We start from the raw sequence: 47,453 nt of genomic DNA, 5'->3' as shown, positions 1-47,453 counted from the left end.
CGCTGCCACCCGGCGACGAACGCCACCGCCCCCGACACCGCGGCCGCCGCGGTGATCGGATGGATCAGCAGGACCAGCCCGTACAGCGCGCCCAGCCCGGCGTACCCGGCGACCGCGGGCAGTCCGCTCGGCCCGACGTACCGCACCGGCCCCTGCCCCCGGGCCCGCGCCCCCGTCCAGGCCCAGGCCCAGAAGGTGAGCCCGATGGCGAACGCCGACGGGTAGCCGAGGTTGCCGGTCATCGACATCAGGCTGAGGTAGCCGCTCGACCAGGCCCGCTCGGTCCCCCACAGCAGGGTCATCGTCCCCAGGGCGAGCACCGGCGCCCACGGCCGCGGCGTCAGCACCCGCACGAAACGGCCGATGCCGGTCAGCAGCACCACCAGGTTCAGCACACCGGCCAGCCGCACCACCTCCCAGCCGCCCAGCCCGGTCAGCCGGGCGAACACGCCCTGCGCGAGCGCGTACGGCGAGTAGTACGGGCTGCCCGCGCCCGGCAGGTCCGCCATCGGGTGGCGCGGATGGAGCAGATCCGCCTTCAGGCGTTCCACGACCGCCGCGTGCTGGCCCGCGTCGCAGCACAGCGGCACGGCCCAGTACGCCAGCAGCATCACCAGGAAGAACGCAAAGCCGAAGACCTGGTACGGCGTCGGATGCGGGCCGCGGCAGCCGCGCAGCGCGGTGGCACCGCGCACCGTCCCCTGGGCGAGAGTGCTGACGGCCGCCTTTCCGACGTGGGAGGTTGCATCGGTTCGGGGCATTTGCCGTATGTTCCCGGTCGGGTCAACGGCATTGCCTCACGTCACCTCATCGGGTGAGCCGGTCGGCGGGCGTCAAGAACCCTGCATCAGCGTCCGTACGACCCGCTCGGCGGCCCGTCCGTCGTCGAACTCGCAGAACCGCTCCCGGAACCCCTGCCGCAGCCGCGCCGACTCCCCGTCCTGCCAGGTCCCGGACGCGAACAGCCACGCCAACTCCCGGTACGAGCACGACACATGACCCGGCGCGTCGGCCGTGATGTCGAAGTAGGCGCCCCGGCTCGCCGTGTACGCCCCCCAGTCGTCGGCATGGATCACGATCGGCCGGTCCAGGTTGGCGTAGTCGAACATCAGGGCGGAGTAGTCGGTGACCAGGACGTCGGCGGCGAGCATGACGTCCTCGACGTGCGGCTCGTCCGTCGCGTCGATCAGCACGCCCCGCCGGTGCAGATCGGCCAGGCCGAACCCTCGCGCGATGCCCTTCGCCAGCGACGGATGCAGCCGGACGACGAGCGTGTGCCCCGAGCCGAGGTCCCGGGCGAACCGGGCCAGGTCGATCCGGTCGACATGGCCGCCCCGGCGGTACTCGCGGCGGGTCGGCGCGTACAGCACCACGGTGTGCCCGGCCGGGACGCCGAGCCGCGCACGAGCGGCCTCACCGGCCTCGGCACCCGCGTTCACCAGCACGTCGTTGCGCGGGCTGCCCGTCCGCGCCGACGCGAAGTGACACGGGTACGCCCGCTCCCACACCAGCTCCGAGTGCCGGTTGGCCACCAGGCTGTGGTCCCAGCGGTCGGCCCGCCGCAGCTTCTTCGGCACGTCGACGCCGTGCCGGGCGCCGGGCCTGGTCAGCAGGTCGGCCGCCATGTACTTGAGCGGGGTGCCCTGGTGGGTGTGGATGTGGACGCTGCCGGGGCGCTTGGCGAGGGTGTCGGGCCAGGTGACGTTGTTCACCCAGTACGTGGCCCGTGCCATGACCTCGTGGTAGCGCCGCGAGCCCGGCGTCACGAAGTCGATGCCGGGCTTGAGTGTGTCCACGGCGTCCTCCCGGACCACCCACACACCCCTGATGTGCGGGGCGATCTCGCCGGCCTTGGCATGGATCGCCGCCGGATCGCCGAGCACGCCCCGGTGCGAGAACGCCGAGTACACGGCCAGCCGCGGATCGAGCGGCGGCTTGGACCGGGTGGCGTACCAGGCGCGCAGGGTCCGCTGCGTCGCCGCCCCCGCCACCCGCCGCCCGCCCTTGCCGACCGCCGCACGCACCTCGCGCAGACCGCGCGCCATGGCGTACGACGTGTACGACGCCGTCGCCGGCAGCCGCATCTCCTCGCCGCGCCGGCCGTCGGGCGGGGTGAAGCCGCCGGGCAGGTGGCGGGCGTGGAAGGAGCGGATCGCGCGGTAGAAGTCCGGCCGGTGACCGAGCCGCACCCGGTCCTCGCGCGCGAGCACGAACAGCATGTGGTCCAGGGCCCGTTCGAACAGCAGCGGGCGGGCCCACGCGAGATCCGGGCGCCCTTCGAGGAACGCGAGCAGGCCCTCGTACTGGGGGAAGATGTCGAAGTGCCGCCGCCTCGGCGTCCTGGTGATCGCGCCCTGCCGGTGCTGCCGGTGCTCGACCCCGATCCGCTCCAGACAGGCGACGCGGTCGGCCAGCACCATCGAGCGGTAGGTGACGGGCGCGTCCTCGTACAGACCGGGGGCGTAGGCCAGCTCGTGCTTGAGGAAGAAGTCACGCCGGTAGGCCTTGTTCCAGGCCACCGGGAACAGGTGCAGATACTCCGGGTTCTCGCGGACACTGACCGTGCCCGTGCCGGCCGCCGCCAGCAGGTCCGCCGCCGAACTGCGCCCGCCGCGGCCCCACCAGTGCGTGCGCACATGGTCGAAGACCAGGATGTCGGGGTCGTCGGCCGCCTCCAGACGCGCGGCGACCGCCTCCAGCAGGCCCGGCGTGTAGTGGTCGTCGCCGTCGAGGAACAGGACGTAGTCGCCGCTCGCCTCCACCAGACCGGCGTTGCGGGCCCGGCCGGGACCGACGTTCTCCGCCAGGTGCAGCACGCGCACCCGGGCGTCGCGGGCGGCGTAGCCGTCCAGGACGGCCGGGCAGCCGTCGGGGGAGCGGTCGTCGACGGCGATCACCTCGAAGTCGGTGTACGACTGCCCGAGCACCGAGTCCAGGCACTCCCGCAGGAAGCCCTGCACCTTGAACACGGGGACGATGATGCTGAAGCGGGGCACGTCAGCTCCTCACGAGGGTCGTCGCGGCGGGGGCGGGGCTGCGCTCGGCGAGCGGGACCACCGGCGGCAGCGCCTCGGGCGGCTCGCCCAGCAGCACCCGGCGCACGACCCGCTCGGCGGCGCGCCCGTCGTCGAACTCGCAGAAGCGCTCCCGGAACGCGGCGCGCAGGGCCCCGGCCTCCTCGTCCGCGTACGACCCGTCGCGCAGGAGGGCCGCCAGCTCGCCCGGCGTGCGCGCCACCCGGCCCGGCGGCGCCTCCATCAGGTCGAAGTAGACGCCCCGCAGCTCCCGGTAGACGTCCCAGTCGTCGGCGTACACGACGATCGGCCGGTCCAGGTTGGCGTAGTCGAACATGATCGACGAGTAGTCGGTGATCAGCGCGTCGGCGGCCAGGCACACGTCCTCGGACGAGTGGTGCCCGGTGACGTCGATGACCCGGCCGGCCCCGCGCGCGCCGCCCCGGTCGTAGAAGTGGTGGGCGCGCAGCAGCACGACGTACTCGTCGCCGATCTCCTCGCACAGCGCCTGAAGGTCGAGGCCCGGCTCGAAGCCGGTGGCGTGGTCGCGGTGCGTGGGCGCGTAGAGCAGTGCCCTCTTGCCCTCGGGGACACCGAGTTCGCCGCGCACCCGCGCGACGTCGGCGGCGGTCGCCGTGCAGTAGACGTCGTTGCGCGGACAGCCGTACTCCAGGGTCTCGTACGCGGCGGGGAAGGCCCGCTCCCACATCTCGGTGGAGTGCCGGTTGGCGGACAGGCTGTAGTCCCAGCGGTCGACGCGGGCCGGCAGCCCGGCGAAGCCGCCGGTCGCCGCCGCCACCGGGTACGTCGCCCGGTCGGCGCCCATCTTCTTCAGCGGAGTGCCGTGCTGGGTCGACAGATGGACACTGCCCCTGCGCTTGACCACGGCGTCCGCGAAGTCGGCGTTGTTGATCAGGTACTTGGCGCGGGCGAGGACGTCCCAGTACTCACGGCTGCCGATGACCGCGTACTCCACGTCCTTCGGCACGGTGTGCGCCCGGTCCGCCTCGACCAGGAACACCGAGCGGATGTGGGGCGCAAGCTCGCGCGCCTTGGCGTGGATCGCCGCCGGGTTGCAGACGTAGCCGCGGCCCCAGTAAGCGCAGTACACGGCGAGGTTCCGGTCCAGCCGGCGCCGCAGCTGACGCCGGTACCGCAGCCGGGTGCGCAGCCCGCGCGGGCGCGGCACACCCGAAGCGGCCCTCGCCACCGCCTGGTTGGCCCCGCGCAACGCCCGGAAGGCCAGGTAGGACCCGCTCGCCAGCAGCCGGTGCTGCACCCCGAGGCTGCCGGCCGGCGTCCGGAACCCGGCGGGCCGGTAGCGCCGGTACAGCCCGCTCGCCCGGCGGAAGAAGGCGCGGCGCCGGCCCGGCAGCCGGCGCGGATGGGCGGCCGTCTTCAGCACCGCCGCGAAGAGCTGCTCGAACAGCGGCCCGAGCCGCTCCCCGGACAGCCCCTGCTCGGCAGCCTGAGCGAGCACCAGCTCGGCCTGGTCGAGCAGTTCGAAGTGATGCTCCCCGGGCAGGTCCAGCCGGCTGCCCTGCCGCCGCAGCAGATGCCGTACGACGACCTGGCGCAGCACCGCCACGCGCTCGGCGCTCAGCACGACCAGGCCGCCGAAGCCGACGTCGGTGAAGTGGCCCGCGGGGAAGGTGAGGTGCCGCTCGGCGAGGAAGGCACGCCGGTAGGCCGCACTCCACGCCGGCAGCCGCACCCCCGTCAGCTCCGGGGCCCGCTCGGGCGGGAAGACCCCGTCCGGCGTGCCCGCGAGCACCGGCGCGGCCGGGTTGGTCGGCTCGCCCACCCACCACGGGGTCCGCTCGTGCTCGAAGTACAGGACATCCACGTCACCGGTCTTGCCCAGCCGGGCGTCCAGCGCCGCCAGGGCGCCCGGCACCAGCACGTCGTCGCCGTCCAGGAACAGCAGCCAGTCACCGGTCGCGGCCCGCAGCCCGGCGTCCCGCGCCCCGGCCCTCCCCGCCACCGGCGGCGAGTGCACGGGCGCCACCCGGCAGTCCCGCTCGGCGTACCCGGTGGCGACACCCGCCGTCGGTGCGTCAGGGCCGTCGCAGACCGGGATCAGCTCGAACTCGCCGAAGGACTGGGCCAGGACCGAATCCAGCGCCTGGGACAGCCGCCCCGCGACCCCGTGGGACGGAACAACGATGCTGAAGCGGGGCATACTGCTCTTTCTGTCGATGCTCTGTCGATGTTCTGGCGGCCGTAATAGGGGAGGAGGCCGGGGGGCCTCAGCCGGCGCGACCACGGCCGGGCCGCCCCGCGGGACGCACGGTGGGCGGCCGGCTCGGTGTGGGCCGTGACGGGCTGGAGGGCATACGGACTCCTCTTCGGTGGATACGCCGGTCAGCGTCTCTCGGTGACGGCCACGGGCCCCGCGGGGTGCGGCAGGGGCGCGAGCGGGATGTGCGTGAGCGACGCGGCCGGCGACGGCACGGGGTGGCGCTTGTCGAGCGGTACGACGGACGGCTTGCCGGCCTCGCCCAGCACCACATGACGGCCGTCGTCGTACGGGCAGAAGCGCTCCCGGAACGCCCCCCTCAGCCGGGCGGAGCGCGAGCCGCGCCAGTGACCGGTGGCGAAGATGTCGATCAGCTCGTCCGCACCGCGCGACACCGCGCCCGGCGGGGAGGAGTGCAGGTCGAAGCAGGTGCCGCGGGCCGCCCCGTACGCCTCCCGGTCGTCGGCGTGGATCACGGCGATCCAGGCCGTGCGGATGTGCGGGGCGTGCGCGCGGAACGCCTGCTCCAGGGCGCCCGGGTGGCAGCCGTGCCCACGGACGCCGTGCGCGGCGAAGACGGCGCGGTTCACGCGCACCGGAAGGCAGCGCTGGAGGCGGTAGTGCAGCCGCAGCGCACCGGCGCGCAGCCGCTTCAGCAGCCGGCCGGTGACCTTGGCGGTCCGGCGGACCAGGGCCGCCGTCAGTTGCAGCGCGTGACGGATGCGGTGCAGGCCCAGGCGGACGAGGGTGTAGTGGACGCGGGTGCGCGCCGGCACCGGGACGCCGGGGGAGTGGTAGCGGCGGTAGTACGTCCGGGCCCTGCGCAGGAAGGCGGCGCGGCTGCGGCGCGGGAGGCGGCCGCGCCGGGCGAACACCACCAGCGGATGGTCCACCATCCGCCGCAACAGCAGCGGGCGCCGGCGGACGAGTTCCGGGCTGGCGTCGACGTAGGCGAAGACACGGTCGTACTGCTCGAAGATGTCGAAGTGCCGCGGGCTGACCGTGCCGCAGGCGTCCGGTGAGCAGTCGTCGACGGCGATCAGTTCGAGATCGGGGTACGACTGTGTGAGCACCGATTCCAGGCACCCGGGCAGGTACGCCTGCACCTTGTACACGGGGACAATGACACTGAACCTGGGCAAGGGGCATCCATCGATCGGTGCGGGCGTTCGGCCCGGGAACGGCCGATGGAGTGACTTGGTTACGCGTCCTCAGGCATACGGGGGACCGTGAGTGACCGGCAGGGGGCGGGCCGGTGTCGTCCCGCCCCCTTGGGCGTGTCGCTCTCGCGCAAGCGTCCCGTGTTCTGCGGCTACTTGACCGCGCCCGCCATCACGCCGGACACGAACTGCCGCTGGAACGCGAAGAACACGACCAGCGGGATCACCATGGAGATGAACGCGCCGGGCGCCAGGACGTCGACGTTGTTGCCGAACTGGCGTACCTGGGTCTGCAAGGCGACCGTGATCGGCTGGCTGTCGGCGTCCGTGAAGATCAACGCGACCAGCATGTCGTTCCACACCCACAGGAACTGGAAGATGCCGAGCGCGGCGATCGCCGGACCGCCGAGCGGCATCACGACACGGAAGAACAGGCGCAGTTCACCGGCGCCGTCCAGCCGTGCCGCCTCCAGCAGCTCCCTCGGGATCTCCGCGAAGAAGTTCCGCAGCAGGAACACCGCGAACGGCAGCCCGAAGCCGACGTGGAAGACGATCACGCCGATCAGGGACCCGAAGATGCCGATGTTGCCGAAGAGTTCGGCGATCGGGATCAGCGCCACCTGCACCGGCACCACCAACAGGCCGACCACGCCCAGGAACCACCAGTCGCGGCCCGGGAACTCCATCCACGCGAACGCGTATCCCGCGAGCGAGCCGATGACGACGACGAGGACCGTCGCCGGGACCGTGATCAGCACGGTGTTCAGGATCGAGTCGGTGATGTCGCTGTTGCCGAGCAGCTTGTCGTAGCTCTCGAAGGTGAGTTGGGAGGGTTTGCTGAAGACCTCCCACCAGCCGCTCGCGGTCATCTCCTGCGGCGGCCGCAGTGAGGAGATCAGCAGCCCGATCGTCGGGACCAGCCAGAACAGGCCGACGAGGATCAGGAACACCCGCACCAGCCCGCCGCTGACGAAGGAGGCGATCCGACCGCCGAGGGACTGCTCGCCCTTGACGACGGTGAGCGCCTCGGGCGCCGCCTTGGTGAGCCTTCCGGCATCCGTACTCATCGCCGTCCCTCCCGCCTGAGCCGACGGACGTTGAACCACATCACCGGGATCACGAGCAGCAGCAGGAACACCGAGATCGCGCTCGCGATGCCCGGCTGGTCCTCGGAGAAGCCCTTGCGGTACAGCTCCAGCGCGAGGACGTTCGCGTCGTCCTGGGAGGAGCCCGGGGCGATGATGAAGACCAGGTCGAAGATCTTCAGGACGTTGATCATCAGGGTGACGGTGACGACCGCGAGGACAGGCGCGAGCAGCGGCACCGTGACCTTGCGGAACACCTGCCACTCGTTGGCGCCGTCGACCCGGGCCGCCTCCAGCAGATCGCGCGGGATGGCCGCGAGGCCGGCCGCTATCAGCACCATCGCGAATCCGGCCCACATCCAGATGTACGACCCGATGATGGACGGTGTGACGAGGGACGGGCCGAGCCAGTCCAGGCCGTTGTACGGCTCCTTGAAGTTGTCCGCGGGGAGCTTGAGCCGGGCCCCGTCGGCGGCGGCCGGCAGGGTGAACGTGCCGTCGTCGGCCGCCTTCGTGGACGCCACGACCTTGCCGTCCTTGACCGCCTCGATCGTCATCCCGGCATAGCCCAGCTCGGCCGCGTCGACCCCGCCGAGCGTGCCGACGCCCTTGCCGCGCGTGAAGTCCTGCCAGGTCGTGCCGGTGACCTTGCCGGACTCCGCCTTCGGCTGTACGGCCTTGTGCGCGTCGTCCGGCATCCGGTCGGGGGCGACGCCGACCAGGGGCAGGGCGACCGGGGTGCCGGCGCTGACGGTGGCCTTGGTGATGAAACCGCCGCCCGGCGCGGCTTCGAGCGGCGACTCCCGGCCCGGGTGGGCCTTCGGGAACGCGGACGCCTGCGCGAACGTGTCATGGACGCCCACCCACACCGCGTTCGCCACGCCCTTGTCCGGGTCCTGGTCGTACACGAGCCGGAAGATGATGCCGGCGGCCAGCATCGAGATCGCCATCGGCATGAAGACGACCAGCTTGAACGCCGTGCCCCAGCGCACCCGTTCGGTCAGCACCGCGAAGATCAGACCGAGCGCGGTCGCGACGGTCGGGGCGAACACCACCCAGATGATGTTGTTCTTCAGGGCGGTGCGGATGCCGTCGTCCGTGAACAGGGCCTCGTAGTTGTCGAGTCCGGCGAAGCCGTCGCCGGACTGGTCGTAGAAGCTGCGGATCAGCGAGTACCCGATCGGGTACACCACGAGCGCGCCGAGCAGCACCAGGGCGGGCAGCAGGAACAGCGCCGCCACGGACCTGCGGGTCCCGGTCACACTCTTGCGCGACTTGGGTGCGGCAGGGGGCGCGGTGCCCCCCGCCGCTTCCGCGGACGCCATGGCGTCAGTTTCCGTACGCCGCGGCCGCGTCGGACTCCAGCTGCTGCTGGGTGCCCGCGATGTCGGACGGGTTCTTCAGGAAGTCCTGCAGGGCCTTCCACTCGCCCTTGCCGGGGGTGCCGCCGAAGGCCTGCGGGGCCTGGTCGGACATGTCGAAGCGGAAGTCGTCGCCGGAGTCGATGAGCGCCTTGGCGATCTTGCGCTGCACCTCGTTCGGATACGCCAAGTTGTCCACGTTCTTGTTCGGCGAGAGGTAGCCGCCGAGCTTCGCCTGGATCGTCGCCGCGTCCGGGGAGGCCAGGAAGGTCGCCAGGGCCTGCGCCGCCTTGGAGTCCTGGAGGATGACGGCCGCGTCGCCGCCGGAGACGACCGGCGCGGTGTCACCGACGGTCGGGAACGGGAACACCTTCGCGTCCGTGCCGACCGCCGCCTTCGCCTGGGTGATGTTGACCTGCGCGAAGTCGCCCTCGTAGACCATGGCGGCCTTCGGCTGGTCGCCGCCGGTGAAGACCTGGGTGACCGAGGCCGGGAAGTCCGTCTGCAGCGCGCCGTCCGCGCCGCCCGCCACATAGTCCTTCTTGCCCCACACCTGGGCGAGTGTGGTGAGCGCGTCCTTCACGGAGGGGTCGGTCCACTTGATCTCGTGCTTGGCGAGCTGGTCGTACTTCTGGGGACCGGCCTGGGAGAGGTAGACGTTCTCGAACCAGTCGGTGAGGGTCCAGCCCTCCGCGCCGCCCACGGAGAACGGCGTGACACCGGAGTCGTAGACGGTCTGGGCGGCGGTGAGAAGCTCGTCCCACGTCTTGGGCTCGGTGGCGCCCGCGTTCTCGAAGACCTGGGCGTTGTACCAGATCAGGGACTTGTTGGCGGCCTTGTAGTAGACGCCGTACTGCTTGTTGTCGACCTTGCCGATGTCCTGCCAGCCCGGTGAGTAGTTCTCCTGCAACTCCTTGACCGCGTCGGCGCCCAGCGGCTTGGCCCACTTCTTGTCCACGGCCTGCTTGATGGCGCCGGGCTGCGGGAGCATCGCGATGTCCGGCGGCTGGCCGCCCGCGACCTTCGAGCCGAGGAAGTTGATGATCGGGTCCTGGGCGGGCACGAAGGTGATCTTGGCGCCGGTGCGCTTCTCGAACTCCGCGAGGACCTTCTTGAAGTTCGCCTGCTCGGCACCGGTCCATACGGCGGCCACCTCGAGGGATTCGCCGTCCAGCTTGGGAAGGGTGACGGTTTCGGCGGACTCCTGGCCGGATCCGCCCTGTTCGTTTCCGCTGCCGTTGGCGTCGTCGCCACCGCATGCGGTGAGCGAGAGTGCGAGGGCGCCCGCGAAGACGGCTGCCGCGGTTCTGGCGGCCCTGCGTGTCCGGTTCTTGCTGCTCGTGCTGCGCATCACTGCCCCGTTCTTCGTGCCTCGTCGAACGTTCGAGCGCTGTCCCGTGTGATCTGGTCTACGCCCTGGGTTTGGGGGCGGCAAGACCGCGTCCGCTGTCAAGCAGGAGATCGTGACCGCCTCGTGACCAGGTGCCCAGCGTTGGGGTGAGCGTCGCTGAGGGCCGCGCCCCCACACCCCCGCCATCGGCCTGAACGGCCTCGTCCTCAATCTCTCCCGGGCACTTCGAGCAGGGGAACCCCCGGACGGGCTGAAATGCGCACGGGCGTCACAGCAGTGACGGCACCTCAGCCGCCGCCACCTCCCGCGCCGCCCGCTCCACCGCACTCGCCAGCAGCGCCAGATCCGTAGGACCGTTGCCCAGCTCGCGCACCTGACGCCGGGCCGGCGGATCGCCCATCCGGTGCCACTCCAACGGCACGACCGTCGGCCGCAGCGTCGCCGTGCGGGGGATACGCCCGGTGACCCGGCCGCCCTGGAACGGCACCGCTCTGCCGTCCGCCCAGGTCAACCGTCCGCGCCCCGGCGCCGGTTCGTCCGGGCCCGCGGCCACCGCGTCCAGCGTCACCCGCAGTGTCGCCCGACGCGCCGGCTCCGAGTCCGCCGTACGGCCACCGACCGCCGTGGCGGCCACCAGATGCACCCCGAGCCGCTCGCCCTCGCGCGCCACGGCTTCCAGTGCTCGTATCACCGAGCCGGCCGCCGGCCTGCCCGTCGACCCCAACGCGGGGGAGATCAGGGCGTCCAGGTCGTCCACGACCACGACCAGCCGGGGCAGCGGGGGTACGGCCTCGGCCTGCCGACGCCCCGCCCCCGGCCGTAGCCGCAGTGTGGAACTGGGCGGGGTGTCCAGATCGCCCGTGAGGTCACCGGCCGTGCCGCTGCCGGCCGCCGCCGCGCGCTGCGCGACCATCCGGCCCGACAGCTCACGCCCCGTGTGCCACTCGGCGAAGTCGGACCGCCCGAGCAACTCGGCCCGCCGCTTCAGCTCGGCGCTCAGCGACTGGGCGAACTCCCGCATGCGGACGGGGTCGTTGGCGGTCAGGTGCGTGCTCACATGCGGTATGTCCGTGCACGCCCGCAGTCCCTCGGCGTGCGCGCCGCCCGTGCCGACGCTGTCCCGGCCGTCGATCAGCACGACGCCGAGCCGGTCCGGCCGCTCGGCCGCCGCGAGCGAGGCGACGACGGCCCGCAGCAGCTCCGTACGCCCGCTGCCGGGCGGGCCCTCGATCAGCAGATGCGGCCCGTCCACGCCGAGGTCGGCGCTCACCGGTCCGCGCGGCCCGGCCCCGAGCACGGTGCAGGCGCGCCCGCCGAGGGCCTGGGGGTCGTCGGCCGCGTCGGCCCACCGCGCCATCAGCGACGCGGGCGTGGCCCGGGCCAGCCCCAACTCGTCGAGCAGCCGCGCCGCCTGGGGCAACGGCACGGACACACGCGCGTGCCGCTCGCCGGCGCCGCCCTCCGTGCGCAACGGCGCCAGAGCCCGTGCGAACCGCTCCGACCAGGCGAGCGAAACGGCGTCCACCGCGGCGACCGTGCCGTGCCCGACGGGTCCATGGGCGGGAGCGGCGGGATCGAGCAGCTGAGCGGCGCCGTCCCACGCTGCGCCGTCCGCCGGCCGCTCACGGCCGACGGCGCCCTGGTCGGCGGCCCCGCCGCGCGCCACCCGCAGCAGCCGCAGCGCCGTCGCCACATCACCGCTGAGCAGCGCGACCGCACCGCACTCCCGGAACGTCGGCGACACCGTGCACGCCGCCTCGTACGTGTCCGTCACCGGCGACGCGGGCGACGCCGCGGCCGTCTCCGCGAGGCACACGACGTGTATCCCGGCCCGCGGCCCCTCCAGCGCCAGCCGTGCCACCGCCTCGCGCACGTCGGCGCCGCCGGGGTCGCCGTCCACGACGACCACGGTGTACGGCCCCGCGAACCCGAACGCCGCCGCCGCCGGGTCGTCGTCCCGCGCCCACGAGGGGCGTCGAGCGGCGCGCTGAGCCGGGACCTGGCCGTCCGCCACGACCTCGGCCGTGCCATGGCCCGCCGTGCCCCCGCCGCGCGGCGCCGTCTCCGCCGTCAGGTCCTCCAGCCGCCGCAGCAGCTCCTGCGTACGGGCCGTCGCCTGTTCGCGGTCGTAGGCCACCAGCAGGCGGCAGTCCTGGCCGTGCCCGGGGCGGACATGCGGGAGCCAGCCCAGCCACGCCCACTCGGCGGTGCGCTCCTGAAGGGGACGCGCGCGGTCCACGCTGAGCAGGACCACTTCCAGGGCGTCGGGCGAGTGCAGTGCGGCGAGCTGGGCGAGCACCGCGCGGGCCAGCCCGGTGAGCCGCTCGCGCGGACCGGCCAGGCCCAGTGCCCCGACCTCCCGCAGATCGGCGGTCACCGGCACGGAGGGCAGCAGCCCCGAGCCGTCGGGTGTCGCCCGGTCGGCCGTGCCGAGCCGCACCGTGAGCGCCTCCGCATGACCGGGGGCGCGCTCCCACAGCCGGGGGCCGGGACCCAGGGCCGTCAGCAGCAGCGACGCCGGGTCCGGCCAGGTCTCGGGCATCCGGGGGCCGCCGGCCGCCGTGAGCTGCCCGGACTCCTGCGCCGGCTCGTCCTCGTCGTACGCCCCGTCCGGGGCTTCGTCCTGCTCCGCGCGCCCTCCGGCCAGCCGCCGCGCCCACGCCGTGAGCCCGCCCCGCCTGCGCACACCCTGCGGTACGTCGGTGCCCCGCAGCGGGGTGCCCTTACGGCTGCTGCCGCCCGCGCCGCCTTCGGAGAGATCGGTCCCGGCGGCCGTGGAGGACGGCTCACCGGTGCCTTCGCCGCCGTGTCCCGCGCCGAGCGGGCCCATGCCGAAGCCCGCGCCATGGGTGTCGCCGCCGCGCGGTCCCGGGAGCCGCCTCCCGGCCCCGCCGGATTGCCGTTCGATCCGCGGAGCCCCGCCCTGGACCGGCACGATCGGCGGCTCGACGGGATCGTGCTCCTGAGCGGCGGACCGGTCCGCCGAGTGCGCGGCCGGGTCGCCGCCGTCCGCCACGCGCGCGTGGAGCACGGCCGTGTCCTGCGGCACTCGCGGGCGGACGTCGTCATCATGGTCGCCCCCGCCGGGGACGCGGACATGCCCCTCCCCGTCCGGCTCCGTGCTCACCCGGGCGCCCGGACCGCCGGCCGGAGTCAGCCGCAGGGCCGACTCGCCGATCCGCAGCAGCGCGCCCGGCGCGAAGCGCACCGGGCGGGTGGTCAGACGGGCGCCGTCCAGCGTCGTGCCGTTCGTCGAGCCGAGGTCGGCGACCGAGACCCGGCCGTCGGCGGCGACCGTGACCGCGCAGTGCAGCCGGGAGACGTCCGGGTCGTCGAGCGGGACGTCCGCGTCGGCGGAGCGGCCGATGCGGATCTCGCCGCCGTGCAGCAGATGGACACCGCCCGCGTCCGGGCCCGCCACCACATGGAGCTGGGTCGGGGCGTCGTCCAGCTCGGGGTGGGGCTCGGGGGCCGCCGGGGCGCCCAGGGACAGCACCGCGCCGTCCGTCAGCGGGGGCTCGCCGAGTGTGCTGCGCCGGTCGTCGAGCCGCTCCGCGCCCGCGTACAGCACGACCGGGCCGCCCCCGCGCTCTGCCTCTCCCCCACTCTCGAATCCGCTCGAGCGGGAGGTGCCCCCAGGACGGGAGGTGCCCCCGTCGGCGGACACCGCCGAGGCGAGCGCCGACGCCACCGCGGCCAGGGCCGTGCCCGCGGGCGCCGTGACCAGCACGTCGCAGCTCGCGGCGCGGCTCCGCGCCGGGGAAGGCAGGGCCAGCGGGTCTACGACGGTCAGCCGGATCTGCATCGGCGTCAGCGGTCCCTTCTGCGCGGGCGCGGACCAGCGCCCGTCGGATGGACGGGCCCTCCCCACCCCACACGAGCACATCGGCCAGTACGTCAGGCATCCTCGCACCTGCCACTGACAACGCGCCCCCCGCCCGAAGGCAAGTGATCTTGATTGGTCGGCTCTGCCCGCAAAAGTGCCTGACAGTTGACCCGCGGGCGATCGCTTGAGATCGGTCACGTCCGCTTGCGGCAACCACAAGACAGAGCCGAGCGTCTTTCCTTCGAACATGTACGGGACGCCGTACGTAAGACGCACAGAATGAGGACAGGCCGGTGCCCCGGGGCACGGCACTACAGTGGGTCGGAACGTAGGCAAGCAGCAGGGAGCGCGACGTGCGGCCGGTAGGCAGCAAGTACATCCTCGAGGAGCCGCTGGGCCGTGGCGCCACGGGGACCGTCTGGCGAGCCCGCCAGCGGGAGAGCGCGGGCGCCGAGGCGGCCGTGCAGGGGCAGCCGGGCGAGACCGTCGCGATCAAGGTCCTCAAGGAGGAGCTTGCCAGTGACGCCGACATCGTCATGCGGTTCCTGCGGGAGCGGTCCGTACTGCTGCGGCTGACCCACCCGAACATCGTCCGGGTCCGTGACCTGGTCGTCGAGGGTGAGCTGCTGGCCCTGGTCATGGACCTCATCGACGGCCCCGACCTGCACCGCTACCTGCGTGAGAACGGCCCCCTGACCCCAGTCGCCGCGTCCCTGCTCACCGCCCAGATCGCCGACGCGCTCGCCGCCAGCCACGCCGACGGCGTCGTCCACCGCGACCTGAAGCCCGCCAACGTCCTGCTCCAGCAGAACAACGGCCAGATGCACCCGATGCTGACCGACTTCGGCATCGCCCGCCTCGCCGACTCCCCGGGCCTGACCCGCACCCACGAGTTCGTCGGCACGCCCGCGTACATCGCGCCCGAGTCCGCCGAGGGCCGCCCGCAGACGTCCGCCGTCGACATCTACGGCGCCGGGATCCTCCTCTACGAACTGCTCACCGGACGCCCGCCGTTCGGCGGCGGCTCCGCCCTGGAGGTCCTGCACCAGCACCTCAGCGCCGAGCCGCGCCGCCCCTCCACGGTCCCCGACCCGCTGTGGACGGTCATAGAACGCTGCCTGAGCAAGAACCCCGACCGGCGGCCCAGCGCCGAGAACCTCGCCCGCGGCCTGCGCGTCGTCGCCGAGGGCATCGGCGTGCACGCGAACTCCGCGCAGATCGCGGCGGCCGAGGGTGTCGCCGCGCTGCTCGCCCCCGACCCCACGCCGGCCCCTGTGCCGGGCTCGGCCGACCCGACCCAGGTGCTCCAGCACGGCGCGGGTGCGTACGACCCGAACGGCGCGACCAGCGTCCTGCCGCACACCGGCGCCCCCGGCGCCGCCGACCCCACCGCCGTCCTGCCGAACACGGGCGGTCCGGGTGGCCGAGGCGCCGCCGACCCGACGGCCGTCATGCCCCCGATGCCACCGGGACAGCCGGGACAGCCCGGCCCCGAGGACCCGCACCCCTGGCAGAACCAGCTGCGCGCGGCCCGGGACCGCAACGAGCAGACGCAGGTCCAGTACCTCGACCCCAGCCAGGACCCGCTGCGCCGCCGGCCCCAGCGCCAGGTGTCCCGCCCGCAGCAGCCCCAGCAGCCCCAGCAGCGGCCGCCGCAGCACGGGCAGCAGGGCGGCTACGGCCATCCGCAGCAGCACCAGCCGCAGCCGTACGCCCCGCCGCGCCAGCCGCAGCAGCAGCCCCAGCGGTACGCACCGCCGCCGCCCGCGCCGGAGCCGCAGCGCCCCCAGCGCGAGCCGCGTCAGCGCAGCGCCAACCCGATGCGGATCCCGGGGCTCGGCTGCCTCAAGGGATGCCTGTTCACGATCATCATCCTCTTCGTCGCGGGCTGGCTGGTCTGGGAGCTGAGCCCGTTGCAGGAGTGGATCGGCACCGGCAAGAGCTACTGGGACCAGCTCTCCGACTGGTTCACCACCGTGACCGGCTGGATCGGGGACCTGGGCGGGAGTTCGGGCGGCGGCTCCGGCGCGAACTGACCGGAGGCCGTGCGGCTGCGCTGGTTTGGTTATTTGTCGACACCTGGCGGGTGATTTCCGCCCGGGCGGTGAAGGTTGGCTCCTCGGACGCGTAGTTTTAGCGACACACGCGTCGGTAGGAGCAGTCTTGGCACGGAAGATCGGCAGCCGGTACACCGCCAACCAGATCCTGGGGCGGGGCAGCGCCGGCACGGTGTGGCTGGGTGAGGGGCCCGAGGGGCCCGTCGCCGTCAAGCTGCTGCGCGAGGATCTGGCGTCCGACCAGGAACTCGTCGGACGCTTCGTGCAGGAGCGGACGGCGCTGCTCGGCCTGGAGCACCCGAACGTGGTCTCCGTACGCGACCTGGTGGTCGACGGAAACGACCTCGCCCTCGTCATGGACCTGGTCCGCGGCACGGACCTGCGCACCCGGCTCGACCGGGACCGGCGGCTCGCGCCGGAGGCTGCCGTGGCGATCGTCGCGGACGTCGCGGACGGGCTCGCGGCGGCGCACGCGGCCGGGGTCGTGCACCGGGACGTCAAGCCGGAGAACGTCCTGCTGGACATGCAGGGCCCGCTGGGGCCGGGCGGCTCCCACCCGGCCCTGCTGACGGACTTCGGTGTGGCGAAACTCATCGACTCACCGCGTCGTACCCGCGCCACGAAGATCATCGGCACGCCGGACTACCTGGCGCCGGAGATCGTGGAGGGCCTGCCCCCTCGGGCGGCGGTCGACATCTACGCGCTCGCCACGGTCCTGTACGAGCTGCTGGCGGGCTTCACACCGTTCGGCGGCGGCCACCCGGGCGCGGTGCTCCGGCGCCACGTCACCGAGACGGTCGCCCCCCTGCCCGGCATCCCCGACGAGCTCTGGCAGCTGATCGTGCAGTGCCTGGCGAAGGCGCCCGCCTCGCGGCTGCGGGCGTCCGAGCTGGGCGTGCGGCTGCGCGAGCTGCTGCCGCTGATCGCCGGGATGCCTCCGCTGGACGTGGACGAGCCCGACGCCGAGCCCGAGGAGGACGAGGCCCCGGCCGCCGAGGAAGCGGCGCCGCAGGGGGAGCGGGTGCGGCGCAGGGGCGCGGTGCCGCTCGTGCCGGGCGCCAAGCCTGCCGACTCCAACCGGGACACCCATACGTCGATGAGGGTGCCGGCACCCGACGAGCTGGCCGGCGGTGCGCGCGGTACGGCCCGGGTGCCGAGGGCGGCCGGAGCCCCGCGGCCGGGCTCGGCCCGCCATCGGGCCGCCACCCGCAGACGCCGGGTCGCGCTGGGCGCGGCGGCGGTGGTGCTGGTGGCCGCGGCGGGCGTGGGCGCGTGGCTGGCCACCTCGGACGACGACGCCGGCGCAACGCCCCAGGACACGAACAACACGGCCCCGGCAAACCCGTAGCGTCCTCGCCCCTGCCGCCCGGACCTCGCCGCTTGGCGGAGCCGTTACGCTGGAGGCGTGGCAGTCGTCGATGTATCCGAAGAGCTCAAGTCCCTCTCCTCGACCATGGAGTCGATCGAGGCCGTTCTGGACCTCGACAAGCTGAGGGCAGACATCGCCGTGCTCGAGGAGCAGGCGGCCGCGCCGTCCCTGTGGGACAACCCGGACGAGGCGCAGAAGATCACCAGCAAGCTGTCCCACCTCCAGGCCGAGGTGAGGAAGGCCGAGGCCCTGCGCGGGCGGATCGACGATCTCGCCGTGCTTTTCGAGATGGCCGAGGAGGAGGACGACCCGGACACCCGTGCCGAGGCCGAGTCCGAGCTCACCGCCGTCCGCAAGGCGCTGGACGAGATGGAGGTCCGGACGCTGCTCAGCGGTGAGTACGACGCCCGTGAGGCGCTCGTCAACATCCGCGCCGAGGCCGGCGGTGTCGACGCCGCAGACTTCGCCGAGAAGCTGCAGCGGATGTACCTGCGCTGGGCGGAGCAGAAGGGCTACAAGACCGAGGTCTACGAGACGTCGTACGCGGAAGAGGCCGGCATCAAGTCGACCACCTTCGCCGTGCAGGTGCCGTACGCCTACGGGACCCTCTCCGTCGAGCAGGGCACCCACCGCCTCGTGCGCATCTCGCCCTTCGACAACCAGGGCCGCCGACAGACCTCCTTCGCGGGCGTCGAGATCCTTCCCGTGGTCGAGCAGACCGACCACATCGAGATCGACGAGTCCGAGCTGCGCGTGGACGTGTACCGCTCCTCCGGCCCCGGCGGCCAGGGCGTGAACACCACCGACTCCGCGGTGCGGCTGACCCACCTCCCCACCGGCATCGTCGTCTCCTGCCAGAACGAGCGCTCGCAGATCCAGAACAAGGCGAGCGCGATGAACGTGCTCCAGGCCAAGCTGCTCGAGCGGCGTCGCCAGGAGGAGCAGGCCGCGATGGACGCCCTCAAGGGCGACGGCGGCAACTCCTGGGGCAACCAGATGCGTTCGTACGTGCTGCACCCCTACCAGATGGTCAAGGACCTGAGGACCGAGTTCGAGGTCGGCAACCCCGAGGCCGTTTTCAACGGTGAGATCGACGGTTTCCTCGAGGCCGGAATTCGCTGGCGCAAGCAGCAGGAGAAGTAAGTTTGTCGACAAGGCAACTGTCGCCGTCCCGGCGGCAGTTGCCTTTTGTGTGCCTGCATGTCTGGGTTTTACATCACACTCACAGCTTCCAACCCATAGCAAAGAACCCGTACTTGGACATCGCGCGCGCAACGGCCTTGACGTTGTCTTGAAAAATGGGAAGGGTAAAGCGTGGCATGCGTATCTCTGGGGCGCATGTGAACCGGGGGGCTCTAGTTTCTACTACCTCCGTCGATCACGGCCTGCCCCGGAGCGATGCCTCACTGACGATTCGGCTACTGGGGGTAGCAACCAAATGACGAAGAAGACGCGGATCCGTATCGCGCGCCTCGCGGCCGGTGCCGTGATCGCGGCCGGCGCCTCGCTGACCGCTGCGGGTGCCGCTTCTGCCGCGGAGGCCGAGGACAACTGCCTGCTCGGCATCCTGTGCGCGGACGAGGACCCGACCGAGCCGCCGGTTCCCACCGACCCGCCGACTGACATTCCCACGGACATTCCGACGGATGTCCCGACCGACGTGCCCACGGACCCGACGGACCCGACGGTCGAGCCGACCGAGCCGCAGGAGCCCACCGAGGACCCGACCACCGACCCGACCGACCCGGGCAACGGGAACGGCAACGGTAACGGGAACGGCAATGGCAACGGGAACGGCAACAACGGCGGGGGCAACAACACCGACCCCGACGGTGGCGCCTCCACCCAGGAGGAGGGTTCCTCCTCCCTGACCGACACCAACACCGACAGCACGGGCACCGGCGCCAGCGCCGCCGCCCAGGGCGGCGGCGACGAGCTCGCCGAGACGGGTGCCGCGCAGACCACGTTCCTGCTGGTCGGCGCCGCCACCATGATCGCCGGTGGTATCGGCTTCCGCGTGCTGCCGCGCCTCGCCGGTGGCCGTGGCGGAGCGGCTGCCTGACGGTAGCCGAACGTCTACGCCGTGTGACTGACGTCGTACGGCCGAGGGGCCCGGAGCGTGCTTCGCTCCGGGCCCCTCGTCATGTCCGCGTACGGTGTGTGCGCCGCCCTAGGCGGTCTGGTGCGCCAGCAGGGCAACCGCCGCGATCAGCACTGCCAGCAGGGCGATCAGCGTCATCGGGTTCAGGCCCGCGAACTGGTTCTCCTGCTGAAGCCGCTCTCGGTTCGCCCGGCACACAGGGCAGCGGCCCTCACTCACGGGCGCGGCACAGTTCGCGCACACCAATCGGTCGTACGTCATGCGCCACCCTCCTTGCGAGTTCCCTCCGGGGGTTCAACGGGTTCAGCCCCGAGAACGTTCCCCCCTCCACTCTGCCAGGTTCCTGCGGATGCTGCGTCGGGTCGCTTCCACAGGGGGTGGCCGGGCCTGTGTCGTGGCTCTGCGTCGTGGTTGCTCGCGCAGGTTCCCGCGCCCCTTTCGGGGTGCTGCACCGCCGGCCATCAACTGGCAACCAGCGACAAAAACGCACAACCCTCCCGCAACCCSTCTCGGTGACTGCGCCCCCACCCCGGTTCGCGTATGGTCACGCTCATCTACCCCCGGCGACCCGTGGTGCATCCGTGATCCGATTCGACAACGTCTCCAAGGTCTACCCCAAGCAGAGCCACCCCGCACTCAGGGATGTGTCCCTGGAAGTGGAGAAGGGCGAGTTCGTCTTCCTCGTGGGGTCCTCCGGCTCCGGAAAGTCCACCTTTCTGCGGCTGATCCTCCGCGAGGAGCGGGCCAGCCATGGGCAGGTGCACATTCTGGGCAAGGACCTCGCGCGCCTCTCCAACTGGAAGGTGCCGCAGATGCGCCGCCAGCTGGGGACGGTGTTCCAGGACTTCCGGCTCCTGCCGAACAAGACGGTCGGCGAGAACGTCGCCTTCGCGCAGGAGGTCATCGGCAAGTCGCGCGGCGAGATCCGCAAGTCCGTGCCGCAGGTGCTCGACCTCGTCGGGCTCGGCGGCAAGGAGGACCGGATGCCGGGCGAGCTGTCGGGCGGTGAGCAGCAGCGGGTGGCCATCGCCCGCGCCTTCGTGAACCGGCCCAAGCTGCTCATCTGCGACGAGCCCACCGGCAACCTCGACCCGCAGACCTCCGTCGGCATCATGAAGCTGCTCGACCGGATCAACCGGACGGGTACGACGGTCGTGATGGCCACGCACGATCAGAACATCGTGGACCAGATGCGCAAGCGCGTCATCGAGCTGGAGAAGGGCCGCCTCGTCCGCGACCAGGCACGCGGCGTCTACGGCTACCAGCACTGACCCGACCCGTCCCGGAAAGGCCTGAAAGAGACGCCATGCGCGCCCAGTTCGTACTGTCCGAGATCGGTGTCGGTCTCCGCCGCAATCTGACGATGACCTTCGCCGTCATCGTCTCCGTCGCCCTGTCGCTCGCCCTGTTCGGCGGGTCGCTCCTGATGAGCGACCAGGTCAACACGATGAAGGGCTACTGGTACGACAAGGTCAACGTCTCGGTCTTCCTCTGCAACAAGAGCGACGCCGAGTCCGACCCCAACTGCGCCAAGGGCGCGGTCACCGAGGACCAGAAGAAGGAGATCCTCGCCGACCTGGACAAGATGTCGGTCGTCGAGAAGGTGACGTACGAGTCGCAGGACCAGGCGTACAAGCACTACAAGGAGCAGTTCGGCGACTCGCCGCTGGCCGCCTCGCTCACGCCGGACCAGATGCAGGAGTCGTACCGGATCAAGCTGCAGGACCCGGAGAAGTACCAGGTCATCGCGACCGCCTTCGACGGGCGCGACGGCGTGCAGTCCGTGCAGGACCAGAAGGGCATCCTGGACAACCTCTTCGGGCTGCTGAACGGCATGAACTGGGCCGCGCGGGCGGTGATGGCGCTGATGCTGGTCGTCGCGCTGATGCTGATCGTGAACACGGTGCGCGTCTCCGCCTTCAGCCGGCGCCGCGAGACCGGCATCATGCGGCTGGTCGGCGCCTCCGGCTTCTACATCCAGGCGCCGTTCATCATGGAGGCCGCGGTCGCCGGGCTCATCGGCGGGACGGTCGCCTGCGGGTTCCTGGTGGTCGCGCGGTACTTCATCATCGACCACGGCCTGGCCCTGTCGGAGAAGCTGAATCTGATCAACTTCATCGGCTGGGACGCGGTGTTGACGAAGCTGCCGCTCATCCTCGCGACAAGCCTGCTGATGCCGGCTTTGGCGGCGTTCTTCGCGCTGCGCAAGTACCTGAAGGTGTGACCAACGCCAATGGGGCCGTACGGGCAAGGCGCCGTACGGCCCCATCGCGTTGTCCTAGACTCACCGGCATGTCAGGTCGTGACCTGTTCTGTCAGCCCCGCCGCTTCGGCCGCGGGGCCGCCCTGACATTGGTCTTCGCCAGCGTTCTGGTCGCCGGTGCCGCGACCGGCTCGCTGCCCGGCCCTGACCGGAAATCCCCGGCGGGTACGGCCCGTTCGGCYGCCTCCGCGGGCCGGCAGGAGGACGTCGCCGAGGCGGCCGCCGAGGCCATGGCCGCCGGCCAGTCCCCCGTGGAGGCCGCCGAACGGGCGGTCAGCCGCAGCGGGGACCGCTGGGGCGCCGTCTACTCCCAGGGCGAGTACGAGGAGTTCGAGGAGGCCCTCGACGGCGCGTACACCGGCGTCGGGCTGTGGGCGCGACGCGAGCGCGACGGCCGTATCGAGGTCACGAAGGTGCGGGCGGGGTCGCCCGCGGCCACCGCCGGGATCCGCGCAGGCGACCGGCTGAGCAGCGTCGACGGCGCGAAGGTCGACGGGCGCCCGGTCACCGAGGTCGTCGCCTTACTGAGGGGCGACACGACGGACGCGGCCGCCGGTACGGCCGTGAAACTGGGGCTGCAGCGCGGCACGCACGCGTGGGACCTCACACTGCGACGCGCCCGGCTGTCCGTCGACCCGGTCACGGTGAGAGAACTCGCCGGCGGGATCACCGTCATCAGGATCGCCTCCTTCACCAAGGGCGCCGGCGCCGAGGTCCGCGACGCCGTACGCCGGGCCCCGGCCGCCACCGGCATCGTCCTCGACCTGCGGGGCAATTCCGGCGGCCTGGTCACCGAGGCCGTCACCGCCGCCTCCGCCTTCCTCGACGGCGGCCTCGTCGCCACCTACGACGTCGACGGCGACCAGCGTGCCCTGCACGCCGAGCCCGGCGGAGACACCGGCAGGCCCCTCGTGGCGCTCGTCGACGGCGGCACCATGAGCGCCGCCGAGCTGCTCACCGGAGCCCTCCAGGACCGCGGCCGCGCCGTCGTCGTGGGCACCCGCACCTTCGGCAAGGGCTCGGTCCAGATGCCGAGCCGCCTGCCCGACGGCTCCGTCGCCGAGCTGACCGTCGGCCACTACCGCACCCCCTCCGGGCGGGCCGTCGACGGCCGGGGCATCACACCCGACCTGGAGGCCGACCGGGGCGTCCTCGGGCGGGCCGAGACGGTCCTCAGCGGCCTGGGCGAGTCGTAAATCGGCTTTCCGCGCACCCCCTCCCTAGTGCGAAAATGGACGGCACTATGAGCAAGGGAATGTACGTACCCAAGGAGTCCCAGCCCAAGCAGGGCGGCACGGCCGCGCAGGGCAGGGACGGTGAGAAGGGCGGCAAGCGCAAGATCGTCGCCCAGAACAAGAAGGCCCGGCACGACTACGCGATCATCGACACCTTCGAGGCCGGCCTGGTGCTCATGGGCACCGAGGTCAAGTCGCTGCGCGAGGGCCGGACGTCGCTGACCGACGGCTTCGTCCAGATCGACCGGGGCGAGGCGTGGCTGCACAACGCCCACATCCCGGAGTACCACCAGGGCAGCTGGACCAACCACTCCGCGCGCCGCAAGCGCAAGCTTCTCCTGCACCGCGAGGAGATCGACAAGCTGGAGGCCAAGTCCCAGGAGACGGGTCACACCATCGTGCCCCTCGCCCTGTACTTCAAGGACGGCCGGGCGAAGGCCGAGATCGCTCTGGCCCGAGGCAAGAAGGAGTACGACAAGCGCCAGACCCTGCGCGAGAAGCAGGACCGGCGGGAGTCGGACCGGGCGATCGCTGCGGCGAAGCGCAAGCAGCGGGGCGCGTAGGGCTCGACGGCCTGGGAATACGGTGGCATCGGTGTGCGCTGGTCACGTACGATGGCACTGCACCTCACAGAGGGTGCGCCTCTCTCCGGTCTCCGGAGAGGATTGAAAAAACAACATGGGGATGATCGGTTTCGACAGCGGCTGTTGAAACAGGGGAAGCGTGTCGAGGAAGCGGCAATGATCTCGTAAACCATATGTCGCAAAAAATAATCGCCAACACCAAGCGCGATTCCTTCGCCCTCGCTGCCTAAGTAGCGACTTGCGAAGTGTCAGCCCGGGGCTGTTCCCGACCCGGATCCTGGCATCAGCTAGGGAACTAAACCTTGATCCCGGTCACGGGGTGAAGAGGGAAATCTAACAGTGACTGGGCCCGTCGGCGACTTGTTCGCGTGATCGCCGGGGCCGAGAAAATCACAGCGAACTGCACACGGAGAAGCCCTGATTCTGCACCGTTGGACGCGGGTTCGATTCCCGCCATCTCCACGATCGGGAGGTTTCCGGACCTCCCTAACCCATGTGGGCAAAGGCCCCGCCGCCTCCGGGCAGCGGGGCCTTTGTCATGCCGAGAGCGCGCAGGACGGGGAACTATGACGCGGCCGGACGAGCCGTACTACGTGATGTACGACGGGGACTTCGGGCTCAGCGGGCTCGCCGGGAGGCCGGGGGACGGGCACCTGCCGCCGGCCGAGGGGGACGAGCAGGTCGGCGAGGACGCCAGGAGCCTGCTGGAGTCAGCCCTGCCGGACGAGGTGATCCGGGGCCTGTGGCTGGCCGCCGACCGGGGACGGTTCGATCCGGCCGGTCAGGGCCTGAGCGTGCGTTCCTGGCTGCGGGGATGGTCGCAGGCGTATCCGCCGCGGGCGCCGAAGCGCCCGAAGAGTTTCGCGAAGTACCGGAGCACCATGTCCTTCGAACCCCCTCGGCCCGTGCTGGTGGAGGAGGAGATCCGGGATGCCGTACTCGCCGAGATCGCGGCCGTCGAGGCCGACCTGGTGCGGGCGGTGCCGCTGCCCGGCGTCGTCCCGGCGCTGCGGCGGGCCGTCGTCGAGGCCGGTGCGGATCTCGGGTTCCGGCTGTTGCTGCGGATCCTGAAGGCGTGTTCCGTACGGGTCGACAAGGCGCGCTACGACCGGTTCCTGGAGCTCGGCGAGCCCTTCGAGTACCACTACGGGGTCGTCCATGACGACCTGGAGGTCGACTGGCCGCCCCTCGATCCGGCCCGGCGCGACAGCGACTGGGACTTCGGTCTCTCGGAGCTCGCCGCGCGGTTCGCGCACTGGCACGACGGCACTGCCGACGAGGTCCTGCGCCGGTCGGCCGCCGCCGACGACGTCCGGCAGACGCCGGGCAGTGCGGCCGCCGTTCTCCTGGCGGACGTGACGAGACTGCACGCCTCGCCCCTGTCCACGGACACGCTCACCACCCTGTGGCTGGCCGCCGGCGACTGCGGGTACTGGCCCGACCGTTTCGGCATCGACGTACGGCAATGGCTGGAGCGGATCGCCGAGGTCTGCCGGGAGCGGCTGCGGGAGACCATGCCGGCCTACCGCCCCGAACCGGCACCGGTGCGCGCGGACCTGACGGACGAGGTGCTGCGTGAACTGGGCGACCTCGCGCTGGAGATGGAGTCCAGGACCGTACAGCCCCACGGGCAGGGCGTGCCGGGCGCCGCCGCGGCGCGGGCGCTGGAACAGGTCGTTTCCCGGGTGGATCCCGACCTCGGCTTCCGTCTGTTCCTGCGGGTGCTGGTCGCGCTGTGGATGCCACTCACGCAGGAGCGGTACGCCCGCTACAAGGCGCTTGGGGAGCGGTTCGGCTACGGCGAGTACCTCGTCTCCCAGGTCGATGGGTTCGTCCAGAGTGATCTGTGACACCCCTGTGACCGGAGGTGTGGGTTCCGCCACAGCCTGTGGCGTCCGGCGTTGGTGAGGTGGGCGCATGCCTACCGCCTCCCGCACCGCTCCCGCCGTCCTGGCCGGTGTTCTGCTGCTCGCCGCGTGTGGTTCCCAGAGCGCCTCACCGGGCGACGGCGACGGACGGGTGCGGGCCGAGACGCTGTGTCCGTCGGATTACCAGCGGTACGAAAGCGCGCCTCCCGTCGAGCCGTCCGTCACCGCCTCCGGTACGCCGACCGCGCTGCCCTTGCCCTCTTCCTCCGAGGGCGTCGAGGGCGGCGTGAAGATCACCCGGCTGTTCGCCTGGGGGCCGGAGAGCGGCTGTGGGAGCGTCGACTACAGCGCGGACTTCGAGGTCACCAACCGGGAGACGGAGACGGTCACTTACACGGTGACCATCGGGTTCCTCTCGCCGACCGGGGGCGCGGTCGACAACGTCGAGAAGACCGTCGAGAGGGTCGGGCCGGGGCGGACCGTCAAGGGGACCGCCGTCATGGCGCAGACAGCGATGACGGCACCCGAGGTGACGGGTGCGCAGGTGGTCAAGGTGCGCGGCGTTCCCGCCGACGAGGCCTCGTCCGCCTCCGGGCCGTGCCCCGCGTCCGGGGTGCGCCTCTACGCCGACGAGGGGGACGCGGCCATGGGGCTGCGCGTGGTCGGCCTGCACCTGGTCAACTGCGGCAGCGAGCCCTACCGGGTCGACGGCTACCCGAAGCTCGAACTCCACGACGAGGAACACGACACCGTGGACGGCGTACGGATCCTTGACGGGACCGACCGGATCAGCACCGCCACCGGCGGGGGCGGCAGCCCGCAACCCGTCGTGCTGCGTCCGGGTGAGGCCGCCCGCGCCGGGCTGGCCTGGCGCAACACGACCCAGGCCGGCGATCCGGTGAACGTGCCCTATGTCCGCGTGTGGGCGAAGCCCGGAGCCGACCCCGTGACGGTGGTGCCGGAACTCGACCTCGGGACGACGGGGAAGCTCGGCGTCGGGCCGTGGAAGAAGGACGACACCTACCGGGACCCCACCGCCACCGCCCCCGTCCCGCGTCCGTGAGCGCGATCCTCGTCCTCCTCGCCTGCGCGGTGGCGCTGTACTTGCTGGCGCAGCTCCGTATCGCGCCGGGGATCAAGGTCCTTGTGCTCACCGCGCCGCCGGTGGCCGGGGTGGTGTGGCTCCTGGACGAGGTGTTCGCACGGACGGCGGCCGCCGTGGTCGTCGCCGCGGTGTTCGTGGTCGTACTGGCCGCGCTGGTCGGGCTCCTCGGCCACCCCCGCCTGCCGACCTGGACGAAGATGACCGTCTTCGGCACGGTTCCGGCGGCCGCGCTGGCGTGGCTGCTGGTCGTCACGGCGGACGACGCCCTCAAGGACCCCGGCGAGGACCCGTGCTCCATGTACTACGGCGGCGTCGGCGTCTCCAAGGCGTTTCCCCCGCAGGCGTACTGCCTTTACGAGGACGGCGGCACGCATGACCTCGCGACGGGCGCGCAGTTCGTGTTCTGGATCTGCTTCGTCAGCAGCGTGCTGCTGCTCGCCCTCGGCCTGTGGCAGGTGGCGCGGGATCCGGGGACGCTCGTGCGGCAGTTCCGTGTGAGGAGCTTCCTCGCTCGATGAACCCCCAACCACCATGGCGGAGGCGGCTGTTGTGGTGTCCCAGCCCATATCGGCGGGTGGTTCACGCTTCTACGGTCCCTCGGCATGACACCCACCAGAGCCGCAAGCAGTCGTATCCCCGTCCGTGTCTGCGTCCTCGCGACCCTCCTGGTCGCCCTGATCGCCGCGTTCCTCACCCCTGGCCGAGCCGCTGCCGCCTCGCTCCAGGAGGTGACCGGGTTCGGGACCAACCCCGGTGCCCTGCGGATGTTCCGCTACGTCCCCGACGGGCTGCCCGCCGGCCGGCCCGTGGTCGTCGCGCTGCACGGCTGCAGGCAGAACGCCGCCGGCTACGGCACCGGCAGCGGATGGCTCCAGCTCGCCGACCGCTGGGGCTTCTCGGTCGTGCTGCCGCAGCAGCAGAGCGCCAACAACGCCTCGTCCTGCTTCAACTGGTTCCAGAGCGGCGACATCGCGCGCGGCCAGGGCGAGGCCGCTTCCGTCGCCCAGATGCTCGACCGGCAGATCGCCGACACCGCCGGTGACGCGTCCCGCGTGTACGTCACGGGGCTCTCCGCCGGGGGCGGGATGACCGCCGTGATGATGGCGGCGTACCCGGAGAAGTTCGCGTCCGGCGGGATCGTGGCCGGGCTGCCGTACGGGTGTGCGCAGGCGGCAGGGTCGCCGTATGTGTGCATGTACGTCGGCGCCACGCAGACCCCGAAGCAGTGGGGGGACCGGGTGCGCGCCGCCCGGCCCGGCCACGGCGGCCCCTGGCCCACGCTCGTCGCCTTCCAGGGCACGGCCGACTACACCGTGAAGCCCGTCAACATGACCGACCTGATGCGGCAGTGGACCGATGTGCACGGCGCCGACCAGAGCGCCGACGTCAGCGACACCGTCGCCGGGTATCCGCACCAGGTCTTCCGGGATACGGCCGGGCGAGCGGTCGTCGAGACGTACAGCATCACCGGGATGGGGCACGGGCAGCCCGTCGATCCGGGCACCGGGAGCGAGCAGTGCGGGAGCGCCGGGGCGTACGTCCTCGACGTGAATCTGTGCGCGGCGTATCGGATGGGTCGGGCCTGGGGGCTGGGCTGAGCCGAGGCGCTCTGTCGCCGCGGGCGGTTCTCCGGGATGCTCCTGAGGCATGAGCAGACCCGTGAGAGATTCCGGGAGATGCCCCAACTCCCGTAGCAGACTGTGGATCTGGCCCGCCGCCGTGGCGCTCGTCGCCGCTGTCCTGGGCCCCGGCGCGCAGGCCGGTGCGGACTCCGACCGGACCGGCCTGCCGGAGGCCATCGACACCATCCTGGGCGACCCGCGGATGGAGGGCGGCGTGGCGGGCGTCGTGGTCGCCGACGCCGGCAGCGGTGAGCTCCTCTACCAGCACCTGCCCTCCACCCGGCTCATGCCCGCCTCCAACACCAAGCTCGCTACCTCCGCCGCCGCGATGGAGATCCTCGGCCCCGACCACCGGTTCGGCACGGACGTACTGGCCACCGGGCGGCAGTCCGGCTCCCGGCTCAAGGGCGATCTGTATCTGCGCGGCACCGGGGACCCCACCCTGCTCGCCGGCGACTACGACGCGCTCGCCCAGCGGATCGCGGCCGCCGGCATCACCCGGGTCGACGGGCGGCTCGTCGCCGACGACACCCGGTTCGACGAGCACCGCCTGGGCCGTTCCTGGGCCGCCGACGACGAGTCCTCCTACTACTCCGCCCAGATCAGCGCCCTCAGCGTGGCGCCGGACACCGACTACGACACCGGCACCGTGATCGTGACGGTGCGGCCGGGCGCCTCGGCGGGCGCCGCACCCGTCGTCACCGTCACGCCCGACACCGACTACGTCGACATCGAGGTGGACGCCACCACGGTCGCCGCCGGCGGGGCGAACGACCTCACCGTCGAGCGGGAGCACGGCACGAACACCGTCGTCGTCAGCGGCACGACACCCGTCGGCGGCGCCGGTGCCACGGAATGGGCGACCGTGTGGGACCCCACCGGATACGCCGCCGCCGTCTTCCGGGACGCGCTCGCCGAGCACGGCGTCAAGGTCGCCGGGCCCACCCGGACGGGGCTGCGGACGCCCGCGGCGGCACGGCGGCTGGCCTCGCACGACTCCATGCCGCTGAAGGACCTGCTCATCCCGTTCATGAAGCTCTCCAACAACATGCACGCCGAGATCCTCACCAAGGCCATGGGCGTCAAGGTCTCGGGGGAGGGGAGCTGGGAGGCCGGACTCGCGGCGATCGGCGGCTACCTCAAGGGCGTCGGCGTCGATATCGGCAAGCTGCGGCAGGTCGACGGCTCCGGGCTCTCGCGGATGGACAACTTCGCGGCCGGGCAGCTCGTCGAGCTCCTCCTCGCGGTGCGCTCGGAGCCCTGGTACGCCGACTGGTACCGCTCCCTGCCCGTCGCCTGCGCCCCGGACCGGTTCGTCGGGGGCACGCTGCGCTCGCGGATGTGCGGCACGGCCGCCGCGCTCAACGCCCGTGCGAAGACAGGGTCGTTGACGGGCGCCTCGGCCCTGTCCGGGTACGTCACGGACGCCGACGGACGTGAACTCGTCTACGGCATCGTCCTCAACAACTACCTGGCCTCGTCCGTGAAGCCGCTGGAGGACGCCATCGTGGTTACGCTGGCCAAGTCGACCGCCGAGACCGCCGGTTCGGCGTCGATCCGGGGCGGCGGCGCGAACACCGACGTCGAGTGCGCCTGGCGCAAGCCGGACGTCTGCTGATCACCGACCCTCGGCCACTTCGGCGGGCGAAGGTGGGTGCGACCTCGGGGTGAGTCCGTGGGACGGCGAGGGAATGGGGAACCATGGCGATGACGACGACGGCCGCCCAGGCGCCGATCGTGACGGGGAGTCCCTTGCTGGGCTCGATGAGCGACCTGCTGAACGACCCCCTCGCCGCATATCTGCGGGCCCGCCGCGACCACGGTGACGTCGTGCGGTTCCGGGCCGGCCCGCCCGGGCTGCGCTCCGACATCTACGCGGTGTTCTCACCCGAGGGCGCCCAGCAGGTACTGGCGACCCAGGCGGCCAACTTCCGCAAGGACAACGTCTTCTACGAGGAACTGCGCCTGTCGGTCGGCAACGGCCTGCTCACCAGCCAGGACGACACCTACCTTCGCCAACGGCGGCTGGTGCAGCCGCTGTTCACCCGGCGCCGGGTCAACGGATACGGGCAGCAGGTCGCCGAGGAGGCGGCCGCGCTGGCCGACGCCTGGCGCGCGGCACCCGGCGGGAGAGTCGAACTGGTCGGTGAGATGCACCGCCTCGCGCTCCACATCGTCGGCCGGATCCTGTTCGGCACGGATGTGAAGCAGGCGTTCGAGACCATCGAGCGCACCATGCCCCCGCTCCAGGAGTACTCCCTGAAGCGGGGCTTCTCCCCCTTCAAGGCGCCCCGCACCTGGCCCACCCCCGCCAACCGCCGGGCCGTACGCCTCCAGTCGGAGCTGTTCGCGCTGTGCGACGCGATCATCGCCAGCCGCCGGGACCGGGAGGACGGGGACGACCTGGTGACCCTCCTCGTGCACGCCGAGAACGCCGAGGACGGCAGCCTGGACGCCGACGAACTGCGCGAGCAGGTACTGATCTTCCTTCTCGCCGGCCACGAGACCACCGCCACCGCACTCGCTTTCGCCCTGCACCTCCTCGCCCGGCATCCCGAGGAGCAGGGACGGGTGCGCGAGGAGGTGGACCGGGTGCTCGGCGGCCCCGGCGGTCGGCCGCCCACGGCCGCGGACATGGAGGAGCTGCCGTATCTGACCATGGTGCTGAAGGAGGCCATGCGGCTGTATCCGTCCGCGCCCGTGGTCGGCCGCCGCTCGGTCGCCGACGCGGAGATCGAGGGCATACGCATACCCGCGGGCGCCGACATTCTGGTCAGCCCGTGGGTCACCCAGCGTCACCCCGACCACTGGCCGGACCCCGAGCGCTTCGACCCCGCCCGCTTCACGCCGGAGGCCGAGGCGGGACGCCCGCGCTATGCCTGGTTCCCCTTCGGGGGCGGTCCGCGGGCCTGCATCGGTCAGCATCTGTCGATGCTGGAGTCGGTGCTGGGGCTGGCGGTGCTGCTGCGGGAGTTCGAGCTGGCGGACGCGCAGGAGGGCGAGGTGCCGCTGGGGGCGGGGATCACGCTGATGGCCAAGGGGCCCGCGCGGGTGCGGGTGACAGCGCGTTCCTGAGTGCGGCGCGGGCGGGTCTCAGGCCGTGTTCCGGGTTCCCGGCATCGCCAGGGCGACGAGCAGGGCCACCGCCGCCGCCGTGACCGGTACGCCGTAGCCGGCCGTCGGCGCGAGGTGTTCCACCACCCATCCTCCGGCCGCGCTGCCGCACGCGATGCCGCCGAGCAGGGCTGTCACCGCGAGGGTCATGCCCTCGTTGAGGCGGCCGTCCGGAGTGCGGCGCTGGACCAGCGTCATGTTGGTGATCATGGTCGGCGCCGTGGCCATGCCGGCGATCAGCAGTGCGGCGGACAGCAGGGGGAGCGAGCCGGCGAGGGACGCGGCGAGCAGGGGGAGCGTCAGCAGCGCGGTCATCGCGGCCACGCACCACGGGTAGCGGTCCTCGGCGGGACCGGCGAACCGGAGCCGGCCGTACAGCAGGCCCGCCGCGCAGGACCCGGCCGCCTGGAGGGCGAGCACGACACCCGCCGCCGTGCGCTGGCCCTGTGCGTCCGCGAACGCGATGGTGACGACCTCCGTCGAGCCGAACACGGCGCCCAGGGCGAGGCAGACGGCCAGGAGCGGGGGCATGCCGGGGGAGCGGAAGGGGGACGTCGAGGCCGCCGTGGCCCGGGTGACGGTACGGCCCGAGGGCGGCGGCTCGGTCGAGCGCTGGGCCGCGAAAGCCAGGACGCCCGTCACGAGGAGCACCACCCCGACCAGCGTCCCCGCCTCCGGGAAGAGCGCCCCGCACAGGAGGGCCGCGAGCACCGGGCCCAGCATGAAGCACAGCTCGTCGGCGGCCTGTTCGAAGGAGTTCGCGGTGTGCAGGGAGTCGGGGTCGCCCTTGAGCAGATGGGCCCAGCGGGCGCGGGACATCCCGCCGGTGTTGGGGGTGGTCGCGGTGGCGGCGTAGGCGGCGAAGAGGGTCCAGGCGGGGGCGTCGTACCGCACGCACAGCAGCAGCGCGAGGCTCCCCAGCGCTGCGCACAGCGTGGCCGGTACGGCCACCCGCGCCTGGCCGCGGCGGTCGACGAGCCGCGCGATCCACGGGGCGACCAGCGCGGTCGCCGCGAGGCCGGTCGCGGTGACGGCGCCGGCGAGGGCGTACGACCCCCTCGTCCCGGCGATCATCACGACCGCGCTCACGCTGAACATGCCCATGGGGAGGCGGGCGATGAGGTTCGCGAGGGTGAAGGCCCGGGTGCCGGGGAGGGCGAAGAGGCGGCCGTACGGGCCGGGCGGGCGGCGCCTGGTGCGGGGGCCGAAGTCGACGGCGACGAGGGTGTCGGCGGTGACCGTGAGCAGAGGGGCTCTTGTGTCGGGGTGTCGGGGCGAGCGCTGTTGCGGCATGGATCCACCGTCGCCGGAGATCGATCAAGGGGTCCAACACCTGCTGGGTGGGCATTCACGCACCTGGGTTGTAAGTTCCCGGCATGCCCGCTCATCTCGACCCCCGCCTGCTGCGCGCCTTCCTCGCCGTGGCGGAGGAACTGCACTTCACGCGCGCCGCGGCGCGTCTGTACGTCGCCCAGCAGGCGCTGAGCCGGGACGTACGGCGGCTGGAGCGGGAGTTGGGCACCGAGCTGTTCGTGCGGACGACCCGGCAGGTCACGCTGAGCGCCGACGGTGAGCGGCTGGTGCCGTACGCCCGCCGCGCCCTCCAGGCACAGGACGACCTGCTCGCCGCCTTCGGCCAGGCCCGCCCCCTGCTGGTGGACCTGAACTCACCGGGCCTGGCCACCCCTCGCAGGGTGCTGCACCGGGCCCGCGCGCTCGCCCCCGAACAGGAACTCATGGCCCGCTACGAGAGCGGCCTGACGGGCGCGGCGGCCGAGATGGTGGCGGGTCGGCTGGACGCGTCCTTCGGGCGGTACGCGGGCCTGGACCCGGCGCTGCGGGCGGGCCTCGACCACCAGCCCGTCCGTTTCGAGCCGATGGCGATCCTGCTGCCCGAGGACCACCCGCTGGCCGAAATGCCACAGGTGCCGTTGGCCGCGCTGGCCGGCGAGGTCGTGTACGCGGGCGCCGGAAATCCCCGTACGCCGGAGTGGACCGACCTCGCGCGCCGGCTGTTCGACGGGCGGGGCATCGAGGTCGCCGCGCCCGCGCCGCTCGCCGTCGGGGACGAGGAGTTCCAGCGGATCATGGCCAAAACACGTAACCCGATACTCGCCGTGGTGGACTTTCCGGCCATGCCCTCGACAGTGCGGCGCCCGCTCGTCGATCCCGTCCCGCTGTCACCGGTGTCACTGGTGTGGCGGAAGGGGCTGGTGCACCCCGCGTTCGACGCTCTTCGACGGGCCGCGGCCGAGGTCTCGGCCGAGGAGGGGTGGTTGCGCACACCCGCCGATGGATGGATTCCGGCCATCGATGCGACCACGATGAATGGTCACAATTGACACGTGGGAACCACGAAACCTCCGCGTGCGCTACATTCTTGCCCTGAGCACATTGTGGTAACGGGGGGCGCTCGGCCGGGTGGGGGCTCGGTACGACGACGGGTGCTCAGTGTCGTGCGCGCGCCCGGAACGGTCCCGTGGGGGGATGTGCGTGCGTGTGAAGAAGTGGCGAGAAGACGCCCAACCGGAGTGGCCCGATGTCTCATCGGGGTCGGGGTCCGGCGGCGGTTCTTCCGTGGGGGGTTCGAGAGGTGACACCCAGGCGTTTGCGGCTACCGGGGAGACCCAGGTAGCAGGCGTGCCCGGGCAGCACCGTCGCTCCCGATCCGAAGCAAGGGAGAGGGACATCCTCCACGGTGGCAGGCGTGCCTCTTCGGGCGCCGACGAAACACAGGTCCTGCGCGGCGGCTTGGGGCCGTCCGCGTCCGACGCCGACGAGACCGCGGTCCTTCCGTCGGCCGGGTCGGCGGACGTACGCCGGACCGCCGGCACCGCGACCGACGCGGGCCGGGCCGGCGCCGGAGCGGACGGCTGGTCCGCCTTCGACCGCCCGTCGGCCCGCCGCGGCGACGCCTTCCCTGCGGCCGGCGAGACGCGTCCCGCGCCCGCCGTGCGCGACCCGTGGGGCGACGGGCCGGAGGAGTCCGAACGGCCGGCGCGGTCGCAGCGTTCCGCGCGGACCGACGGCCCCGGCGCCACCCACGACCCGCACGAGGTCACCGTCCAACTCGACGGCGTCGGCCTCCACCTGGACAACATGCTGCGCGCGGCCAAGGACGCCCCGCGCGGCGGCGACGGCTCCGACGGACCGGTGTTCGTCGACGAGTCCGGCCGCCGCAGCCGCCGTTTCCGCCGGATCGGCATGGCGGTGGGCCTCGCCTGCGCGGTCTACGCCGTCGTCATCGTCGCCACTTTGCTGTCCGGCAACTCCGACGCGCCGTGGCTGCCCGTCGAGAACCCCAAGGAGAAGCCGGCCGGCCAGGTCGACACCCCGCCGCTGCCCGCGGAGTCGGCACCGCAGCCCTCCGCCACCGGCAGCGTCTCGCCGGGCACCTCGCCGACGGCCGGCACCGGTACGACCGCGTCCCCGGACGCCGACGCCACCGCGCCCGGCGCCTCGGCCACCGCCGGGAACCCCGGCACCTCCGCGGACCCGAAGCCGAGCGCCTCGAAGTCCGTCAACAACCCGGGCACGAACCCCACGCCGGATCCCGATCCGACCTCCGAGCCCACCACCAGCGACCCCGACCCGAGCCCGACGGACGGCGGCGGCCCCACCGAGGAGCCGACCGACACCCCCACCACCGACGATCCCGGAACCGGCACGGTCGCGGAGGGTCCCAGCGACCCGACGCCCATCGCGCAGGAGCCCGACGCCCACGCCTCCGCGCCCGCCGCCCCGTCCCCGGAGTACACGTTCTGATGGCATCCCGCACCCGCCGTCACCGGCCCGCGACACCGGCCCCCGACGGCTCCCCGCGCCGCCGTGTGCCCATGCGCCTGCTGCTGCCCTCGCTCGTTCTCGTCGCGTTGATGGCGATGCTGATGCTGCGGGGGTATGTGCACAGCGAGATCCTGGCGGACCATCGCGTGCGTCCGCCCGCCTCCTCCGACCAGGTGCCCGAGGAGATCCTCAAGGGCGGCCCCGTCATCGACACCCGCAGCGGCCGCACCGAGAGCCTCGGCCTGCAGGATCACCGGCTCGTCCTCACCTTCGACGACGGCCCGGACCCGGCCTGGACCCCCAAGGTCCTGGACATGCTCAAGAAGCACGACGCGCACGCGGTCTTCTTCGTCACCGGCACCATGGCCTCGCGCCACCCGGACCTGGTCCGGCGCATGGTCGAGGAGGGCCACGAGGTCGGCCTGCACACCTTCAACCACCCCGACCTGTCCTTCCAGTCGAAGAAGCGCATCGACTGGGAGCTGTCCCAGAACCAGCTGGCGATCAGCGGCGCGGCCGGCATCCGCACCTCCCTGTTCCGTCCGCCGTACTCCTCCTTCGCCGACGCCATGGACAACAAGTCCTGGCCGGTGACCGAGTACATCGGCAAGCGCGGCTACATCACGGTCGTCAACAACACCGACAGCGAGGACTGGCGCAAGCCCGGCGTCGACGAGATCATCCGCCGGGCCACGCCCAAGGGCGGCAAGGGCGCGATCGTCCTGATGCACGACTCCGGCGGCGACCGGCACCAGACCGTCCAGGCGCTGGACAGGTTCCTGCCGGACATGAAGGCCGAGGGCTACGAGTTCGACAACCTCACCGAGGCCCTCGGCGCCCCCAGCGCGCACACCGAGGTCACCGGCCTCGACCGGTGGAAGGGCAAGGCCTGGATCTTCCTGGTCCAGGCGTCGGACAACATCACCGGCGTGCTGGTGGTCGGCCTGGCGGTGATCGGCTTCCTGGTCATCAGCCGGTTCGTACTGATGCTGCTGCTGTCGGGTATCCACGCACGCCGGGTGCGCCGCAAGGGCTTCCGCTGGGGCCCGCCGGTCACCGAACCGGTGTCGGTGCTGGTCCCGGCGTACAACGAGGCCAAGTGCATCGAGAACACCGTCCGGTCGCTGATGGCCAGCGAGCACCCGGTCGAGGTGATCGTCATCGACGACGGGTCGAGCGACGGCACGGCACGGATCGTCGAGGCGATGGGCCTGCCCAACGTCCGCGTCGTGCGCCAGATGAACGCGGGCAAGCCCGCCGCCCTCAACCGCGGCTTGGCGAACGCCCGTCACGAGCTGATCGTGATGATGGACGGCGACACCGTCTTCGAACCGGCCACGGTCCGCGAGCTGGTGCAGCCCTTCGGCGACCCGCGCGTGGGCGCGGTGGCCGGCAACGCGAAGGTGGGCAACCGGGACTCGCTGATCGGCGCCTGGCAGCACATCGAGTACGTGATGGGCTTCAACCTCGACCGCCGGATGTACGACATGCTGCGCTGCATGCCGACGATCCCCGGCGCGGTGGGAGCCTTCCGCCGCTCCGCGCTGGAACGGGTCGGCGGCATGAGCGACGACACGCTCGCCGAGGACACCGACATCACCATGGCGATGCACCGGGACGGCTGGCGCGTGGTCTACGCCGAGAACGCCCGGGCCTGGACCGAGGCCCCGGAGTCGGTGCAGCAGCTGTGGTCACAGCGCTACCGGTGGTCGTACGGCACGATGCAGGCGATCTGGAAGCACCGCAAGGCACTCGTGGAGAAGGGCCCGTCCGGCCGCTTCGGCAGGGTCGGCCTGCCGCTGGTGTCCCTGTTCATGGTGCTGGCCCCGCTGCTGGCCCCCCTGATCGACGTCTTCCTCCTCTACGGCCTGATCTTCGGCCCGACGCAGAAGACCATCGGTGCCTGGCTGGGCGTCCTGGCGATCCAGGTGGTCTGCGCCGCGTACGCCTTCCGCCTGGACAAGGAACGCATGACCCACCTCATCTCCCTCCCGCTCCAGCAGATCCTCTATCGCCAGCTCATGTACGTCGTCCTGCTCCAGTCCTGGATCACGGCCCTCACCGGCGGCCGCCTGCGCTGGCAGAAGCTGCGCCGCACCGGCGTCGTGGAGGCGCCCGGCGGACCCGTGCCGCGGCAGCGGACGGCAGGCACGCGTGACGGTGATCGGAGGCCGGTCGGATGACGCACGGATACCAGCCGACGGACACCGGCGCAGGGGCCCGGCCGTCGGAGCCCGCGTGGCCGACCGCGCAGTACGCCGCCGTCCCGCAGCAGCGCCTGACGGAGCCGGAACCGGGCGCCGGCCCGGCTGAACCCCCTGCTCCCGCCGAACCGGCCGCGCCCGCGCCCAAGAAGCCGGGCCGGGACCGCTACCTGGACGTGCTGCGCTCCATAGCCCTGGTCCGCGTGGTCGTCTACCACCTCTTCGGCTGGGCCTGGCTGACGGTGCTGTTCCCGTCCATGGGCGTGATGTTCGCGCTGGCCGGCTCGCTGATGGCCCGCTCCCTGAACCGTCCCGCGTGGGGCGTGATCAGGGGTCGTGTCCGTCGCCTCCTGCCTCCGCTGTGGGCGTTCAGTGCGGTGGCGCTTGCGCTGATGTTCGGCGGCGGCTGGAACCCGACGAAGGACCCGGACCACGGCGGCTCGTGGGTCCTCGTCGAGATGATCAACTACGTCATCCCCATCGGCGCACCGCCGTTCCCCTGGCACATCGGCTCCCAGTCGGGCCTGCTGGAGGACACATGGGCGGTACAGGCGGCGGGTCCGCTCTGGTACCTGCGTGCCTACCTGTGGTTCGTCGTGGCGTCCCCCCTGCTGCTGTGGGCGTTCCGCCGGGCGCCGTGGCCGACGCTGCTCGCCCCGCTGGGCCTGACGGCCGTCGTGGGCACGGGACTTGTCTCGATCCCCGGCGAAACGGGCAACGCAGTCACCGACTTCGCCGTCTACGGCAGCTGCTGGGTCCTGGGCTTCGCCCACCACGAGGGCTTCCTGGCGAAGATCCCGCGCTATGTCGCCGTCTCCTGCGCGGCCCTCGTGATGGCCTTCGGCCTGTGGTGGGCCTCGGGCCACCTGGGCCCGGACGGCTGGGACCTCAACGACATCCCGCTGGCCCAGGCGACCTGGTCCTTCGGCTTCGTCGTGATCCTGCTCCAGTACTCCCCCTCATGGCAGGAACTGCCGGGCAGACTCGCCAAGTGGGACAAGCTGGTGACGCTGTCCAACAACCGCGCCGTCACGATCTACCTCTGGCACAACCTCCTGATCATGGCCACGGTCCCCATCCTGGACCGCCTGTACGAACTCCCCTTCATGCAGGACGAACGAGCGACGGCAGCACTCGACTCGACGTACATGATCTGGATGTTCTTCCTGGTCTGGCCCCTGATCGGACTCACGATCCTGGCGCTCGGCTGGATCGAGGACATCGCGGCGAAGCGAAGCCCACGGCTGTGGCCGAACGGCACGAAGAACACGAAGAGCAGACGAAGGGGCTCGTCCCGAGCGAGCCACCGCGCGAAATAGGAATGACGGGCCGGTCCGGCCTGTTCAGAATGCGGGCATGTCCACGGACGTGAGCGGGATGATCGAGTGCAGGCCCGGCGCGAGGATCTGGGGGGAGGAGGACGAGGACGCGCTATGGCACGAGGCCATCGACCTCTTCGTCCTCAACACCGGCAACGCGTATGACGCACTCGCCTGCCTCTTCGGCGTGCGCAACTCCTTCGGCTTCCGGCCGCTGGCCGAGGAGCGCGGCCTGCCGGACGATGTCTCAGACCGCGTGAGGCAGCGGTTCCACGCCGAGGGCGGGGCCGAGCACTCATGGGGCACGACCTGGATCAGTTGGGCCGAGTTGACCGTCGCCGACTGGGACGAGACCGATCGTTCTGGCACGCTCAGTCGACGTGCGGTCGCCGGGGCGGGGAGCCACTGGGCGCCCGTCTGGGACGTGATGAGGACGCTGGCCGGGCTGCATGGGCCGGAGCATGTGCGGCTCGTCGTCTGGTTCTGCTGATCACGAACTCGGCCGACCGGCGTTCCCGCTGTCGGACCCCCGTGGAACACTGGCCGGGTTGCGGACGTGAACGGGGCGGCCCGAGGGGTTGGGGCCGGTGGGGAGCTGGTGCTGGTGAGCAGGCGGCAGGTGCAGAAGATGCTGCGGTTGATCGCGAGTGGGGAGCCCGTCGAGCTCACCAGTCCCATGGCTTCCGTGAAGAAGCTCGCCAAGCTTGCCTTCATCGCCCAGCAGTTCGGGTACGAGTACGTGGACGTCCGGCAGAGCGGCGGGCGGAACAACGCGCTCGTGATGCTGATCGCGCCCGACCCCACGCCCCAGGCCCGTGCCCGAGCGGCGCAGAACTGGGCGCAGTACCCGAACGCCAGTGACGGGGTCTCCGTACCGCCCCTCGTGCCCGATGCGCACGAACTCCTCAAGGCCCGCATTAACTTCGACCTCACCGGCAAGCACGCCGAGAAGAAGATGTGGTGGGCGGCGGGCGGTATCACCCTCGGGTTCGTGATCGCCGTCGCGAAGGCCGGTGGGGATGGCGACGCAATCGTCTTCTCCGGTCTTGGATGGGTCGCGCTCATCGCCCTGCTCGGGATCGGGCTCGTCGTCACGCGCAAGCGCAACGCCAAGTTCGCGGCCCGGCTCCAGGCCGCCGGCTTCATGCCGGTCACCGACGAGAGCGGGCGGGTGCGGTATCTGCCGCCGGGTGGGCAGCTGCCGGGGCACGGCAATCCGTTCGGCGCCACCGGCCCCTACGGCAACCAGCCCGCCCCGGGCCCTTACGGCCATCAGGCCACCCCGGGCTTCCCTGGCCATCAGCCGGCGCCCGGCCATGTCGGGCACCGTACCCGCAGCAGAACCCCCACTGGCAGCCCCCGCAGCAGCACTGACGCCCCGCTCTCCCCTATACAGGGCCTGTACATAGGGGCACAGCCAGCAAACCTCTCATCCCCCCTCCTCACCCGGTGAGAGCAAAGTTCCTTTCCGGTCACTCGTCGCCACAGGCAGGAAACGCGCCCTCCCTACCTTCGGATCAGCCGCTCAGAGCGCGACCGAACCCCGAAGATCGTGGAGGCGTCATGACAGCCCCTAGTACAGCCCCCGCCGCGAGCAGGGGAGGCCGCTGGATCGACCACTGGGACCCCGAGGACGAGACCTTCTGGAACGAGACCGGGGAGAAGACCGCCCGCCGGAATCTGTTCTTCTCCGTGCTCTCCGAGCACATCGGGTTCTCGATCTGGACCCTGTGGTCGGTGATGGTGCTCTTCATGGGGCCGGAGTACGGGCTCACCCCTGCCGACAAGTTCACCATCGTCTCGATGGCCACGCTGGTCGGCGCCATCGTCCGGGTGCCGTACACCTTCGCCGTCGCCGTCTTCGGTGGCCGGATGTGGACGGTCGTCTCGGCGAGCCTGCTGCTCGTGCCGACGGTCGCCGCGTTCGTCGTGATGGAGCCGGGGACGTCCTTCGGCACGTTCCTGGTGTGCGCGATGCTGGCCGGCGTCGGCGGCGGCAACTTCGCCTCCAGCATGACCAACATCAACGCCTTCTTCCCGCTCCGCAAGAAGGGCTGGGCGCTCGGACTCAACGCCGGCGGCGGCAACATCGGCGTACCGGTCGTCCAGCTCGTCGGTCTCGCGGTCATCGGCGCCAGCGGCGGTCCGCGCCTGCTGCTCGGGATCTATATCCCGTTCATCCTGATCGCCGCCGCCCTCGCCTGGCTGAAGATGGACAGCATCTCGTCCGTGAAGAACGACACCGGCGCCGCCAAGGACGCCGCGAAGGACACCCACACCTGGATCATGTCCTTCCTCTACATCGGCACCTTCGGTTCGTTCATCGGATACTCCTTCGCCTTCGGGCTGGTCCTTCAGACGCAGTTCGGCCGTACGCCGCTGCAGGCCGCCTACGTCACCTTCATCGGCCCGCTGCTCGGCTCCCTGATCCGTCCCGTCGGCGGCTGGCTCGCCGACCGGTACGGCGGCGCGAAGATCACGCTGTGGAACTACGTCGGCATGGCCGCCGCGACCGCCGTCGTCGTCGTGGCCTCGATGCGGGAGTCGCTGCCGCTGTTCACCACCGCGTTCATCGCGCTGTTCGTGCTCAGCGGCCTCGGCAACGGCTCGACGTTCAAGATGATCCCCGGCATCTTCCACGCCAAGGCCCTCGCCAAGGGGCTCACCGGTGAGGAGGCCGCGGTCTACGGCCGCCGGCTGTCCGGCGCCTCCATGGGGCTCATCGGCGCGGTGGGCGCGCTCGGCGGCCTCGGCATCAACCTCGCCTTCCGCCAGTCCTTCCTGACGGTCGGCTCCGGCACCGGCGCGTTCGTCGCCTTCCTCGCCTTCTACGGCCTCTGCTTCGTGGTCACCTGGGCCGTATACCTTCGCCGCCCGGCCGCAGCCGAGACCGACGCCACAACAACCACGAAGGCAAAATCGCAGCTCAGCTACGCCGAGGTGTGACGTAACACCGCCGACATCAAGCCGAACCGAGCCTGTCACGCACCGTTGACAGGCTCGCTCGGCATGCAGGTGTCACCACGATCGGTGCGGTCAGGAACACCGACGGTGTGCTCACCTGAGGCAAGCAAGACAACTCGAGTGCGGGACGAGTCCTATGTACGAACAGCTGCAACCCGACCACGGGCCCCTCGCGGGGTTCACCGTGGGCGTGACCGCCGCACGCCGCGCCGACGAGCTCGGAGCGTTGCTCCAGCGGCGCGGCGCCGCAGTCCTGCACGCCCCTGCCCTGCGGATCGTGCCGCTCGCCGACGACAGCGAGCTGCTCGCCGCGACGAAGGAGATCATCCAGCGGACGCCGGACATCGTGGTCGCCACGACCGCGATCGGCTTCCGGGGCTGGATAGAGGCCGCCGACGGCTGGGGGCTCGGCGAGGACCTGCTGGCCCGGCTGCGCGAGGTGGAGCTGCTCGCGCGCGGGCCCAAGGTCAAGGGCGCGGTACGGGCCGCCGGGCTGACGGAGGACTGGTCGCCGTCGAGTGAGTCCATGGCCGAGGTGCTGGACCGGCTGCTGGAGGAGGGCGTCGAGGGACGTCACATCGCCGTACAGCTGCACGGTGAGCCGCTGCCCGGGTTCGTGGAGTCGCTCAGGGTCGCGGGGGCGGAGGTGCTCGGGGTGCCGGTCTACCGGTGGCTGCCGCCGGAGGAGATCGGCCCGGTCGACCGGCTGCTGGACGCCGCGGTCTGCCGTGGTCTCGACGCCGTCACCTTCACCAGTGCGCCCGCCGCCGCGTCGCTGCTGTCCCGGGCGGAGAAGCGGGGACTGCTGCCCGAACTGCTCGCCGCCTTCGCCCACGACGTCGTTCCCGCCTGTGTCGGGCCGGTCACCGCGCTGCCTCTCCAGGCGCTCGGCGTCGACACGGTCCAGCCCGAGCGCTTCCGGCTCGGGCCGCTCGTCCAGCTGCTCTGCCAGGAACTACCCGGCCGGGCCCGCTCGTTGCCGATCGCCGGTCACCGGGTGGAGATCCGGGGGCACGCGGTCCTGGTGGACGGCGCGCTGCGACCCGTGCCGCCTGCGGGGATGTCCCTGCTGCGGGCCCTGTCGCGCCGGCCGGGCTGGGTGGTGGCCCGCGCGGAGCTGTTGCGCGCGCTGCCGGGTGCCGGGCGCGACGAGCACGCGGTGGAGACGGCGATGGCTCGGCTGCGGACGGCTCTCGGGGCGCCGAAGCTGATCCAGACGGTGGTGAAGCGGGGCTATCGGCTGGCGTTGGACCCGGCGGCCGATACGAAGTACGCGGACGTGTGAGCAGGGAGGCCGGCGTTCTGCGGGGCACCCTGTGTCGGGGGCGCCGTCCCCTCAAACTCCCCCAGACGGGCTGAGTGATGCCGACCTGCGCCCAGCGCGCCCGTACCCCACCAACGCCCTCCCCAAGCACCCCACCGCCACCGTCGACAGCACCGCCCGCACCACGTTCCACGCCACCCACGGATCCTCGAACTCCTCCCGCAGCGCGGCCGGAGCCCCGGTGTCCGCAAGGCCGTTGTTCAGCGGGATGTTGAAGGCGACCGTGACCAGGAAAGCCAGGCCGTACGCCGCCACCGCCGCCCACACCCACCACCGGTACGGCTCCCCGCGCAGCTGCCACGCCGACACCCCCGTCAGCACCAGCGCCCCGAGGAAGCCCAGCAGGAACACCGGGTTCTGGATCACGTCGTTGATGTCCCGCATCACCTCGACGAACACCCGGTCGTCGCTGCGGGCCAGCGCCGGCATCACCGCGCAGGCGAAGATGTAGAAGGCCCCGGCGATCAGGCCCGTGGCGACCATGGCCGCGCCCAGTACGGTTCCGGCGAGTGCGTTGCTTCGTCGTGTCATGTCCCTCAGTCAACGGCCTCGCGGACGCCCAGAACATGGCCGTCACGCGCAGCCGCATAAGCGGTCGTCCAGCGCCAACCGCCGGTACGAGGGGTTCCGGCGCCGCGACGGGGCAGGCACTGTAAGAGGGAACGGTTCCCCTAGCTCTCCCCCCAGTCCTAGGCGGTGGCAGGCACATGGCACTGGGTACGGCCACGGACGCGTACGAGCTGCGGTTCGACGCCGGGCGGATCTGTCTGGATCTCCTCGCGACCACGCACCCCGAGGAACACCTGGACTCACTCGACGTGTTGCGCGCCTGGATCGTCGGCGCCGGTCTCGTCCCGCCGGGCACCCCGCTCGCTCACGCCGACGCCTCCTGGGTCGTCGGCTTCCGCGAAGTGCGCGGACGTATCGGACAGTTGGTGCGGTGGGGGTCCCCCCGCTCGAGCGAGGTCGAGAGTGGGGGAGGCCTCAACCCCGCGCCCTGGCCGTCGTACGACCTCGCTCTCGCCCGCGTGAACGACGTCGCCCGGGCCGCGCCCCCGGCCCCGCGTGCCGTACTGGGGGAAGACGGGACGCTCGTGAGGGAGTTGGATCATCCGCCCGAGTGCGCCGGACTGCTCGGGGCCGTCGCGCGCGACGCCCTGGAGCTGCTCACCGACCCCCTCGCGCGGGCCGCGCTCAGGGAGTGCGAAGGGGACAACTGCCCCATCGTCTATCTCGACACATCACGGGGTCGCAGGAGGCGTTGGTGCTCCAGTGAGGTCTGTGGGAACCGCGAAAGGGTGGCCCGGCATCGTCGTCGCGCGGCCCTCACCCGAGCCTGACTGCCCGTTATGCGGCTTCTGTGGAACGGCTGTCGAAGTGATTTCGATTACATGCCGTTTACCTACGCGACCGTAGGGAAGCGTGGAGATGATCTTGCCGATGTGACGGAAATGTAAAGATCGCGCGGTGGGAATGTGCTGCCATGTCCAGCTCGTCACGTCACTCCGAAGAAAAGTGTCGCCTCACTTTGAACACTCAACGGGACCCTTCCGTACGGGTAGTCGAGCGACCGACTGGGGGAACCCCCGGACATCGGAGGTGGGCGTGCGCAAGGATTCCGTCGTGGCCAATGAACGTGGATCGAGGGCCCGACATCGCATGTCCCAGCCCTCGGAACCTGATGAGGAGCTGATGCGTGCGCTGTACAGAGAGCACGCCGGACCCCTCCTTGCGTATGTCCTTCGACTGGTCGCCGGTGACCGGCAACGAGCAGAGGACGTCGTGCAGGAGACGCTCATCCGTGCCTGGAAGAACGCCGGACAGCTCAATCGAGCGACCGGATCGGTACGCCCCTGGCTGGTGACGGTCGCCCGGCGCATCGTCATCGACGGCCACCGCAGCCGGCAGGCCCGGCCGCAGGAGGTCGATCCGTCGCCGCTGGAGGTCATCCCCGCGGAGGACGAGATCGACAAGGCGCTGTGGCTGATGACGCTGTCGGACGCACTCGACGACCTGACCCCCGCCCACCGGGAGGTTCTTGTCGAGACGTACTTCAAGGGACGTACCGTCAATGAGGCGGCCGAGACGCTGGGCATACCCAGTGGCACCGTTCGCTCAAGGGTTTTCTATGCCCTGCGGTCGATGAAGCTGGCACTGGAGGAGCGGGGGGTGACGGCGTGATGAGTGTTTACGGGGGAAACCAGGGATTCGGGATGGGCGGTTCGGGTATGTCTGGGTCCATGAGCCCCACGCAGGGACAGCCGGGCCCGAACGAGCATGAAACCGTCGGCGCCTACGCCCTCGGGATTCTCGACGACGCCGAGGCAACCGCTTTCGAGATTCACCTCGCGACCTGCGAATGGTGCGCCCAGCAACTGGACGAACTCGCCGGGATGGAACCGATGCTGGCCGCGCTCGCGGACCTGCCGGGTTCCGGCTCGCCCGCGATCGGCGAGTCCCTGTCGGCCAAGCCCAGCCCGCGCATGGTGAACAACCTCGTGGACGAGGTCGCCGAGCGCCGCGCCCAGAAGCGCCGGCGCAGCTTCTACATGGTCGCCGCGGCGGTCGCGCTGATGGTCGGTGGTCCGTTCGCGGCCGTGGCAGCGACCGGCGGCGACGGCGGCGCGGACGGCGAGGGCAACCGGACCGTGCAGGCGGCCAACCCCGCCAAGGACCTGTTCACGGGCATCGAGAACAAGGTCTCGGGGACCGACTCGACGACCGGCGCCAGTGCGACCGTCGCCCTGTCGAAGAAGCTGTGGGGCACCGAGACGGCCCTTGAGCTCAAGGGCGTCAAGGGTCCGCTCAAGTGTTCCATGATCTTCGTCAGCAAGGACGGCGAGCGTGAGACGGCCGCCTCCTGGTCCGTCCCGAAGTGGGGCTACGGCATCCCGGATGCCGAGACCGAGCAGGCCAGGAACCCGCTCTACGTCAGCGGTGGCGTGTCCATGGCCCCCGACGACGTCGATCACGTCGAGGTCATGACCTTCGACGGAAAGAAGCTCGTCCAGGTCGACGTGTAGTCGACGTAGCTTTTCCGGGTCCCCTTCGCGTACGGTTGACGGCTGCCCAGCACGTCAGAAGGGGGCCCGGGTGGCCGCTCAGGCTCAACAGGAATCCGCGCTCGACACCCTGCGGGACCGAGAGATCGGTGTCGAACAGGAACACCTGGATCAGGTGTACCGCCGCCTTGAAGAGAAGATCCACGAGGCGGAGTTCCTCATGAACGACGCGGCCAAGCGCGGCCAGGTCGGCACGCCCGGAGCGCTCGCGGAGCGGGACGCGCAGGTCTTCCGGGCGGGCGTTCACCTCAACCGCCTCAACAACGAGTTCGAGGACTTCCTCTTCGGCAGGATCGACCTGCTGTCCGGCAAGGACGGCAAAAAGGGCCCGGACGGTGCCTACACCGCCGTCGAGCCCGCCGAGGGCGCGGTCCGCGACGACAACACCGCCGACATCGCCGAGACCCTGCACATCGGCCGCATCGGTGTGCTCGACCAGGACTACTCCCCGCTGGTCATCGACTGGCGGGCCCCGGCCGCGGCGCCCTTCTACCGCTCCACCCCGGTCGACCCCGGGCGGGTCGTACGGCGCCGGGTCATCCGCTCCAAGGGCCGCAAGGTGCTCGGCGTCGAGGACGACCTGATGCGCCCCGAGCTCAAGGCCTTCCTCGACGGCCACGAACTGCCCGTCATCGGCGACGGCGCCCTGATGGCCGCCCTCGGCCAGGCCCGCACCCACACCATGCGGGACATCGTGGCGTCCATCCAGGCCGAGCAGGACCTGGTCATCCGCGCCCCCGCCGCCTCGGTGACGTACGTCGAAGGCGGCCCCGGCACGGGCAAGACCGCCGTCGCCCTGCACCGCGCCGCCTACCTGCTCTACCAGGACCGGCGCCGGTACGCGGGCGGCATCCTGATCGTCTCGCCGACCCCGCTGCTGGTGGCGTACACCGAGGGCGTGCTCCCCTCGCTCGGCGAGGAGGGCCAGGTCGCCATCCGGGCGATCGGCTCGCTCGTCGACGGCGTCGAGGCCACCCTCTACGACTCCCCGGCCACGGCCCGCGCCAAGGGCTCGTACCGCATGCTCAAGGTGCTGCGGAAGGCGGCGCGGGGCGCGCTGGAGCTGGGCGCGGGTGGCGGGGGCGTCGGCGCGCATCGCACGGGGCAGCTCGCCTTCGGTGACGACGACGCCGATGCCGAGGCGCCGACGCCCGCCGGACCGCCCAGCCGGCTGCGCGTGGTCGCCTTCGGGCGCCGCCTGGAGCTGGAGGCCGACGCGCTGGAACGTATCCGCCACACCGCGCTGAGCGGCACGGCGCCCGTGAACCTGCTGCGCCCGCGCGCCCGCAAGCTGTTGCTGGACGCCCTGTGGGCGCAGTCCGGCGGCGCCTCCCGGCACACCGACCCCGAGCTCGCCGCCGAGCTGCGCTCCTCCTTCGACGAGGACGTGACCTCGGAGGACAGCTTCATCGCCTTCCTCGACGCCTGGTGGCCGGAGCT

General features: G+C 71.5%; 36 protein-coding genes, 1 other RNA gene and 1 pseudogene. 27 read left to right on the top strand and 11 right to left on the bottom strand.

All coding sequences use genetic code 11. The annotated features are described in order from the left end of the window. The 8 genes and pseudogenes from EAO75_RS37745 to EAO75_RS37710 form a co-directional block, all read right to left on the bottom strand. Positions 1 to 761: pseudogene (locus tag EAO75_RS37745) on the bottom strand (hypothetical protein); the annotation flags it as partial. 72 nt (positions 762 to 833) lie between these two features. Next, a complete protein-coding gene (locus EAO75_RS37740; protein WP_147999614.1) occupies positions 834 to 2,996 on the bottom strand; it encodes a bifunctional glycosyltransferase family 2 protein/CDP-glycerol:glycerophosphate glycerophosphotransferase in 2,163 nt (720 codons plus the stop codon). Position 2,997: 1 nt separating this feature from the next. After that, a complete protein-coding gene (locus EAO75_RS37735; protein WP_147999613.1) occupies positions 2,998 to 5,196 on the bottom strand; it encodes a CDP-glycerol glycerophosphotransferase family protein in 2,199 nt (732 codons plus the stop codon). A 182-nt stretch (positions 5,197 to 5,378) separates the two neighbouring features. Continuing rightward, positions 5,379 to 6,395, bottom strand: coding sequence for a glycosyltransferase family 2 protein (locus tag EAO75_RS37730; protein ID WP_147999612.1), 1,017 nt, complete (start codon positions 6,393 to 6,395; stop codon positions 5,379 to 5,381). A gap of 170 nt (positions 6,396 to 6,565) precedes the next feature. Then, entirely contained in the window at positions 6,566 to 7,480 is a 915-nt protein-coding gene (locus tag EAO75_RS37725) for a carbohydrate ABC transporter permease (protein WP_147999611.1), read from the bottom strand. Continuing rightward, positions 7,477 to 8,823, bottom strand: a complete 1,347-nt coding sequence (locus tag EAO75_RS37720; protein WP_410092646.1) for a carbohydrate ABC transporter permease — start codon at positions 8,821 to 8,823, stop codon at positions 7,477 to 7,479. Before EAO75_RS37720 ends, EAO75_RS37725 begins: the two co-directional genes overlap by 4 nt. Before the next feature lie 4 nt (positions 8,824 to 8,827). Beyond that, the gene (locus EAO75_RS37715) at positions 8,828 to 10,210 is read right to left on the bottom strand and encodes an ABC transporter substrate-binding protein (protein WP_147999610.1); all 1,383 of its coding nucleotides are present in this window, start codon (positions 10,208 to 10,210) and stop codon (positions 8,828 to 8,830) included. Positions 10,211 to 10,478: 268 nt separating this feature from the next. After that, the gene (locus tag EAO75_RS37710) at positions 10,479 to 14,015 is read right to left on the bottom strand and encodes an FHA domain-containing protein (protein ID WP_147999609.1); all 3,537 of its coding nucleotides are present in this window, start codon (positions 14,013 to 14,015) and stop codon (positions 10,479 to 10,481) included. A gap of 374 nt (positions 14,016 to 14,389) precedes the next feature. On the opposite strand from EAO75_RS37710, the gene EAO75_RS37705 reads away from it, so the two are divergent. The 4 genes from EAO75_RS37705 to EAO75_RS37690 all read left to right on the top strand — a co-directional run bounded on the left by EAO75_RS37705 (position 14,390) and on the right by EAO75_RS37690 (position 19,524). After that, positions 14,390 to 16,072, top strand: coding sequence for a serine/threonine-protein kinase (locus EAO75_RS37705; RefSeq protein ID WP_147999608.1), 1,683 nt, complete (start codon positions 14,390 to 14,392; stop codon positions 16,070 to 16,072). 127 nt (positions 16,073 to 16,199) lie between these two features. Continuing rightward, positions 16,200 to 17,441: a serine/threonine-protein kinase gene (locus tag EAO75_RS37700; protein ID WP_147999607.1), complete on the top strand. Its 1,242-nt coding sequence runs from the start codon at positions 16,200 to 16,202 to the stop codon at positions 17,439 to 17,441. A gap of 57 nt (positions 17,442 to 17,498) precedes the next feature. Further along, positions 17,499 to 18,605, top strand: a complete 1,107-nt coding sequence (gene prfB / locus EAO75_RS37695; protein WP_147999606.1) for a peptide chain release factor 2 — start codon at positions 17,499 to 17,501, stop codon at positions 18,603 to 18,605. A 295-nt stretch (positions 18,606 to 18,900) separates the two neighbouring features. Then, positions 18,901 to 19,524 carry an LPXTG cell wall anchor domain-containing protein gene (locus EAO75_RS37690; protein ID WP_147999605.1) on the top strand — a complete coding sequence of 208 codons (624 nt, stop codon included), beginning with the start codon at positions 18,901 to 18,903 and terminating at the stop codon, positions 19,522 to 19,524. A 108-nt stretch (positions 19,525 to 19,632) separates the two neighbouring features. On the opposite strand, the gene EAO75_RS37685 is transcribed toward EAO75_RS37690, so the two are convergent. After that, positions 19,633 to 19,824 carry a hypothetical protein gene (locus EAO75_RS37685; RefSeq protein WP_147999604.1) on the bottom strand — a complete coding sequence of 64 codons (192 nt, stop codon included), beginning with the start codon at positions 19,822 to 19,824 and terminating at the stop codon, positions 19,633 to 19,635. A 320-nt stretch (positions 19,825 to 20,144) separates the two neighbouring features. Here EAO75_RS37685 and ftsE point away from each other — a divergent pair, with 320 nt between their 5' ends. From ftsE to EAO75_RS37630, 11 genes are all read left to right on the top strand, one after another. Continuing rightward, positions 20,145 to 20,834, top strand: coding sequence for a cell division ATP-binding protein FtsE (gene ftsE / locus EAO75_RS37680; RefSeq protein WP_147999603.1), 690 nt, complete (start codon positions 20,145 to 20,147; stop codon positions 20,832 to 20,834). Positions 20,835 to 20,869: 35 nt separating this feature from the next. Beyond that, positions 20,870 to 21,787, top strand: a complete 918-nt coding sequence (gene ftsX, locus EAO75_RS37675; RefSeq protein WP_147999602.1) for a permease-like cell division protein FtsX — start codon at positions 20,870 to 20,872, stop codon at positions 21,785 to 21,787. Positions 21,788 to 21,855: 68 nt separating this feature from the next. Beyond that, positions 21,856 to 23,022, top strand: a complete 1,167-nt coding sequence (locus tag EAO75_RS37670) for a S41 family peptidase (RefSeq protein WP_147999601.1) — start codon at positions 21,856 to 21,858, stop codon at positions 23,020 to 23,022. Positions 23,023 to 23,081: 59 nt separating this feature from the next. Next, positions 23,082 to 23,624, top strand: coding sequence for an SsrA-binding protein SmpB (smpB, locus tag EAO75_RS37665; RefSeq protein WP_261989662.1), 543 nt, complete (start codon positions 23,082 to 23,084; stop codon positions 23,622 to 23,624). 117 nt (positions 23,625 to 23,741) lie between these two features. Continuing rightward, positions 23,742 to 24,110, top strand: a transfer-messenger RNA (tmRNA) gene (gene ssrA, locus EAO75_RS37660). 101 nt (positions 24,111 to 24,211) lie between these two features. Then, positions 24,212 to 25,495 carry a hypothetical protein gene (locus EAO75_RS37655; RefSeq protein WP_147999599.1) on the top strand — a complete coding sequence of 428 codons (1,284 nt, stop codon included), beginning with the start codon at positions 24,212 to 24,214 and terminating at the stop codon, positions 25,493 to 25,495. Between the two features lie 67 nt (positions 25,496 to 25,562). Beyond that, positions 25,563 to 26,576, top strand: coding sequence for a DUF4232 domain-containing protein (locus EAO75_RS37650; RefSeq protein ID WP_147999598.1), 1,014 nt, complete (start codon positions 25,563 to 25,565; stop codon positions 26,574 to 26,576). Next, positions 26,573 to 27,136, top strand: coding sequence for a hypothetical protein (locus EAO75_RS37645; RefSeq protein ID WP_147999597.1), 564 nt, complete (start codon positions 26,573 to 26,575; stop codon positions 27,134 to 27,136). The genes EAO75_RS37650 and EAO75_RS37645 overlap by 4 nt, the downstream gene beginning before the upstream one ends. 84 nt (positions 27,137 to 27,220) lie before the next feature. Beyond that, on the top strand, positions 27,221 to 28,216 hold the full coding sequence (locus tag EAO75_RS37640) for an alpha/beta hydrolase family esterase (RefSeq protein ID WP_147999596.1): 996 nt from the start codon (positions 27,221 to 27,223) through the stop codon (positions 28,214 to 28,216). A 49-nt stretch (positions 28,217 to 28,265) separates the two neighbouring features. Beyond that, positions 28,266 to 29,858 (top strand): D-alanyl-D-alanine carboxypeptidase/D-alanyl-D-alanine-endopeptidase, encoded by a 1,593-nt coding sequence (gene dacB, locus EAO75_RS37635; RefSeq protein ID WP_147999595.1) that lies wholly within the window; start codon positions 28,266 to 28,268, stop codon positions 29,856 to 29,858. A gap of 83 nt (positions 29,859 to 29,941) precedes the next feature. After that, on the top strand, positions 29,942 to 31,315 hold the full coding sequence (locus EAO75_RS37630; RefSeq protein ID WP_147999594.1) for a cytochrome P450: 1,374 nt from the start codon (positions 29,942 to 29,944) through the stop codon (positions 31,313 to 31,315). Positions 31,316 to 31,333: 18 nt separating this feature from the next. On the opposite strand, the gene EAO75_RS37625 is transcribed toward EAO75_RS37630, so the two are convergent. Next, entirely contained in the window at positions 31,334 to 32,647 is a 1,314-nt protein-coding gene (locus EAO75_RS37625; RefSeq protein ID WP_147999593.1) for an MFS transporter, read from the bottom strand. An 83-nt stretch (positions 32,648 to 32,730) separates the two neighbouring features. Between EAO75_RS37625 and EAO75_RS37620 the strand changes: the two genes are divergently transcribed. From EAO75_RS37620 to EAO75_RS37585, 8 genes are all read left to right on the top strand, one after another. Continuing rightward, positions 32,731 to 33,696, top strand: coding sequence for a LysR family transcriptional regulator (locus tag EAO75_RS37620; protein ID WP_147999592.1), 966 nt, complete (start codon positions 32,731 to 32,733; stop codon positions 33,694 to 33,696). A 409-nt stretch (positions 33,697 to 34,105) separates the two neighbouring features. Then, a complete protein-coding gene (locus EAO75_RS37615) occupies positions 34,106 to 35,119 on the top strand; it encodes a hypothetical protein (protein ID WP_187284745.1) in 1,014 nt (337 codons plus the stop codon). Continuing rightward, positions 35,119 to 37,323, top strand: a complete 2,205-nt coding sequence (locus tag EAO75_RS37610; protein ID WP_147999590.1) for a glycosyltransferase — start codon at positions 35,119 to 35,121, stop codon at positions 37,321 to 37,323. The genes EAO75_RS37615 and EAO75_RS37610 overlap by 1 nt, the downstream gene beginning before the upstream one ends. Then, entirely contained in the window at positions 37,320 to 38,663 is a 1,344-nt protein-coding gene (locus EAO75_RS37605) for an acyltransferase family protein (protein WP_147999589.1), read from the top strand. Before EAO75_RS37610 ends, EAO75_RS37605 begins: the two co-directional genes overlap by 4 nt. 37 nt (positions 38,664 to 38,700) lie before the next feature. Beyond that, complete coding sequence (locus EAO75_RS37600) at positions 38,701 to 39,153, top strand: hypothetical protein (protein ID WP_147999588.1); 453 nt, start codon at positions 38,701 to 38,703, stop codon at positions 39,151 to 39,153. Positions 39,154 to 39,267: 114 nt separating this feature from the next. Continuing rightward, positions 39,268 to 40,116: a hypothetical protein gene (locus EAO75_RS37595; RefSeq protein WP_261989585.1), complete on the top strand. Its 849-nt coding sequence runs from the start codon at positions 39,268 to 39,270 to the stop codon at positions 40,114 to 40,116. Between the two features lie 110 nt (positions 40,117 to 40,226). Beyond that, entirely contained in the window at positions 40,227 to 41,609 is a 1,383-nt protein-coding gene (locus tag EAO75_RS37590; RefSeq protein WP_147999587.1) for a nitrate/nitrite transporter, read from the top strand. Between the two features lie 154 nt (positions 41,610 to 41,763). Further along, on the top strand, positions 41,764 to 42,912 hold the full coding sequence (locus tag EAO75_RS37585) for a uroporphyrinogen-III synthase (protein WP_147999586.1): 1,149 nt from the start codon (positions 41,764 to 41,766) through the stop codon (positions 42,910 to 42,912). A 51-nt stretch (positions 42,913 to 42,963) separates the two neighbouring features. Here the strand turns inward: EAO75_RS37585 and EAO75_RS37580 are convergent, their stop codons facing one another. Then, complete coding sequence (locus EAO75_RS37580; RefSeq protein ID WP_147999585.1) at positions 42,964 to 43,482, bottom strand: DUF1772 domain-containing protein; 519 nt, start codon at positions 43,480 to 43,482, stop codon at positions 42,964 to 42,966. A 176-nt stretch (positions 43,483 to 43,658) separates the two neighbouring features. Between EAO75_RS37580 and EAO75_RS37575 the strand changes: the two genes are divergently transcribed. From EAO75_RS37575 to EAO75_RS37560, 4 genes are all read left to right on the top strand, one after another. Then, the gene (locus tag EAO75_RS37575; RefSeq protein WP_147999584.1) at positions 43,659 to 44,291 is read left to right on the top strand and encodes a CGNR zinc finger domain-containing protein; all 633 of its coding nucleotides are present in this window, start codon (positions 43,659 to 43,661) and stop codon (positions 44,289 to 44,291) included. Between the two features lie 319 nt (positions 44,292 to 44,610). After that, positions 44,611 to 45,132: a sigma-70 family RNA polymerase sigma factor gene (locus EAO75_RS37570; protein WP_010039908.1), complete on the top strand. Its 522-nt coding sequence runs from the start codon at positions 44,611 to 44,613 to the stop codon at positions 45,130 to 45,132. A 59-nt stretch (positions 45,133 to 45,191) separates the two neighbouring features. Continuing rightward, positions 45,192 to 45,974, top strand: coding sequence for an anti-sigma factor family protein (locus EAO75_RS37565; RefSeq protein ID WP_261989584.1), 783 nt, complete (start codon positions 45,192 to 45,194; stop codon positions 45,972 to 45,974). 70 nt (positions 45,975 to 46,044) lie between these two features. Next, the coding region (locus EAO75_RS37560; RefSeq protein ID WP_410092639.1) for a HelD family protein at positions 46,045 to 47,453 on the top strand (1,409 nt) is incomplete at its 3' end.

Origin of the sequence: Streptomyces sp. UW30 (assembly GCF_008042075.1) — a bacterium.
Taxonomy (GTDB): domain Bacteria; phylum Actinomycetota; class Actinomycetes; order Streptomycetales; family Streptomycetaceae; genus Streptomyces.
The sequence above is the reverse complement of the archived record's forward strand: the minus strand, read 5'-3'. Positions and strand labels throughout refer to the sequence as shown.

Excerpts from the sequence above, each read along its gene's own strand:
- EAO75_RS37585 (WP_147999586.1), top strand. The coding sequence starts at position 41,764 with ATGTACGAACAGCTGCAACCCGACCACGGGCCCCTCGCGGGGTTCACC.
- EAO75_RS37610 (WP_147999590.1), top strand. The coding sequence starts at position 35,119 with ATGGCATCCCGCACCCGCCGTCACCGGCCCGCGACACCGGCCCCCGAC.
- EAO75_RS37655 (WP_147999599.1), top strand. The coding sequence starts at position 24,212 with ATGACGCGGCCGGACGAGCCGTACTACGTGATGTACGACGGGGACTTC.
- EAO75_RS37710 (WP_147999609.1), bottom strand. The coding sequence starts at position 14,015 with ATGCAGATCCGGCTGACCGTCGTAGACCCGCTGGCCCTGCCTTCCCCG.
- EAO75_RS37575 (WP_147999584.1), top strand. The coding sequence starts at position 43,659 with ATGGCACTGGGTACGGCCACGGACGCGTACGAGCTGCGGTTCGACGCC.
- dacB (WP_147999595.1), top strand. The coding sequence starts at position 28,266 with ATGAGCAGACCCGTGAGAGATTCCGGGAGATGCCCCAACTCCCGTAGC.
- EAO75_RS37605 (WP_147999589.1), top strand. The coding sequence starts at position 37,320 with ATGACGCACGGATACCAGCCGACGGACACCGGCGCAGGGGCCCGGCCG.
- EAO75_RS37565 (WP_261989584.1), top strand. The coding sequence starts at position 45,192 with ATGAGCCCCACGCAGGGACAGCCGGGCCCGAACGAGCATGAAACCGTC.
- EAO75_RS37590 (WP_147999587.1), top strand. The coding sequence starts at position 40,227 with ATGACAGCCCCTAGTACAGCCCCCGCCGCGAGCAGGGGAGGCCGCTGG.
- EAO75_RS37650 (WP_147999598.1), top strand. The coding sequence starts at position 25,563 with ATGCCTACCGCCTCCCGCACCGCTCCCGCCGTCCTGGCCGGTGTTCTG.
- EAO75_RS37600 (WP_147999588.1), top strand. The coding sequence starts at position 38,701 with ATGTCCACGGACGTGAGCGGGATGATCGAGTGCAGGCCCGGCGCGAGG.
- EAO75_RS37690 (WP_147999605.1), top strand. The coding sequence starts at position 18,901 with ATGACGAAGAAGACGCGGATCCGTATCGCGCGCCTCGCGGCCGGTGCC.
- EAO75_RS37630 (WP_147999594.1), top strand. The coding sequence starts at position 29,942 with ATGGCGATGACGACGACGGCCGCCCAGGCGCCGATCGTGACGGGGAGT.
- EAO75_RS37640 (WP_147999596.1), top strand. The coding sequence starts at position 27,221 with ATGACACCCACCAGAGCCGCAAGCAGTCGTATCCCCGTCCGTGTCTGC.
- EAO75_RS37625 (WP_147999593.1), bottom strand. The coding sequence starts at position 32,647 with ATGCCGCAACAGCGCTCGCCCCGACACCCCGACACAAGAGCCCCTCTG.
- EAO75_RS37570 (WP_010039908.1), top strand. The coding sequence starts at position 44,611 with ATGTCCCAGCCCTCGGAACCTGATGAGGAGCTGATGCGTGCGCTGTAC.
- EAO75_RS37720 (WP_410092646.1), bottom strand. The coding sequence starts at position 8,823 with ATGGCGTCCGCGGAAGCGGCGGGGGGCACCGCGCCCCCTGCCGCACCC.
- ftsX (WP_147999602.1), top strand. The coding sequence starts at position 20,870 with ATGCGCGCCCAGTTCGTACTGTCCGAGATCGGTGTCGGTCTCCGCCGC.
- EAO75_RS37715 (WP_147999610.1), bottom strand. The coding sequence starts at position 10,210 with ATGCGCAGCACGAGCAGCAAGAACCGGACACGCAGGGCCGCCAGAACC.
- EAO75_RS37725 (WP_147999611.1), bottom strand. The coding sequence starts at position 7,480 with ATGAGTACGGATGCCGGAAGGCTCACCAAGGCGGCGCCCGAGGCGCTC.
- EAO75_RS37685 (WP_147999604.1), bottom strand. The coding sequence starts at position 19,824 with ATGACGTACGACCGATTGGTGTGCGCGAACTGTGCCGCGCCCGTGAGT.
- EAO75_RS37620 (WP_147999592.1), top strand. The coding sequence starts at position 32,731 with ATGCCCGCTCATCTCGACCCCCGCCTGCTGCGCGCCTTCCTCGCCGTG.
- smpB (WP_261989662.1), top strand. The coding sequence starts at position 23,082 with ATGTACGTACCCAAGGAGTCCCAGCCCAAGCAGGGCGGCACGGCCGCG.
- EAO75_RS37580 (WP_147999585.1), bottom strand. The coding sequence starts at position 43,482 with ATGACACGACGAAGCAACGCACTCGCCGGAACCGTACTGGGCGCGGCC.
- EAO75_RS37735 (WP_147999613.1), bottom strand. The coding sequence starts at position 5,196 with ATGCCCCGCTTCAGCATCGTTGTTCCGTCCCACGGGGTCGCGGGGCGG.